The sequence below is a fragment of the Achromobacter sp. MYb9 genome (genome assembly GCF_002975275.1).
In the GTDB taxonomy this organism is placed as follows: Bacteria; Pseudomonadota; Gammaproteobacteria; order Burkholderiales; family Burkholderiaceae_B; genus Achromobacter.
In genome coordinates, this window is record NZ_PCOQ01000004.1 from 1 (window position 1) to 57,671 (window position 57,671).

The 57,671-nt window shown below is 65.3% G+C and carries 46 protein-coding genes (1 of these 46 running past the window's edge); 18 read left to right on the forward strand and 28 right to left on the reverse strand.

The features are described 5' to 3' along the window. The 13 genes from CQ050_RS08145 to clpS all read right to left on the reverse strand — a co-directional run. Window positions 1–720, reverse strand: a 720-nt coding sequence (locus CQ050_RS08145; protein WP_105556322.1) for an ABC transporter ATP-binding protein, incomplete at its 3' end; no start/stop codon positions are given. Further along, window positions 717–1,520, reverse strand: coding sequence for an ABC transporter ATP-binding protein (locus CQ050_RS08150; RefSeq protein WP_105556323.1), 804 nt, complete (start codon window positions 1,518–1,520; stop codon window positions 717–719). The genes CQ050_RS08150 and CQ050_RS08145, both read right to left, overlap by 4 nt. Next, window positions 1,517–2,605 (reverse strand): ABC transporter ATP-binding protein, encoded by a 1,089-nt coding sequence (locus CQ050_RS08155; protein ID WP_105556324.1) that lies wholly within the window; start codon window positions 2,603–2,605, stop codon window positions 1,517–1,519. The genes CQ050_RS08150 and CQ050_RS08155 overlap by 4 nt, the downstream gene beginning before the upstream one ends. Further along, entirely contained in the window at window positions 2,602–3,531 is a 930-nt protein-coding gene (locus CQ050_RS08160; RefSeq protein WP_105556325.1) for a branched-chain amino acid ABC transporter permease, read from the reverse strand. Before CQ050_RS08160 ends, CQ050_RS08155 begins: the two co-directional genes overlap by 4 nt. A gap of 156 nt (window positions 3,532–3,687) precedes the next feature. Continuing rightward, on the reverse strand, window positions 3,688–4,833 hold the full coding sequence (locus CQ050_RS08165) for a branched-chain amino acid ABC transporter substrate-binding protein (protein WP_105556326.1): 1,146 nt from the start codon (window positions 4,831–4,833) through the stop codon (window positions 3,688–3,690). A 265-nt stretch (window positions 4,834–5,098) separates the two neighbouring features. Further along, window positions 5,099–8,920: a trifunctional transcriptional regulator/proline dehydrogenase/L-glutamate gamma-semialdehyde dehydrogenase gene (gene putA, locus CQ050_RS08170; RefSeq protein WP_105556327.1), complete on the reverse strand. Its 3,822-nt coding sequence runs from the start codon at window positions 8,918–8,920 to the stop codon at window positions 5,099–5,101. A 144-nt stretch (window positions 8,921–9,064) separates the two neighbouring features. Next, window positions 9,065–9,712 carry a membrane integrity-associated transporter subunit PqiC gene (locus CQ050_RS08175; RefSeq protein WP_369868262.1) on the reverse strand — a complete coding sequence of 216 codons (648 nt, stop codon included), beginning with the start codon at window positions 9,710–9,712 and terminating at the stop codon, window positions 9,065–9,067. A 5-nt stretch (window positions 9,713–9,717) separates the two neighbouring features. Then, on the reverse strand, window positions 9,718–11,388 hold the full coding sequence (locus CQ050_RS08180; protein WP_105556329.1) for an intermembrane transport protein PqiB: 1,671 nt from the start codon (window positions 11,386–11,388) through the stop codon (window positions 9,718–9,720). Between the two features lie 42 nt (window positions 11,389–11,430). After that, window positions 11,431–12,780, reverse strand: coding sequence for a PqiA/YebS family transporter subunit (locus CQ050_RS08185; RefSeq protein ID WP_105556330.1), 1,350 nt, complete (start codon window positions 12,778–12,780; stop codon window positions 11,431–11,433). Next, window positions 12,780–15,092, reverse strand: coding sequence for an ATP-dependent Clp protease ATP-binding subunit ClpA (gene clpA / locus CQ050_RS08190; protein WP_199196763.1), 2,313 nt, complete (start codon window positions 15,090–15,092; stop codon window positions 12,780–12,782). Before clpA ends, CQ050_RS08185 begins: the two co-directional genes overlap by 1 nt. Window positions 15,093–15,147: 55 nt before the next feature. Beyond that, entirely contained in the window at window positions 15,148–17,367 is a 2,220-nt protein-coding gene (gene pbpC, locus CQ050_RS08195; RefSeq protein ID WP_105556332.1) for a penicillin-binding protein 1C, read from the reverse strand. Next, window positions 17,364–22,508, reverse strand: a complete 5,145-nt coding sequence (locus CQ050_RS08200) for an alpha-2-macroglobulin (RefSeq protein WP_233213915.1) — start codon at window positions 22,506–22,508, stop codon at window positions 17,364–17,366. Before CQ050_RS08200 ends, pbpC begins: the two co-directional genes overlap by 4 nt. A 231-nt stretch (window positions 22,509–22,739) precedes the next feature. Continuing rightward, window positions 22,740–23,054: an ATP-dependent Clp protease adapter ClpS gene (gene clpS, locus CQ050_RS08205; RefSeq protein WP_006220276.1), complete on the reverse strand. Its 315-nt coding sequence runs from the start codon at window positions 23,052–23,054 to the stop codon at window positions 22,740–22,742. Between the two features lie 227 nt (window positions 23,055–23,281). On the opposite strand from clpS, the gene CQ050_RS08210 reads away from it, so the two are divergent. Further along, window positions 23,282–23,527 (forward strand): cold-shock protein, encoded by a 246-nt coding sequence (locus tag CQ050_RS08210; protein ID WP_006220277.1) that lies wholly within the window; start codon window positions 23,282–23,284, stop codon window positions 23,525–23,527. 94 nt (window positions 23,528–23,621) lie between these two features. Continuing rightward, window positions 23,622–24,137, forward strand: a complete 516-nt coding sequence (locus CQ050_RS08215) for a DUF192 domain-containing protein (RefSeq protein ID WP_105556334.1) — start codon at window positions 23,622–23,624, stop codon at window positions 24,135–24,137. Between the two features lie 112 nt (window positions 24,138–24,249). Here CQ050_RS08215 and pcaF read toward each other — a convergent pair whose 3' ends face one another. The 6 genes from pcaF to xseA all read right to left on the reverse strand — a co-directional run bounded on the left by pcaF (window position 24,250) and on the right by xseA (window position 34,295). Next, the gene (gene pcaF / locus CQ050_RS08220) at window positions 24,250–25,455 is read right to left on the reverse strand and encodes a 3-oxoadipyl-CoA thiolase (RefSeq protein ID WP_105556335.1); all 1,206 of its coding nucleotides are present in this window, start codon (window positions 25,453–25,455) and stop codon (window positions 24,250–24,252) included. A 162-nt stretch (window positions 25,456–25,617) separates the two neighbouring features. Further along, window positions 25,618–27,045 carry a chloride channel protein gene (locus CQ050_RS08225; RefSeq protein WP_105556336.1) on the reverse strand — a complete coding sequence of 476 codons (1,428 nt, stop codon included), beginning with the start codon at window positions 27,043–27,045 and terminating at the stop codon, window positions 25,618–25,620. A 100-nt stretch (window positions 27,046–27,145) separates the two neighbouring features. After that, entirely contained in the window at window positions 27,146–28,837 is a 1,692-nt protein-coding gene (locus CQ050_RS08230) for a methyl-accepting chemotaxis protein (protein WP_105556337.1), read from the reverse strand. Between the two features lie 282 nt (window positions 28,838–29,119). Further along, window positions 29,120–29,698 (reverse strand): superoxide dismutase [Fe], encoded by a 579-nt coding sequence (sodB, locus tag CQ050_RS08235; RefSeq protein ID WP_105556338.1) that lies wholly within the window; start codon window positions 29,696–29,698, stop codon window positions 29,120–29,122. A 142-nt stretch (window positions 29,699–29,840) separates the two neighbouring features. Beyond that, window positions 29,841–32,819, reverse strand: coding sequence for an ankyrin repeat domain-containing protein (locus tag CQ050_RS08240; RefSeq protein WP_233213897.1), 2,979 nt, complete (start codon window positions 32,817–32,819; stop codon window positions 29,841–29,843). A 108-nt stretch (window positions 32,820–32,927) separates the two neighbouring features. Next, window positions 32,928–34,295: an exodeoxyribonuclease VII large subunit gene (xseA, locus tag CQ050_RS08245; RefSeq protein WP_105556339.1), complete on the reverse strand. Its 1,368-nt coding sequence runs from the start codon at window positions 34,293–34,295 to the stop codon at window positions 32,928–32,930. A gap of 352 nt (window positions 34,296–34,647) precedes the next feature. Here xseA and CQ050_RS08250 point away from each other — a divergent pair, with 352 nt between their 5' ends. The 10 genes from CQ050_RS08250 (at window position 34,648) to rpsT (ending at window position 42,856) form a co-directional block, all read left to right on the forward strand. Then, window positions 34,648–35,271, forward strand: coding sequence for a MotA/TolQ/ExbB proton channel family protein (locus CQ050_RS08250; protein ID WP_105556340.1), 624 nt, complete (start codon window positions 34,648–34,650; stop codon window positions 35,269–35,271). Then, the gene (locus CQ050_RS08255) at window positions 35,268–35,681 is read left to right on the forward strand and encodes a biopolymer transporter ExbD (protein WP_105556341.1); all 414 of its coding nucleotides are present in this window, start codon (window positions 35,268–35,270) and stop codon (window positions 35,679–35,681) included. The genes CQ050_RS08250 and CQ050_RS08255 overlap by 4 nt, the downstream gene beginning before the upstream one ends. Next, window positions 35,678–36,721, forward strand: a complete 1,044-nt coding sequence (gene lpxK, locus CQ050_RS08260) for a tetraacyldisaccharide 4'-kinase (protein WP_105556342.1) — start codon at window positions 35,678–35,680, stop codon at window positions 36,719–36,721. Before CQ050_RS08255 ends, lpxK begins: the two co-directional genes overlap by 4 nt. 66 nt (window positions 36,722–36,787) lie before the next feature. Then, window positions 36,788–36,970, forward strand: a complete 183-nt coding sequence (locus CQ050_RS08265; protein WP_105556343.1) for a Trm112 family protein — start codon at window positions 36,788–36,790, stop codon at window positions 36,968–36,970. Window positions 36,971–36,981: 11 nt separating this feature from the next. Further along, complete coding sequence (gene kdsB, locus CQ050_RS08270; RefSeq protein WP_105556344.1) at window positions 36,982–37,746, forward strand: 3-deoxy-manno-octulosonate cytidylyltransferase; 765 nt, start codon at window positions 36,982–36,984, stop codon at window positions 37,744–37,746. A 91-nt stretch (window positions 37,747–37,837) separates the two neighbouring features. Beyond that, on the forward strand, window positions 37,838–38,494 hold the full coding sequence (gene adk, locus CQ050_RS08275; RefSeq protein WP_105556345.1) for an adenylate kinase: 657 nt from the start codon (window positions 37,838–37,840) through the stop codon (window positions 38,492–38,494). Window positions 38,495–38,628: 134 nt separating this feature from the next. Next, complete coding sequence (locus CQ050_RS08280) at window positions 38,629–39,387, forward strand: 3-hydroxyacyl-CoA dehydrogenase (RefSeq protein ID WP_006220294.1); 759 nt, start codon at window positions 38,629–38,631, stop codon at window positions 39,385–39,387. 180 nt (window positions 39,388–39,567) lie between these two features. Further along, window positions 39,568–41,127 (forward strand): murein biosynthesis integral membrane protein MurJ, encoded by a 1,560-nt coding sequence (gene murJ, locus CQ050_RS08285; RefSeq protein ID WP_105556346.1) that lies wholly within the window; start codon window positions 39,568–39,570, stop codon window positions 41,125–41,127. A 193-nt stretch (window positions 41,128–41,320) separates the two neighbouring features. Further along, window positions 41,321–42,283: a FecR domain-containing protein gene (locus CQ050_RS08290; protein ID WP_105556601.1), complete on the forward strand. Its 963-nt coding sequence runs from the start codon at window positions 41,321–41,323 to the stop codon at window positions 42,281–42,283. A gap of 309 nt (window positions 42,284–42,592) precedes the next feature. Further along, entirely contained in the window at window positions 42,593–42,856 is a 264-nt protein-coding gene (gene rpsT / locus CQ050_RS08295) for a 30S ribosomal protein S20 (protein WP_006225453.1), read from the forward strand. Between the two features lie 138 nt (window positions 42,857–42,994). Here the strand turns inward: rpsT and CQ050_RS08300 are convergent, their stop codons facing one another. Continuing rightward, complete coding sequence (locus CQ050_RS08300) at window positions 42,995–43,921, reverse strand: LysR family transcriptional regulator (RefSeq protein ID WP_105556347.1); 927 nt, start codon at window positions 43,919–43,921, stop codon at window positions 42,995–42,997. A 115-nt stretch (window positions 43,922–44,036) separates the two neighbouring features. On the opposite strand from CQ050_RS08300, the gene lysA reads away from it, so the two are divergent. Continuing rightward, complete coding sequence (gene lysA / locus CQ050_RS08305) at window positions 44,037–45,269, forward strand: diaminopimelate decarboxylase (protein WP_105556348.1); 1,233 nt, start codon at window positions 44,037–44,039, stop codon at window positions 45,267–45,269. A 45-nt stretch (window positions 45,270–45,314) separates the two neighbouring features. Here lysA and garL read toward each other — a convergent pair whose 3' ends face one another. The 5 genes from garL to CQ050_RS08330 all read right to left on the reverse strand — a co-directional run bounded on the left by garL (window position 45,315) and on the right by CQ050_RS08330 (window position 50,183). Continuing rightward, the gene (garL, locus tag CQ050_RS08310; protein ID WP_035213403.1) at window positions 45,315–46,082 is read right to left on the reverse strand and encodes a 2-dehydro-3-deoxyglucarate aldolase; all 768 of its coding nucleotides are present in this window, start codon (window positions 46,080–46,082) and stop codon (window positions 45,315–45,317) included. A 68-nt stretch (window positions 46,083–46,150) separates the two neighbouring features. After that, window positions 46,151–47,152: a tripartite tricarboxylate transporter substrate binding protein gene (locus CQ050_RS08315; protein WP_105556349.1), complete on the reverse strand. Its 1,002-nt coding sequence runs from the start codon at window positions 47,150–47,152 to the stop codon at window positions 46,151–46,153. 87 nt (window positions 47,153–47,239) lie between these two features. After that, window positions 47,240–48,352 carry an Ldh family oxidoreductase gene (locus CQ050_RS08320; protein WP_105556350.1) on the reverse strand — a complete coding sequence of 371 codons (1,113 nt, stop codon included), beginning with the start codon at window positions 48,350–48,352 and terminating at the stop codon, window positions 47,240–47,242. A gap of 24 nt (window positions 48,353–48,376) precedes the next feature. Continuing rightward, on the reverse strand, window positions 48,377–49,183 hold the full coding sequence (locus CQ050_RS08325; RefSeq protein WP_369868263.1) for a FadR/GntR family transcriptional regulator: 807 nt from the start codon (window positions 49,181–49,183) through the stop codon (window positions 48,377–48,379). Window positions 49,184–49,253: 70 nt separating this feature from the next. Further along, a complete protein-coding gene (locus CQ050_RS08330) occupies window positions 49,254–50,183 on the reverse strand; it encodes a dihydrodipicolinate synthase family protein (RefSeq protein WP_105556352.1) in 930 nt (309 codons plus the stop codon). Window positions 50,184–50,403: 220 nt separating this feature from the next. Here CQ050_RS08330 and CQ050_RS08335 point away from each other — a divergent pair, with 220 nt between their 5' ends. From CQ050_RS08335 to CQ050_RS08345, 3 genes are all read left to right on the forward strand, one after another. Next, window positions 50,404–51,405 carry a tripartite tricarboxylate transporter substrate binding protein gene (locus CQ050_RS08335; protein WP_105556602.1) on the forward strand — a complete coding sequence of 334 codons (1,002 nt, stop codon included), beginning with the start codon at window positions 50,404–50,406 and terminating at the stop codon, window positions 51,403–51,405. Between the two features lie 74 nt (window positions 51,406–51,479). Next, window positions 51,480–52,448: a tripartite tricarboxylate transporter substrate binding protein gene (locus CQ050_RS08340; RefSeq protein WP_105556353.1), complete on the forward strand. Its 969-nt coding sequence runs from the start codon at window positions 51,480–51,482 to the stop codon at window positions 52,446–52,448. A 116-nt stretch (window positions 52,449–52,564) separates the two neighbouring features. Beyond that, complete coding sequence (locus CQ050_RS08345; protein WP_105556603.1) at window positions 52,565–53,521, forward strand: 2-hydroxyacid dehydrogenase; 957 nt, start codon at window positions 52,565–52,567, stop codon at window positions 53,519–53,521. Between the two features lie 130 nt (window positions 53,522–53,651). Here the strand turns inward: CQ050_RS08345 and CQ050_RS08350 are convergent, their stop codons facing one another. From CQ050_RS08350 to radA, 3 genes are all read right to left on the reverse strand, one after another. Further along, the gene (locus CQ050_RS08350; protein WP_105556354.1) at window positions 53,652–53,891 is read right to left on the reverse strand and encodes a hypothetical protein; all 240 of its coding nucleotides are present in this window, start codon (window positions 53,889–53,891) and stop codon (window positions 53,652–53,654) included. 192 nt (window positions 53,892–54,083) lie between these two features. Further along, on the reverse strand, window positions 54,084–54,863 hold the full coding sequence (locus CQ050_RS08355; protein ID WP_105556355.1) for a sulfite exporter TauE/SafE family protein: 780 nt from the start codon (window positions 54,861–54,863) through the stop codon (window positions 54,084–54,086). Window positions 54,864–54,958: 95 nt separating this feature from the next. Continuing rightward, window positions 54,959–56,320: a DNA repair protein RadA gene (gene radA, locus CQ050_RS08360; protein ID WP_105556356.1), complete on the reverse strand. Its 1,362-nt coding sequence runs from the start codon at window positions 56,318–56,320 to the stop codon at window positions 54,959–54,961. A 426-nt stretch (window positions 56,321–56,746) separates the two neighbouring features. On the opposite strand from radA, the gene CQ050_RS08365 reads away from it, so the two are divergent. Together CQ050_RS08365 and hpaR are read left to right on the forward strand one after the other, a co-directional pair. Continuing rightward, window positions 56,747–57,379, forward strand: a complete 633-nt coding sequence (locus CQ050_RS08365; RefSeq protein ID WP_105556357.1) for a hypothetical protein — start codon at window positions 56,747–56,749, stop codon at window positions 57,377–57,379. Window positions 57,380–57,491: 112 nt separating this feature from the next. Beyond that, a protein-coding gene (gene hpaR / locus CQ050_RS08370) for a homoprotocatechuate degradation operon regulator HpaR (RefSeq protein WP_105556358.1) crosses the window boundary here: on the forward strand, window positions 57,492–57,671 show its 5' end (the start). Its footprint extends 285 nt past the window's final position; 180 of the gene's 465 nt are visible here — the first part of the coding sequence; the start codon lies at window positions 57,492–57,494; the stop codon falls past the right edge of the window.

Below are 57,671 nucleotides of genomic sequence, written 5' to 3' on the forward strand. Positions count from 1 at the left end.
CTCGCCCAGATAAGCCGCGCGCACTTTGGGGTCGTGCAGCATGTCGCCGGCGGGCCCGGACAGGATGATCTCACCCGACTCCATCACATAGCCTCGATGGCTGTTTTCCAGCGCCAGGCGCGCGTTCTGCTCGATCAGCAGGATCGTCACGCCTTCGCTGGCGATGGTGCGAACCACCTCGAAGACCTTCTCGACCATCAAGGGCGCCAGGCCCATCGATGGCTCGTCCAGCAACAGCAGCTTCGGGCGCGCAATCATCGCGCGACCCATCGCCACCATCTGCTGCTCGCCCCCGGACAAGGTGCCTGCCGCTTGCTTGCGGCGTTCGGCCAAACGCGGGAACAAAGTGAAGACGCGGTCGGTGTCCTGCCGAACCTGCGCCGCATCGCGACGGATGTACGCGCCCATCGCCAGGTTTTCCTCGATGGTCAACTGGCCGAAGATACCGCGACCTTCCGGCACCATGACCAGGCCCTTGCGGACCAGGTCATGCGACTTCTGGCCGCCGATCGATTGCCCGCCGTAGACCACTTCGCCGCCGGCCAGCGGCACCAGGCCGCAAATGGCGCGCAACGTCGTGCTCTTGCCGGCGCCGTTGGCGCCGATCAGGCACACGAGTTCGCCTTCGTCCACGCGCAGGTCGATCGCGCGCACCGCGCGGATGCCACCGTAGGCCACCTGCAAGCCGCGCAGTTCCAATAAGGGTTGGGATGCCGTCATGTTGCCGGGCTCTCCTTGTGAATCAGCGGATCCTGGGCCGCGCCGGCGCCCAGGTACGCTTCGATAACCTTGGGATCGCGTTGCACCTGGGCAGGTTTTCCCATCGCCAGCACCTTGCCGTATTCCAGCACCAGCACGCGGTCGCACAGCCCCATGACGAGCTTCATGTCGTGTTCGATCAGCAGGACCGTAACGCCGTCGCCGCGGATCTTCTCGACCAGCTTGCGCAGCACCACCGTTTCCGACGCATTCATGCCGGCGGCGGGTTCGTCCAGCGCCAGCAGCTTGGGATCCGTCGCCAGGGCGCGCGCGATCTCAAGACGGCGCTGATCGCCGTAAGGCAGCGAACGCGCGACGTCGTTGGCGCGATGGCCGATGCCCACGTAATCCAGCAGCTCTTGCGCCCGCGCCTCGATGGCGGCCTCTTCGGCACGCGTGCCTCGCGTGCGCAGCACCGCGCCCAGCACGCCGGCCTTGGTGCGCATGTGGCGGCCGATCATCACGTTCTCGATGGCGGACAGGTTGGCGAACAGGCGGATGTTCTGGAAGGTGCGCGCCAGGCCCGCGAACGCGACCTCGTGCGGCTTCTTGCCCGACAGGGACACACCGTTGAAGGTGCAGCTGCCCTCTTCCGGGATGTACAGGCCGGTCAGCACATTGAACAGCGTGGTCTTGCCCGCGCCGTTCGGGCCGATCAGCCCATAGATTTCGCCTTGCTCGATATCGAAGCTGACGTCCGACAAGGCCTGCAGGCCGCCGAAGCGTTTGCCCAGGCCCTGCGCTTGCAGCAACTTGCTCATGCTCCGCCTCCTTGCGCCTTGGTCGCGAGTTCGCGCTTGCGCACCGCTGACGGCCACAGGCCCGCCGGGCGGAACAGCATGACGCAGACCATCGCCAGGCCGAACAGCAGCATGCGGATGCCTTCGGGGTCCAACACCACGGCGCCGAACACCATGTGCTGGAAGGGTTCGACCACCGCGCGCAGGAATTCCGGCAACGCCGCCAGGATCAGGGCGCCCAGGATCACGCCGGGGATATGCCCCATGCCGCCCAGCACCACCATGCACAGGATCGAGATGGATTCCATCAGCGAAAAGCTCTCGGGGCTGACAAAGCCCTGCATCGACGCAAACAGCGCACCCGCGACGCCGCCAAACGAGGCGCCCATCGCGAAGGCCAACAGCTTGATGTTGCGGGTGTTGATGCCCATCGCCTTGGCGGCGATCTCGTCCTCGCGGATGGCTTCCCATGCGCGCCCGATACGCGAATTTTGCAGGCGCACGCACACCACGATGATGATGAGCGTCAGCGCCAGCAGCAGGTAGTAGTACTTCTCGGGCCCGGTGAACCGGATGCCGAACAGGCTTTCCGTCCGTCCGAACGCAAACTCGCCCACCTTGAAGGTGTCGATGCGGTTGATGCCCTGCGGTCCGTTGGTGATATTGATGGGCGCGTTCAGGTTGTTCAGGAAGATGCGGATGATTTCCCCGAAGCCCAGGGTGACGATCGCCAGATAATCGCCTCGCAACTTCAGCGTTGGCGCCCCCAGCAGCACCCCGAACAGGCACGCCACGGCCAGGGCGATCGGCAGGATCGCCCAGAACGGCAGATGCAGCCCGAAGTGCGGCGATGCCAGCAAGGCCCAGGTATAGGCGCCCACCGCGTAAAACGCGATGTAGCCCAGATCCAGCAGGCCGGCAAAGCCCACCACGATATTCAGGCCCAACGAGAGCATCACGTACAACAACGCGAAGTTGAGGATGCGTACCCAGCTTTGGCCTGCCATGCCGATCACAAACGGCAGCACCGCCAGCACGATACCAATCAACGCAATGCCGATCAGGTTGCGGGTCGACAGCCCGCTGGTTTTCAACGTGGCGTTCATGCGCGGTCCCCCACACGTTCGCCCAGCAGGCCGGAGGGACGGAAGATCAGCACCAGCACCAACACGAAGAACGCGAACACGTCCTGGTAATGGCTGCCGAGAAAACCGCCGGTCAGGTCGCCGATATAACCGGCGCCCAGCGATTCAATGATGCCCAGCAGCAAACCGCCGGCCATCGCGCCCACCATGTTGCCAATGCCGCCCAGCACCGCGGCCGTGAAGGCCTTCAGGCCCAGCATGAAGCCCATCGTGTATTGCGACACGCCGTAATAGGTCGCGACCATCATGCCCGCCACGGCGGCCAGGGCCGACCCGATCAGGAACGCCGCCGAAATGACCGTATTGATGTTGACGCCCATCAGGCCCGCCACTTCGCGGTTCTGCGCGGTCGCGCGCATCGCCGTGCCCAGGCGGGTCTTGTGCACCACGGCCAGCAGGCCGCCCATGATCAGCGCCGCGATCACCACGATGGCGATCTGCAACGAGCTCATGCGCGCGCCGGCGAATTCGAACACGTGGGGCGACAGCACCTGCGGAAAGTTCAGGTAGTTGCGGCCCCAGCCCATCATCGCCACGTTCTGCAAAATGATGGACACGCCGATCGCCGTGATCAGCGCCGCCAGGCGCGGCGCGCGGCGCAGCGGCCGGTAGGCCACGCGTTCGGCCGTCCAGCCCACCGCCATGCACAGCGGCACGGACACCAGCAGGCCCACGCCCAGCACCACGAACGCGGACACGCCGGGATCGCCGCCCACCAGCGATATGGCGATGGTGGTGGCCGCCATGGCGCCGATCATGACGACGTCGCCATGCGCGAAGTTGATCAGCCCGATGATGCCGTACACCATGGTGTAGCCAAGGGCGACCAGGGCGTACACGCTGCCTAGCGTGACGCCGTTAATCAGTTGTTGAATGAAGATATCCATAGGGGCCGCGGAAATAAGCCTGGAAAAGTCGCGCGAGCCGCGCGGCCGGAGCCGTCACGGGCCGGGCGCGGGATGCGCGCCGCACACGCCGGGCGGCGCGTGCGGACAGAGCGGGCGGACGCCGGCATCGCCGGGGGCCGCCCTGTTCAACCCGCCTTAGTTGGCTTGGCTGACCATCGTTTCAACCATCTCCCACTTGCCGTTCTTGACTTCGTAGATGGTGACCGAGATTTCCTTCAGATCGCCGTGGGCATCGTAGGAGATGTGCTCGCTGGTGGCGCCCTTGCGGTTCAGCTTGGCCAGCACGGGCAGGTACTTCTCGGGCTTGGCCGAGCCGGCCTGCTCGATGGCGCTGATCATGTTCCAGGCGCCGTCATAGGCGTAGGGCGCATAGACGCCGGGGGCTTTCTTGAAGCGGGCCTGGTAGCGTTGCTCGAAATCCTTGCCTGCGGCCATCTTGTCCAGCGGCACGCCGGCAAGCGACGCGAAGGTGCCGTTGGCGGCGTCGCCGGCCAGCTTGATGAACGTATCGCTGCGGGTCATTTCACCCGACACCAGCGGCGCCTTCAAACCCAGGGTGGCCAATTGGCGCTTCATCGGGCCGGATTGCGCATCCAGGCCGCCGTAGAAGATCGCGTCGGGCGCCGAGCCCTTGATGTTGGTCAGGATGGCCGTGAAGTCATTGGCCTTGTCCGTCGTGTATTCGCGGCGGACCACTTCGCCGCCGGCGGCCTTGACGGCCTTTTCGACCTCATCGGCCAGGCCTTGGCCATAGGCGGTGCGGTCGTCGATGATCGCGACCTTCTTGGCCTTCAGGTTCTGCACCATGAACTTGCCAACCGCGGCGCCTTGCTGCGTGTCGCTGGTCATCATGCGGAACGTGGTTTCGTACCCCTGCTTGGTGTATTCGGGCGAAGTCGCCATGGCGATCTGGGGCAGACCGGCCTCGTGATAGACGCGCGACGCGGGAATCGTCGTGCCGGAGTTGAAGTGGCCGAGGATGCCCACGACATCCTGGTCCACCAGTTGCTGCGCCACCTGCACGCCCACCCGCGGATCAGCTTGGTCGTCGCGCGACACCAGCACGAACTTGGCCGGCTGGCCGTCAACCTTGATGCCCTTCTTGTTCGCTTCTTCCAGGGCCAGGTTCAGGCCGTTCTGCATGTCTTCGCCGTAGTGCGATTGCGGGCCGGTCAGCGGCGCGGCGAAGCCTAGCTTGATGTCGGCGGCCTGCGCGGCGGCGGTCATGCCGACGGCGGCGATGCTGGCGGCGAGAAGCTTCAAAGTGGTGCGGAACTTCATGGGGAACCCTCCGGGATGTCGGACTTAAGGCCTTGTTATACCTGAGCTTTTAGCCAGGCTTTTGGTTTCTTTTACTACCGCAGGCCCGGCGGTGGCCAGGTCCTGCGCATGCATTTTCTGCAAAGTCCGAATGCCGGGTTGCGACAAGCGGACTTGAGGTGCGACCGGATTTTGCTTCCAGTGCAACCTTGGCCGATATTGGAGATAACCCTTGGTTACTCGGCGATAACCCCCGACCCCTCGGAGGTTACCGCGCGGTCACTTTTTAGCCGATGGTCATGAGGCTGGCGTTGCCCCCTGCCGCGGCCGTATTCACGCTGATGGAGCGTTCAGTCAGCAGGCGCTCGGGCACGTAGCCCGCCCCCGCCGCCAGGGCGTCGGACGTCAGGCCGTGCACCGACAAGATGGCGCCCGGACGCTGCGCAATGCGCTGGTTCAGCGCTTGCAGCGCATCGCCATCGCCTTCGAACAGCACCGCCTGGTAATCCGCCTGATCGACCTCGTCGTCGGCCAGAATGCCGGCCTGCCCCTGCTGTTCGGCATCCAGCGTGGCCAGCAGCGCTTGCGCGGCCGGCGTATCCGCGAACCAGGCGTGGTTGCCCGTCAGGCGGGCCACCGACCATTGCGCCCGCGCGCCGGCTTCGGTGGCCGCCACACAATACACGGCGCCACGCGGTTCGACCATATAGGTGTTGGTCTCGCCGGTCGGGCCGGGCAACGCAATGCGCTGCGGCAACGGCGCCGCGGCGTCCAGCGCGGGGGGCAAGCCGGCCGGACGCGTGCCCAGCAAGCGATACATGTACAGCGGACCGCCCGCCTTGGGACCGGTGCCGGACAGGCATTCGCCGCCAAAGGGCTGCACGCCCACCACCGCGCCGACGATGTTGCGGTTGACGTAGACGTTGCCGGCGTGGACCTGCCCCGTCACGTGCGCGATCGTTTCGTCGATGCGCGTATGCACGCCGAACGTCAGGCCATAGCCCGTGCCGTTGATGGCATCCAGCAAGGCGTCCAGTTCCTCGCGCTTGTAGCGCACCACGTGCAGCACCGGGCCGAACACTTCACGCGTCAGTTCGCTGATGTGGTCGATTTCGATGATCGTGGGCGGCACGAAGGTGCCATGGCGGCACTCGCCGTTCAGCTCCACCTGGTCCACGCGATGGCCCGCCGTGCGCATCGTTTCGATGTGCCGCTGGATGCCATTGCGGGCTTCGGTATCGATGACGGGCCCCACGTCCACCGACAGGCGGTCCGGGTTGCCGACGCTAAGCTCGCGCATCGCGCCGCGCAGCATCGTCAGTACGTAATCGGCGTTGTCTTCCTGCACGCACAACACACGCAGCGCCGAGCAGCGTTGGCCCGCCGAGTCGAAAGCCGAGCTCAGCACGTCGAACACCACTTGCTCGGACAGTGCGGACGAATCGACCACCATCGCGTTCTGGCCGCCCGTTTCGGCGATCAGCGGAATGGTGTGCCCATCGTCGTCCAGCCGATCGGCCAGCGTGCGCGCGATGATGCGCGCCACGTCGGTCGACCCGGTGAACATCACGCCGCGCACGGCGGGGCTGGCAACCAGTTGCGCGCCCACGGTTTCACCGCGGCCCGGCAGCAGCTGCACGGCTCCCGCAGGCACGCCGGCCGCGCGCAGGATGGCGACCGCTTGCGCGGCGATCAGCGGCGTCTGTTCGGCGGGCTTGGCCACGACGGTATTGCCGGCAGCCAGCGCGGCCGCGACCTGGCCCGTGAAGATGGCCAGCGGGAAATTCCACGGGCTGATGCACAGCACCGTGCCCAACGGGCGGTGCGTGTCGTTGCTGAATTCCTGTTCGGCCTGGTCGGCGTAGTAGCGCAGGAAGTCCACCGCTTCGCGTACTTCGGCGATGGCGTTCGGCAGCGACTTGCCGGCTTCCCGCACGATCAGGCCCAGCAGGGTCTGCATCTGCTCTTCAAGCAATTGCGCCGCGCGGCGCAGGCACTGCGCCCGCTCTGCGACCGGTGTCGACTGCCAGATGGGCGCGGTGTTGGCGGCGGCGCGCAACGCGGCGTCGGCCTCGTCGGCTTGCGCCTCGATCACATGGCCCACGACGTCGCGCAGATTCGCGGGGTTGCGCACTTCAATGGCGCGCGCCGCGTCCCACGCCTGGTCGCCCTCGCCCAACATCGGACCCGCGCGCCACGGCGTGCCGGCGCTGGCCAGCAACGCGGCGGACAGCGATCCCAGCCGGTGTTCGTTGGTCAAGTCCAGGCCGGCGGAATTGGCACGGGCGCCCTGCTGCGGATTGCCATAGAGTTCGCGCGGCAGCGCGATCTTCTCGTGCGGCGCGCCCAGCGGCACAATGCGCGAGGCCGCCTCCACCGGATCGGCCACCAGCGTTTCGACCGGAATGCTGTCGTCGCCGATCAGGTTCACGAACGAGGTGTTGGCGCCGTTTTCCAGCAGACGGCGTACCAGGTAGGCCAGCAGCGTTTCATGCGTGCCGACCGGCGCATAGATGCGGCACGGGCGGTTCAGCTTGCCTTGGGCCAATGGGCCGACCACTTCGTCGTACAGCGGTTCACCCATGCCGTGCAGGCACTGGAACTCGTATTGGCCGGGATAGTAGTTCTGGCCCGCCAGTTGATAGATCGCCGCCAGCGTGTAGGCGTTGTGCGTGGCGAACTGCGGGTACACGGCTTCAGGCGCGCCCAGCAGCTTGCGCGCGCAAGCCAGGTAGGCCACGTCGGTGTAGAGCTTGCGGGTGTAGACCGGATAGCCTTCCAGGCCGTCCACTTGGGCACGCTTGATTTCGCTGTCCCAGTAAGCGCCCTTCACCAGCCGCACCATCACGCGGTGGCGGCTGCGGCGGGCCAGGTCGATGACGTAATCGATGACGAACGGCGCGCGCTTCTGGTAGGCCTGGATGACGAAGCCGATGCCGTTCCAGCCGTCCAGCTCGGGCGCGAAACACAGCGCCTCCAGCAGGTCCAGCGAAATCTCCAGGCGGTCGGCCTCTTCGGCGTCGATGTTCAAGCCGATATCGTAGCTGCGGGCCAGCGCCGTCAGCGCTTTCACGCGCGGCAGCAGTTCCGCGATGACGCGTTCGCGCTGGCTGCGGGAATAGCGCGGATGCAGCGCCGAGAGCTTGATCGAAATGCCGGGGCCTTCGTAGATGCCGCGGCCGGCCGCGGCCTTGCCGATCGCGTGGATGGCCTGCTCGTACGATGCGTAATAGCGGTCGGCGTCTTCGGCCGTGGTCGCGGCCTCGCCCAACATGTCATAGGAATAGCGGAAGCCGCGTGCTTCCATCTTACGGTTGTTGGCCAGCGCTTCGGAAATCGTCTGGCCCGACACGAACTGTTCGCCCATCATGCGCATGGCCATGTTCACGCCCTTGCGCACCAGCGGCTCGCCGCCCTTGCCGATCAGCCGGGTCAGCGCCTTGGACAGCGACTGCTCGCTGCTCACGGCCACCAGTTTGCCGGTGATCATCAGGCCCCAGGTGGCGGCGTTGACGAACAGCGATTGCGAACCGCCCATGTGCGACTTCCAATCGCCGCGGGCGACCTTGTCGCGGATCAGCGCGTCGCGCGTGGCGCGGTCGGGGATGCGCAGCAGCGCTTCGGCCAGGCACATCAGCGCCACGCCCTCCTGGCTGGACAACGAAAATTCCTGGATCAGCCCTTCCACGCCGCCGCCGCTGCGCTTGCCGCGCAGCTTCTTGACGAGGTCGGTCGCCATCGCGTGAACCTTCTCCAGGTTCGGCATGCGGGCCTGGCCCAGCAGCAGCGGCACGCATTCCGGCTCGGGGCGGCGGTAGGCCGCGGTGATCGCGGCGCGCAGCACCGACTGCGGCTGCACGTCCTGGCCAAACTCGTAGAACGGCGGCGTGGGTGCCGACTGGTTGTCGCCCGCCTCGTCTTCCGTGCCGGTATCCAGGCCCAGATGCGACATTTCGGCAGGCAGATGGCCGCGTTCGATCTTGTCCAGGTAGGCAAGGATCGCCTGCTTGTGCAGCCAATGCGGCGTGCAGTTGAGCTTGTGCGCGGCCGCCTTCAGGCGGTCGCGTAGTGCGTCATCGACTTTGACGCCAAGGGTCGTGCTGGCCATAAGAGATTGCTTCCTGTCGCATGGCAAAGGTAATACCGGATCCGAAAAGAACCCAGCATGGGTAGGACCGTATGCTAGACAGGTTGCAACCGCGTTTGTATTAAGGTTAACCCTAGGTTAACCATTTGAGATCACGCAAATTTCTCAGTCTTTCAGTGCCGAACAACCCAGCATCTGCACGGATCCGGAGCCTGCGGGAGCCTGGCCGCGCATCGCCGAAGCCATTACCCCGGCCAGACTGGCCACGGCGCGCTGCTGCGCGGCAATCAGCGCTGGCACCCCGGCTTCCGAAACGGGTTCCGTGACCAGGCTGCGGCACAGCAGGCCCGTCCCCTTCATATTCACGGGCCTGACACGCCAGGTGGCGTCCAACTGCGCCATGCTGCCGGAGACGAGGTCAAAGCGCTGCACGTCCGTCTGTACGCGCCACACGGCCGCGCCCGGACCGGGCTTAACCGCTTGCACGTCCAGCGCACCCAATTCCCGCTTCAGCGCATCCGACAGCGCGCCGCGCAACTCGTCGCCCAGCGGTGAACTCCAACGTTCCGAATACAACGCCGACACGCTGCCATCGCCCGTGCGCACCATCAGTTGCGGCTGATCCGCCTGAGTCGACAGGCTGACGGGTTGAACTTCGATCAGGAAGCCCGCTGGCGCCGAGGCGGACGCGCGCGCCGGCGCAGCCGGCCCTTGCAGGGTGTAGTAGTGCACCGGTGGCGACGAGCCGCAACCCGCCAGGGCAGCGCCGGCAACCAGCAAGGACAGGACGGTACGCATCGGGGAAATAGTCATGTTCTTCAGTTCCTGACAGGGCCTGCGCCGGGAATCGGGTCATTGCCGCGGCCGCGCAGCAAGGCTTCGGGGTTCGATTGCAGGAAGTCCGCCAACGCCCGCAACGAACGCGCCGCGCGGCTCAGTTCCTGCATCGCCTTTTCGGTATTGACCGGCAAGGACGCGTCAGAGGCCAGCATCGCATTGATGTTCGCCATCGACTCCTTGGCCTGTTTCAGCATGCCTTGCGCTTCCGGCGCCACCTGCTTGTCCAGGCGGTTCATCAGCTTGGACGTGCTGGACAGCGTCGTGCGCAGGTCTTCGCCAATCTTGTCGAACGGAATCTTCTCGATCTTGGCGACGATATTGCTGACCTGCTGCTGCAGTTGGTCAAGATTGCCCGGAATCGTCGGGATGATGGCGGGATCGGACGGCGTGAACTCCACCGGCTTGGCATTCGGGAAATCATCCAGCACGACATACAACTGGCCGGTCAGCAGATTCGACGTGCGCAGTTGTGCGCGCAGGCCGTGTTTGATCATCACGCCCAGCAAGCGGTTACCCGCCACGTCGCCGTCCTTCATCGCACGGTTGCGCACTTCTTCGTACACGCGGCCCAGGCGTTCCGGATACAGCGTGGCATCCACCAGCGAGTAGAAGCGCTTGGAAACCGGGTCGAAGTCCAGGTTGATCTGCGTGACGTTGCCCAATGTGATGCCGCTGAAGTCGATCGGCGCGCCGACCGTCAGCCCGCGGATCGACTGATCGAAGCGCATGCGGATCGGGAAGGCCTCGCCATCCGGGTTGGCACGGGCGGCCGACTCGGTGGGATACAGGTCGAACTTCGCGTCCGCGGGCGCCGGCGAGGCGCCGTCGCGGGCGCTCTGGACGGGTTCGAACGCCACCCCGCCGACCGCCATCGACACGAGCGACTGCGTGCGCACCTTCAACCCATCGGCGTTAACGCTGAAGTCCACGCCGCTGGCATTCCAGAAGCGCGTGCCGTTGGTCACGAACTTGTCGTTCGGCGCGTCCACGAACACTTCGACGTTCACCGCGCCGCCGGTCTTGTCCAACGCGTAGCCGATCACACGGCCCACATTGATGCGGCGGAAATAGACCGGTGAACCGATGTCCAGCGACCCGAGGTCGGATGCCTTCAGCACGAAACGTTTGCCCGCGCGGTCATGCGTGACCGCGGGCGGAATTTCCAGCCCTTCGAAACTCAGCTTGGTGGCCTTGCTGGTGGACCCGTTCTTGCCTTCGACCGCGTCCACGCCGATATACGCGCCCGACAACAACGTACCCAGGCCCGACACGCCGCTCACGTCCAGACGCGGCCGGACCACCCAGAAATTGGTGCCTTCGCGCGCCAGGTCGGCCACTTCCTTGGCCAGTTCGGCCTGCACGACCACCTTGCTGCGGTCGCTATTGAAACCGATCGACTTGACCGTGCCGATGTTCACATCTTTGTAGCGCAGCTGGGTCTTGCCCACTTCCAGCCCTTCGGCCGTGTTGAACGAAATGGAGATGTCGGGACCTGCCTGCATCCAGGTGCGCACGACCAGGGATATGCCCATCAGCGCCGCCACGATCGGCACTAGCCAGATCCATGAGATCCGGCTCTTCTGCTTGCGCGAAATGGTCGGCGATTGGTACTGCTTTTCCTCACCGGATCCAGGAGCTTGGTCGGACATCAATTTTCCTTTTTCTTCTTAAGCGGGGACCCACGATTGTTGCTAGCCCACTTCTTTACTGGTGACGGGCGCCACTGGCCCCCGTGCGTGCTGCTGCGCCTGGGTCGGGGAAGCCCTACCCTCGACCTCAGGCGCCTCGATCTCGCTCTCGCCTTCCAGATCCCAACTGCGCCGCAAGTCGAAGCTCATGGCCGCCAACATGGTCAGGATCACCACCACGCCAAAGGCCGCGGCGCCGGCGCCCGCACTGATTTCCATCAGTCCCTGGAAATCGGCCAGCGCCGCCAGCAATATAACGACAAAAACGTCCAGCATCGACCATTGGCCGATGAACTCGACCATTTGATACAAGCGGGTACGCGGACGCAAATTGGTCGTGCTGCGCCATTGCTCGGTCAACAGCAGCAGAATCAACGCCAGCAATTTGGTCAAGGGCACGGCGACGCTGGCGATGAAGACGATCAGCGCGATGTCCCAGGACCCCATTTCCCAGAGCTCGACGACGCCGCCCAGGATGGTGTGGGCGCTGTCGCCCAGCACGGAACTGACCTGCATGACCGGCAGCACGTTGGCGGGAATGTAGAACACGACCGCCGCCAACAACAGCGCCCACGTGCGGGCCAGATGGTCCGGTTTGCGATAGTGCACGATCGCATGGCAGCGCACGCAATGGTGCTCTTCTTCGGGGTCCGCGTCGCGGGGCAACGCCTGCACCTGGCCGCAGACATGGCAGCCGGCCAGCACCGTATCCGGCGCGCTTTCAGGGATGTGCACGGGCACCACGCCCGAAGATTCCGCGAAACGCCACAGCACATGCGGCGACAGTCGTCCCAGCATGGTCAGAAGAATGGTCAGCACGCCAAAGGCGCCCAGCCCGATACCCGGCGACACCGCGGCCATCCCGGCCAGCTTCACCACCGCCACCAGCACGCCCAGCAGGAACACGGGCACCATGCACCACGGCCGCAGCACGCCCAACAGGCGCATCGCGCCCCGGAAGGCGGCGGGCTCGCGGCCTTGCGACAAAGGGCCCAACACCCAGAGCAACACGGTCAGTTGCAACAGCGGCAACACAAAACCGGCCAGCCCCGTCATGACGGCGACCACCCAATGGCCTTGGCGCCAGGTGATGGAAATAGCATCCAGCAGCGATGCTTGCTGCACCATGCCCTGAACGGACATGGAAGCGACCGGATAGGCGTTGGCCACCCCGAAGATAATCAGGGCGGTGATGGCGAGGGCCAGCCAATTGGACAAAGTAAGCCCGCTGTATCGCCAGAGTGTGGCTCCGCAGCGGGCGCAATTGGCAGTCTCTCCAGGTTCAAGCTGATGTCGGCGATAAACGCTTGCGCAGTGTTCGCACTCGATCAGCGGCTGGCGGTCCGCGGTCATCAGTCGATCAGTTCAACTTCCTGCTTATCCGGCGCATCCGACGAAGGCGGCTTGCCGCCGTCGTCGAAGTCCAGCGTCACCTTGCCCGCATCGTCCAGGTCGACCGTGACCGAACCACCATCGACCAGCTTGCCGAACAGCAGCTCGTCGGCCAACGCGCGGCGAATGGTGTCCTGGATGAGACGTTGCATGGGACGCGCGCCCATGAGCGGGTCGAACCCCTCCTTGGCAAGGTGTTCGCGCAGTTTCGTGGTGAACACGGCTTCCACGCGGCGCTCATGCAATTGGTCTTCCAGCTGCATGAGGAACTTGTCCACCACGCGCAGGATGACCTCGCGGTCCAACGCGGCGAACGGGATGATTGCATCAAGGCGGTTGCGGAATTCGGGCGTGAACATGCGGCGGATTTCCGCCATTTCGTCACCCAGCATCCGCGAATTGGCAAACCCGATCGACGGACGGTTCAAGGTTTCGGCGCCCGCGTTCGTCGTCATGATGAGGATGACGTTACGGAAGTCCGCCTTGCGGCCGTTGTTGTCGGTCAGCGTGCCGTGGTCCATGACCTGCAGCAGGATGTTGAACACATCCGGGTGGGCCTTTTCGATTTCGTCCAGCAGCAGCACGCAATGCGGCTGCTTGGTGATGGCTTCGGTCAAGAGGCCGCCCTGGTCGAATCCGACATATCCCGGCGGCGCGCCGATCAGGCGCGACACGGCATGGCGTTCCATGTATTCCGACATGTCGAAACGCAGCAGCTCGACCCCAAGCGTGAACGCCAGCTGGCGCGCCACTTCGGTCTTGCCCACACCGGTGGGACCCGACAGCAGGAAGGCGCCGATCGGCTTTTCCGGCTTGCCCAGGCCCGAGCGCGCCATCTTGATGGCGGCGGCCAGCGCGTCGATGGCGCCATCCTGGCCGAACACGACCGTTTTCAGGTCGCGGTCCAGCGTGGCCAGCTTGCTGCGGTCGTCGTTGGAGACGGACTGCGGCGGAATGCGGGCAATCTTGGACACGATGTTTTCGATGTCCACCTTGCCGATCACCTTCTTCTGGCGCGAACGCGGCAGCAGGCGCTGTGCGGCACCGGCCTCGTCGATCACGTCGATGGCCTTGTCGGGCAGATGACGGTCATTGATGAAGCGCGCGGACAATTCGGCGGCCGCCGACAAGGCCGCAGCCGAGTAGCGCACGCTGTGGTGTTCTTCGAAGCGGCTCTTCAGCCCGCGCAGGATCTGCACGGTCTGCTCGACGCTGGGCTCCGGCACGTCGATCTTCTGGAAGCGACGCGACAGCGCGTGGTCCTTTTCGAACACGCCGCGATATTCGGTATACGTGGTTGCGCCGATGCACTTGAGCTGCCCGGAAGACAGGGCCGGCTTCAACAGGTTGGACGCGTCCAGCGTGCCGCCCGACGCCGAACCGGCGCCGATCAGCGTGTGGATCTCATCGATGAACAGGATCGCATCGGGGTTGCCGCGGATCTGCTTGAGCACGCCCTTCAGGCGCTGTTCGAAATCGCCGCGGTACTTGGTGCCGGCCAGCAGCGCGCCCATGTCCAGCGAAAAGACCTGGGCCGCCTGCAGGATTTCGGGCACTTCGCCACGCGTGATACGCCAGGCCAGGCCTTCGGCGATGGCGGTCTTGCCCACGCCGGCCTCGCCGACCAGCAGCGGGTTGTTCTTGCGGCGGCGGCACAGCACCTGGATCACGCGCTCGACTTCGTGCTCGCGCCCGATCAGGGGATCGATGCGGCCCGCCAACGCGGCGGCGTTCAGGTCGGTGGCGTACTGGTCCAGAGGCGACTGACGCGATTCGCCCTGCTCTTCACCATTGGTCTGCTGCTCTTTCTGCACGGCGGCGGACTCCACCTGGGGCTGTTTGGTAATGCCATGCGACAGGAAATTGACCACATCCAGCCGTGTCACGCCCTGCTGTTGCAGGTAGTACACAGCGTGGGAGTCCTTTTCGCCGAATATGGCCACCAGCACATTCGCGCCGGTGACCGGCTTCTTGCCGGTGCCGCCTGCGGAAACATGCATGATCGCGCGTTGAATCACGCGCTGGAAGCCCAGCGTCGGCTGCGTGTCGACCTCGGCGCCGCTGGGGATCACGGGCGTGTTCTCCGAGACGAACTGGCGCAGGTTGCGGCGCAAGTCATCCAGGTTCGCCGCGCAAGCGCGCAGAACCTCGACAGCCGAAGCGTTATCGAGCAATGCCAACAGCAGGTGCTCAACGGTAATAAATTCATGTCGGGCCGAACGGGCCTCGACGAAAGCCATATGCAGGCTGACTTCAAGCTCTTGAGAAATCACGCTTCCTCCGTATTGCATCGAAGCGGTCAAATACACGATTCATATTCTATGCCGATCATGGCGTAACGCCAGCGATTTCAAAAACCACTCTATCGTGGCGGCCTTGTGTGTCCATGACGGTGAGCGTATACCGGCCGTCTTGCGCCAGCACCAATTTAAACGGATGACTCGACGCGCCGTGATTCACCACGCGCCCGTCAAGCATCCACCATACTTCGCCTTCGGCGCCCTGCACATCCACATCCAGCGCCACCTGCCGGCTGCCCGGCACGGGCCGCAGGACCGAGCCGTTCGCGACGCCGCCCAGGCGCAACGGCCCCTGCGTGGCGTCGGCGTAGCCGGCAAATGACGGCGGCGCCGTATCATTCAGCAGCCAGGCCGCGCGCTGTTCAGGACATTCCCCCGAGGGCACGCTGCCCAGCCTGTAACCCAATGGCCAACATGTGACTGCCGCCTGCACCGTTTCGGGCCGGCTGCGCACCTGCTGCGCCCCTTCCGGTAACGCCGCCACAATATCCTGCAGTAGCGGCGCCGCCACATTCGCCCCGAAAAATCCGGGGTTCGGCGTGCCATCCGGGCGACCGACCCAGACGCCAAGCGTCCATCTGTCGGTCACTCCGATGGCCCAGGCGTCCCGGAATCCGAAGCTGGTCCCGGTTTTCCAGGCCAGCCGCCGCGCCGGGCTGCCCGACTGGTAGAAAGGCCGGTCGGGATGCCCGCCGCCTTCCAGGATATCGCGGACAATCCAGGCGGCTCCAGCACTCATCATACGGGACTCGACCCTAGGCTGCTCCGCCCGCAGACGCGGCCGGCCAGAGATCCCCTCCCGGGCCAGCGCCCGATAAGCACCGACCAGTTCTTCCAATGTGGTGCCACCCCCGCCCAAAATCAAGCTCAAATTCGGTGCTGCACCGGCAGGCAAACGTAACCGGACACCGCCCGCCGCCATTGCCGAGGCGAAACTGACAGGTCCGACGCGGTCCAGCAGGTCCACGGCGGGCACGTTCAACGACCGCTGCAGCGCTTGCGACACACTGATCGGGCCCGAAAAAGCCGCCTGGAAGTTACCCGGCGCGTAGCCGCCAAACGACATGGGGGCGTCGATCAGCAGGCTTTCGGAATGGATCAGGCCTTCATCCAGCGCCTGCGCATACAAAAACGGCTTCAGAGTAGAACCCGGCGAACGCACGCCGCGCACCATATCCACATGGGAATAACGGGTATCGTCGGAAAAATCGGCCGATCCTGCGTAAACCTTGACCTCCAGCGTGTCGTTGTCCATGACCAGGACGGCCATCGACACCTTGGGCGGGAGGCTGTCGACGCGGTCCAGCAACATACGTTCCACCGATGCCTGCATATCCGCGTCCAGCGTGGAGGCCACCAGCGGCGGGCGATCTCCCGGACGGCGCTTGGTCGATCGGCCGCCCGCCTCCTGCAACAGTCGCTGCGCGGCAAGCGGCGCCAGCCAACGCGACCGCAACGGCGGCGCGATCACGGTTTCGATCTTGGCGTCGGCGACCTCGGCAGGCGTCCAACGGCCCAGCTCGGCCATCCGGTCCAGCACTTTGTCGCGGGCGGCCTGGGCGGCTTCGGGATGACGATCGGGCCGCAAGCGCGACGGCGCCTGCGGCAAGGCAGTCAGCATGGCGGCCTCGGCCGGACTCAGGTCGCGGGCCGGCTTGCCCAGCCACAGCCGCGACCCCATTTCCACGCCTTCCACGATCCCGCCCATCGGCGCATGCGTCAGATACAGCGACAGGATTTCATCCTTGCTGTAGTGCATTTCCAACTGCACGGCGCGCCAGGCTTGGCGTAGTTTGGCGGACATCGACCGCGACGGCTTGCCCGCCAGTTGCGGATCGATCAGCCGCGCAACCTGCATCGTCAACGTGGATCCGCCCGACACAATGCGGCGGTTGGTGGCCCATTGCCAGCCTGCGCGTGCGAGCGCCACCGGGTTCACACCCGGGTGCCAGTAGAACCAGCGGTCCTCATAAGTCAGCAAGGTGTCCAGATAGCTGGGCGACACCTGCGCCGGCTTGACCGGGTAGCGCCAGATGCCATCCCGGCTGGGATAGTTGCGCAGCGGCGTGCCGTCGGCGGCGACGACGACGGCCGCTCCGCCCGAGTCGATGGCGGGAAGCGGATACAGGCGGTCCAGCACGAATAACAACGCGGCCAGCGCAAACAACACGCTGGCCGCGATGATGCCGCGCCGCCGCCAGCGACGCGCGCGCTGGGCGCCCGTCGCGGGGGTGGCGGCGGCGGTCAAGGACGCTTGGCGCCGCGGTCGCGGATTTCGACCGTGCTCCATTGCTCGCCCACGCCCCGGATTTCGGGACGGTACATGTCTTCGGCTACCGTCGACGGCACCGCATAGCGGCCCGGGGTCACGACGCGCACCAGATAGAACACGTCAACCTTGCTGCGGCCCAGGGACACGGCGGCCACGTAGCGATCGTCGCGGAACTCGCGATGCTTGATGTTGGAATCGGCCATGGCTTCCGCCACGCGACGTCCGCCGATCGTCCATTCCTGCATCTCGGGGCTTTGCGACAGGTTCAGGTTCTCGACTTCGAAGCCCGCGGGAACGCGGTCCTCGATCAGGGCATCAGGGATGCTCTGGTTGGCCGAGGCCTGCACCCACACCACCAGCATGTCGCCGGTCTGCAACGTGCCACCATCCCACGGCTTGCCGTCCGGACGGTACCAGCCACGCTTCAACTGGATGACGTCGTTGCGCGGCTTGGGCGCAACGGTCGGGCTGCCCTGGATGTCGTATTCCACGAACAGCGATTGCGCACCGGTATTGACCAGTTGCGTATTCGCCAGATCCGCCGCCGACAGCGCCACCATCTGGTCGCTCTTGCCGCCGTCCAGCGGCTTGCGCGCGCCATTGACGGTCAGCGAGGCTTCCCACGGCGTGCCCTTGTCGCCGCCGACCGCACGGGCGGCCAGCAACAGCGCCATCCGTTCCTGCGTCGACAGGTACGAGCGATTGCCCAGACGCGCCGTCAATTGCGTCATCAGGTTTTCAAGGCGGTCGTGCTTCAAGCCGTACTGGTTGGCCAGCGCATACGCCAACGCGTAGTCGCGCACGCTGCTGCCGTAGTCGCCCAGCCATTCGTCGTAGTAGGCGTTGTAGTTGCGACGCGGGAACCCGTATTCACGCGTCATCGCGGCGTCCAGCGCAGACTTCATGCGCCCTTCGTCGCCCATCAGCTTGAACGCGGCAGCCAGCTGGATCAGCGGCAGCGGCGAACGCGCGCGCTCCTGGTAGTTGTCGAACAGCTGGCGCACGGTCGACAGCGGCGCCTTCTTGTCGCGCGCCAGCGCCAGCACCGCGGTCGACAGGCCGGCGAAGCGGCGATGGTCTTCACGCAGGATGTTGGCGTCGCTGCCGTCGATGCGGCCGGCCTCGACGTTGCGGCGCAGGTTCACGGACCACGTACCGAAACCGTTCGACGTCTGCTGCACTTGCTCCAGCAGCCACTGGCGCGAACGGTCCAGCGTGGCTTCGGGCACTTCAAAGCCCTTGTCGCGCGCGTCCTGCAGGAAGCCCACGGCATAGGCCGTCAGCCAGACATCACGCGAGGTGGAACCACTCCACAAGTTGTAGGAGCCCACCGCGTTGCGCATGCCCGACAGGCGGGCAATGGCGCCCGAGACCTGGGTCGCGCGCTCGACCTGCGTGCGCGGCTTCAAACCGAACTGCTTGGCAACATCTTCGTCGATCAGCACCCACGGCAAAGCGCGGCTGATGGTCTGCTCGGTGCACCCGTACGGATAGGCGAGCAGGCCTTCGACCAGGCGGTTGACGTTGAACGGCGGGCGGTTCGACACCGTCATGCTGATCAAGGCCGAGTCCGGATAGTACGAAGACACCCACGACGCCTGCGGCGAATTGGATTCGCCCGGGTTCAGCCTCACACGGCGCACTTGCCGTTCGCCGGCATAGGCCGGCTGCACCTGCAGCACGGACTCGCGCACGATGTGCACGGGCTTGCCAGCGCCCTGCCCGTCGACGGTCAGGCGCATCAGGCCCAGGCCATACGAACCGGTAGTGGTCGCATTGAAGCGCAAGGTCGTGCGCTGCTTGTCCTTCAGCGTCAGCGTGCGAACGCCATCAGGAATCGCCAACGGGTCCAGCGCTTCCAGCTTGACCGTGATCTTCTGTTCAGCCCCGCTCAGGTTGGTCACGTCCAGCGCAATCGCGGCCTGGTCGCCCGGCGTGATGAAACGCGGGGTGTTCAGTTCGGCCACGATCGGCGCCGCCACGACCATTTCGGTGTCGGTGCTGCCGTAGTTGTCGGCCGTGAACGCCACGGCCATCAGGCGCAGCGTGCCGTTGAAATCGGGCAGGTCCAGCGGGATATCCGCTTCGCCCTGCGCATTCAGCGTCACCGGACCCGAGAACAGGTCGACCAGCTTGACCTTCTTCGGCAGGCTCTTGCTATCGCCGCGCATGGCGGCGTCGCCGCCCCACTTCAGCTTGCCCTTCGTGCCGTCCATCTTCTCGATCAGCTTGCCGTACATGTCCAGCAATTCGGGCGCGTAACGGTGCTTGCCGAAGAAGAAGTCCAGCGGATCCGGCGTGGCGTACTGGTTGATGTTCAGGATACCGACGTCCACGGCGGACAGGGTCACCGTGGCCTGCTTGCCCTGGGCGCCGTCCACCTTGACGCGCACGGTCGTCTTGTTCTCGGGCACGACCTTGGGCGGCGCGGTCAGCTTGACGTCCAGTTTGCGGTCAGTGCTGGCGATCGGCAGGAACGCCAGGCCCAGCGCACGCGCCGGGGTCACGCGGTCGCCTTCGCTGCCGGGGCGGAACACGGCGGCGGCCACGTACAGGTCGTGACGCTTCCAGTCCTTGTTGATCGGGATCTCGATCTGCGTGCCGGTCGCCTTCACGGCCACCCACGTGGACCACAACATGCGGTCGCCTTCGACAGTGACCAGCGCCTGGCCATCATGCGGCGGCGTCAGCGTGACCTTGACGGTGTCGCCCGGCTTGGCCGGCACGCCTTCAAGCTTCATCTGCACGCGGTCCGGGCGGTTGCCCATCGCATCGGCGTCCTGCGCGTTCCAGCCCGCATAAAAGCGGTAACGCATCGTCTGGCCCGTTTCCGGATCGCTCAGTTCCAGACGGTAGCGCCCCCACTTGACCGGAACGGTCAATTGAGCGCGGTCGTTCAGCGCGATCTCACGCGAATCGACCAGCTCATCGGTTTCGGTGTAGCCGCTGTTCCAGCCGCGCTGGTCGTCAAACCGCCAGTAGTACTGGCGCTCTTCGCGGAACAGGCGCATCTGGGCCTGGGCCAGCGGTTCAATCTTGCCCTGGGCGTTCGCGCGGATCACTTCAAAACCGGCGGGCGCGCCTTCGCGGGCCACATCGCGGTCGAATTGCGGACGCACGCCGATCAGTTTGTCGGCGGGCCAGACGCTACGCTCGATGGAACGCACCACCGGGCGGCCGCCAGATTCCAGCAGGCTGGCCGACACGCGAACCTTCATGGGCGAATGCGTGCCGGACGTGTTCGGATTGACCTCGACCTGGGCATAGCCCTTGTCGTCCAACGCTGCCTCGGGCAATTCGCCAAAGGTGCGACGCGAATCGTCGGCCACATCGCCGAAGATGAAGCCCGGCAATTGCTGCGCCAGGGCGAAGCGGTCGCGCTTGACCTGGAAGGTCGACAGCAGGCGGTTGCCCGCAGCGGGCGCGCCATACAGATAGTCGCCCTGCACATCCACCGTCAGTTCTTCATCGGGCGACAGCACTTCCTGGTCGGACGTCAGCGCCATTTTCATGCGCTCGGGCAGGAATTCCTCGACCTGGAATTTCCACGATGCGTCCGGCGCGCGCGACGCGGGGTCCACGCGCAGCTCAAGCAGCCACGAACCGGTCTGCGCATCCAGCGGCAGATCGATGGCGCGCTCGACATAGCCGACCAAGTCCTTCTTGGGCTGCCACAACGTGGTTTGCACCACGCGGCCGTCGGGGCGTTTGATCGTCGCGGTCAGCGGCGCGGGGGTCAGCATGCGACCGTCCAGATCGCGCGGCAGCACCGACACGTTGAACGTTTCGCCCGGACGGTACAGGTTGCGGCCTGCGTAGACGAACAGGTTGTTCGGGCGCGACACATGGCCGCCCGTGTCGAACTCCGACAGGTCCAGCGCCGGCTCGGCCAGCGCCAGCACGGTCATTTCCTTGTCGCGCGATGCGCGGATGACGCGCGCATTGGTGAAGCTGCCTTCGAAACGGACGTGGCCTTGCGCATCGGCAGCGGCTTTGGCCAACGATTTGCCGGCGCCATCCACCAATTCGAACGTAGCGCCCGAAATGGCCTGGCCGGTTTTCAACGATACGGAATAGGCTTCGATGCGGTCGGTGTAGCGGCGCGCATGCAAGCCGATATCGCTGACGTAGAAGTACGTGACCTGGTATTCGTAACGGAAGCGGCCAGGCTGGCTCATCACCGCAATATAGATACCGGGCTCTTGCAGTTCCTTCACGCCTTCAACGGGCAGGAACGTCACGTGGCGGCGGTTCGGCTTGTCATCCGTCAGGAAACGGCCTTGGTAGACGCTGGTCGTCAACGAATTCAGACGGTCCAGGTCCCAATTGCTGACCGAACCCTTCAGGCTGCGGTTGTCGGAATAGCGCCAGCCGTCTTCCTCGTCATAATAGCCGCCGTCATCGTCGTCGGCCTCTGCAACCGTGTTGCGGCCGATACCCAGCACGGTTTCAAACAGTTCCGGCACGCGGTCAGGCGCCACGCGCAGGAATTGCACGTCGACTTCGGACACGTTGACCGTCGCCACGGGCAAACCGCCGTTCTGCCCGGCGGGCAGGACGACACCACGGCTGGCGAAATAGAACGACGGCGGCATGGCTTGCGTGTTGACTTCGCAATTCGACGATTCGGCCAGCACGACCTTGTCGCCCACGCCCGGCAGGCCCGAGCGCACCGTGATCGCGTATTTGCGCTGCGGCTGAACGTAGGGGAAGTACACCATGCGCGGGTTGTCGCCCACGATCCAGTTGCCCTTCACGATCTTGCCCTTCGGCGCGGAATCGCCCGGCTTGACCGAGGCGGGCTGATCATTCGGGGACGCCGACGATTCGCTATCCTGGTCTTCCTTTCCAGAGATGGCGCCGATATCGGTCACCTGAAGGAAGCTATCCAGATTGGCCTTGCCGTCCACCGGTTGCGTGAACGTGACGGAGAGCGACAGCGCGTCGTTATATTGGCGAGGCTGACACGTGAGCGCCGCAAACGGGTCGGCCGAACCGACCGTCGCGCTGGCCGGCATCGCCGGTTTATCGCCCGAAGCAGGCGCGGCCGTGTTGGCCGCCTGGGAGGATGCGGCGGGCACGGGGGTCGGCGCGACCGCCTGGCGGTCCTTGCCCATCCACCAGCCCGCGCCGATGGCCCCGGCCAGCACCACAACGCCAGCTACCGCCAGCCAGGTCTTGCTTATCTTTCCACTCACGGCAAACCCCTCCGCCTACTCGAATCCAATGCTCCTTTGCGGCGGAGCTGCCGACCAACATGTCCGCGCGCTTCCCGGTACGCGGATACTACTTTTCTGCAAATTGCGGACAGCACAACGCCGCCATCGCTGGCGGCGCTTCTTTATGTATTAGACCGGTTCCATCACGCATTGAAGCGGGTGCTGACGCGCCCGCGCATACTGCCCGACCTGGGCAATGCGCGTCGCGGCGAGATCGCGGGGATACACCCCGCATACTCCGCGCCCTTCGTGATGCACTTGCAGCATGATCCGCGTTGCCTCTTCGTGATTCTTATTGAAGAACTTCTGCAGCACTTTCACGACGAACTCCATCGGCGTGTAGTCGTCATTGAGCAACAGGACCTGATACATCGGAGGCGGCGCGGCGCGTGCCGGTGCCTTCTCGACGGCCAAATCATGCTGGGTATCCAAGGTAGAACTCATAGGGCGGCTATTCTATTTAAACTGGGGACGCCTAACGTGTAACTTACGCAAAATTACACGCAGAAATACGTAGTTTCCATACTTGACGCGACGAAGAAAAGCAGCGCATTATCAGCGCATTCTGGGGTTTTCAACTCATCGAAAATCTGCCAGGAAGCCGGAGGGGGGGACAAGGGTCTTGACCGCGATGCCCTTCTGTCAACATACGATTCAATGAGGCAGTCCGCATGTCTGATACGACCGCAACCGCCGTCCAAGGGGACAATCCCAAATCGACGGGCACCGTCAAATGGTTCAACGATGCAAAGGGGTTCGGCTTCATTACGCCCGACGACGGCGGTGAAGATCTGTTCGCCCACTTTTCGTCCATCCAGATGAATGGTTTTAAAACCCTGAAAGAAGGTCAGAAAGTGGCCTTCGAGATCATTCAGGGGCCCAAAGGAAAACAGGCGCTTAATATTACGGCTGCCTGAGTTACCCTTAAAGTGCAACGGTAAGGTTGCGCCATTAATTCAGGCGGGGCTTTCGAGCCCCGCCTTGTTATTTTTCCTAATACCAAGCCAGGCCATGCTGAAGAATGCTGTGTTGTTCCCTGTCAGTCGCACGTTGTTCAAGACAGCGTTCTTTAAGTCAGCAATACGGAAAGCGTTATCCGCTGCGGCAGTCGCCGCCACCGCGTTCGCCTTGAGCGCCGGCGCGCAAGCGCAGACCGGTCCGCAGGCGCCGTTGCCGACCACCCAGCTTTCGGCGGGTATCCATATTATCCGCGCAGAAGTCGCCAATACGGATGCCACGCGTCGCGACGGCCTCATGTTCCGCAAGGAACTCCCCGGCAACGAAGGCATGCTGTTCGTGTTCGAACAGCCCGACGTGCAGTGTTTCTGGATGCGCAACACGCTTCTGCCGCTTTCGATAGCCTTTATCGCCGACGACGGCACGATCGTCAATATCGACGACATGGCGCCCCAGACCGAAGACCCGCACTGCGCGAAGAAACCCGTGCGCTACGCCCTGGAAATGGCCCAAGGCTGGTTCGCCGAGCACGGCATCAAGGCGGGACGGAAAATCGACGGGCTGCCCTGAGCGGCGCGATCCCGGGGCGGCAAAGCCCGCCCGGATGCGACAAGGGAGCCCCGCGGGGCTCCCTTTTCATTCCCGCCTTGGAAAAACGGCGGGAAAAAACAACACTTTGGCGTTAGACGCGCTCGATGATCAGCGCGATGCCCTGGCCGACGCCAATGCACATCGTGCACAGCGCGTAGCGGCCACCGGTGCGGTGCAGCTGGTTGATCGCCGTGGTGGCCAGACGCGCGCCACTGGCGCCCAGCGGATGACCCAGGGCAATCGCGCCGCCATTGGGATTCACGCGAGGATCGTTGTCGGCCAGACCCAACTGGCGCATCACGGCCAGGCCCTGGGCGGCGAAGGCTTCGTTCAATTCGATCACGTCCATCTGGTCGAGCGTCAGGCCGGTCTGGGCCAGCACCTTCAGCGTGGCGGGTGCCGGGCCAATGCCCATGATCCGCGGCGCCACGCCGGCAGTGGCCATGCCGACCACGCGGGCGCGCGGGGTCAAGCCGTGGCGGGCAGCGGCCTTTTCGTCGGCCAGGAGCAGCGCGGCGGCGCCGTCGTTCACGCCCGACGCATTGCCGGCGGTGACGGTGCCGCCTTCACGAACCACGCCCTTCAGCTTGGCCAGCGATTCCAGGCTGGTCTCGCGCGGGTGCTCGTCCTTGGCGACGATGATGGCATCGCCCTTTTTCTGGGCGATCGACACCGGCACGATCTCGGCGTCGAACACGCCTTCCTTTTGCGCGCGGGCCGTCTTCTGCTGGCTGGCCAGCGCGAACAAGTCCTGGTCTTCGCGGCTGATCTTGAAATCGTCGGCGACGTTCTCGGCGGTCTCGGGCATCGAGTCCACGCCGTATTGCGCCTTCATCAGCTTGTTGATGAAGCGCCAGCCGATGGTCGTGTCGAAGATGGCGGCATTGCGCGAGAACGCGCTGTCGGCCTTGCCCATGACGAACGGCGCGCGGCTCATGCTTTCAACGCCGCCCGCCAGCATCAGGCCCGCTTCGCCGGCGCGGATGGCGCGTGCCGCGGTACCAATGGCGTCCAGACCCGAACCGCACAGACGGTTGACGGTGGCGCCGGGAACTTCGATCGGCAGACCGGCAAGCAGGGTCGCCATGCGGGCGACGTTGCGGTTGTCTTCACCGGCCTGATTCGCGCAACCCATGATCGCGTCGTCCAGCTCTTCCCAGCGCACGCCGGGGTTGCGCGCCACCAGCGCCTTGATGGCGACGGCAGCCAGATCGTCGGGGCGCACGCTTGCCAGCGCACCGCCGTAGCGGCCGAAGGGGGTGCGGATCGCATCACAAATAAAGGCATTCACGGTCATGAGAAGCTCGGAGTGAAGTGAGAAAAACGGGATCGCCCGATCTTAACGCAGCGGTTTTCGCGCCAAATTGGTGCAAGGCGATCATGTCCGCCACATGGACAATGTCCAGTAGGTGTTCACCCTGATCGTGCACCGCGCGCGCACGATCAAGGTGCATGGCGGTCACGGCGTGGAGGACTTTGCCCCCGCCGGGCCCGCGTCCATCTCCGTTCTTACCGCACGTCCGGCGTCCACGATCGCCTGCCGGCGAAAACGCCCCGCCGCCAGATGATAGAAAGGCTGCGGGCAGAACTGGCGCGACACGCCCGAGGCCAGCAGCGAACCCACCAGCAGCCAGAACAGCATGGGCTGGCTGCCGGTCATTTCCATGACCACCACGCTGGCCGTCAACGGCGCCTGCGTGGCCGCGGCCAGAAAGGCCGCCATCGAGACCAGCACCAGCACGCGCTGGTCGACGCCCTCGCCCGCCAATTCCCAGATGTGCTGGCCGATGCCGGCGCCGGTGGTCAGGGCCGGTGTGAAGATGCCGCCCGGAATGCCCGCCCAGTACGAGGCCACGGTGGCCGCCATTTTGGCAAGGCCGAAGCCGACCGGCGCCGTGTCGTGGCCCGACAGCAGGTCCGCCGCCACGCCGTAGCCCGTGCCGTAGACGCTGCCGGCGGTGCACAGGCCGATCACGGCCAGGATCAGCCCCATCACGAAGGCGGTCCAGATGGGATGCGCGCGAATCCAGGCGCGCCACGCCGCCGGCGCGGAGCCGGCCACGCCCTTGCCCAGCAGGCGGGCGAAGATTCCGCCCAACGCGCCGTTGATGGTGCCGCAGACGATGATCCACATGACCATGCCATGCGCCAGCGGCGCACCGCCGAACACGCCGAAATACGGGTTATTGCCCTGCACTGCCACCACCAGGAAACCTGCGGCCAGCACGCCGATCAACACCAGCCGCTGCCAGCGCAGCACCGTGCCCCGGCCCAATTCTTCGATGGCGAAAATGACGCCGGCCAGCGGCGCGTTGAACGCCGCGGCAAGCCCGCCGGCAGCGCCTGCCGCGATCAGCTCGTTGGCGTGAAAGCCGCGCAGCTGCACGCCGCGCCGCTTCCAGAAGTCGCCCCAGGCCAGCATCAGCGCGGCGCCGACTTGCACAGACGGGCCTTCGCGGCCAATCGACGCGCCGGCAAGCATGCCGAAGAACGCCAACGGAATCTTCCATAGCGCCTGCGCCAGCGATACCAGGCTGCTTTGGCTGGCGCCAGGCGGCAATGACAGCGCACCGATGACTTGGGGAATGCCGCTACCCGACGCATTGGGCGCGAAACGCAAGGTCAGCCAGCGCAAACCGGCCAGGCTGAACGGCAGCACCAGCAATGCGAGCCAACCGTTGTGGCCGACCCACTCTCTATTCCAGTCCAGCGCCTTGTCGGCAAGGTAGGCGAAGCCCAGCGACATCAGCGCCACCAGACCGGCGCCCCCTAGCAACAAGAGCATTTGCAGGCTCTTGCGCGACAGGCGATTGGCCTGGCGCACTTTGCGGCGCATCAGGCGGCGAGCGCCGGCGGATATCCGGCGAAATGAATCAGTCAGGCTCATAGGCTGCGGCAGGCGGCGGGAGGTCGCTAACCTTACCATTCCAACCTGACCCGCAGCCCACAACCCGGCATGGCGCCGGGCAGAAACATCGCTGCCGCGCTTAGAACGTCGACCAATCGTCGTCGGACGGTTGCGCCAGCGCCGGCCGCGCCGCCGACTGCACGGGCTTTCTGGCCGTGGCCGGCGCGGCTTGCACCAGCCGGGCCTGCGCCTGGCGCGCCGGCGTGCCACCCGCGTCCACCTTGAATCTGCGCACTTCCTGCGCCAGGCGCGACGCCTGCTCCTGCATGCTGGCGGCCGCTGCGGCGGCCTCTTCCACCAGCGCCGCGTTCTGCTGCGTGACCGTGTCCATCTGCGCCACGGCCTGATTGACCTGGCCGATGCCTGAAGACTGCTCTTCCGACGCGCTGGCGATCTCGCGCACCAGAACGGCCACTTGACGCACGCTGTCGACCACTTCGCGCATGGTGCGGCCGGCTTCATCGACCTGGCGCGTGCCGCCTTCAACACGCGTGACGGACTCGTCGATCAGCGCCTTGATTTCTTTGGCCGCCACGGCCGAACGTTGCGCCAACGTACGCACTTCACCGGCCACCACCGCGAAACCACGGCCCTGTTCGCCAGCGCGCGCCGCTTCCACGGCAGCGTTGAGCGCCAGGATGTTGGTCTGGAACGCAATGCCGTCGATCACGCCCGTGATATCGGCGATGCGGCGTGAACTGTCGGAAATGGCGCTCATGGTCTGCACCACGCCTTCGACCACTTCGCCGCCGCGCACCGCGACCGTCGATGCCTGGCTGACCAGGCGGTCGGCTTCACTGGCGTTGTTGGCGTTTTGCTGCACGGTGCTGGTCAGTTCTTCCATCGACGCCGCGGTCTCTTCCAGCGACGAGGCCTGCTCTTCCGTGCGCTGCGACAGGTCGGAGTTGCCCTGCGCGATTTGCGAGGAGGCCGAGGCGATGCTCTCACAGCCGTCGCGTACGTCCGCGACGATGCGCGCCAGGCTGTCGTTCATGGCCTTCAGCGCGCTCATCAGGTCGCCGGTCTCGTCCCGGGTCGCCACCTGGATGGTGGCCGTCAGGTCGCCGGCGGCAACCTGGCGCGCCGCGTGGACGGCTTGCTCCAGCGGACGCACGATGCCCCGCGTCACCAGCCAGCCCAGCAGCATGCCGATGGCCACGCCGGCCACCGCCAGCCCGATCATCACCGCGCGCACCGCGCCGTACAGGTCCGTGCCTTCCTGCACGGATTGCGCGGCGGTCTTTTCCTTGCCCACCGCCAGGTCCGTCATCAAGTCGTCCAGCTTCTGTGACGTAGCGATCACCCGCTTCTCGATTTCGGCAACGCGCGGATCCGCCTGCGTCAGCGATTGCGATTGCGCGGCGGCAAAGAACGCCTCCGACTCGCGCTTCCAAACCTGCTCGGTTTCGGTGAATTGGGCCAACAAGCGCTTGCCCTCTTCCGCATGGAAATTGGCAGCCGCCTTGTCGCGCAACACGTCCATGGTCTTGACCGCATTGTCGAATTGCTTCTTCAACGCCTGGCGGTCCTGCTCGCTTGTCGCGGCCAGATAGCCGCTGCGCGCGCGGCCGGCGTAGATCAGGTTGAGATTGGCTTCCTTCAAGTCCGAGATGCCGCGCAGCTCGGTGTCGTAAAGCCGGTCGTTCATTTCATTGATGCGTGACAGTCCCCACACGCCAAAGGCCCCGATGGCGCCGCCGATCAACGCGACGAGCAAGAACGCGCCCGATAGGCGCGCCCCGATGCGCAAGCCCGAAAATAACCGCAACATGCTTCCCTTCCCTATAGATACCCCGGTTTATGGGCGGCAGGCCGCGGTCGTCGGCGCCGGGGTTCAGCCGCAGACTGGTGGCAACAATAGCGGCACGGGATTCTAGGGAAAACCCTAAAGAAAAGGATGTTTTCTCGTCATTTCCCCACAATGAATTCGACAATCGACAGAATTTTGAAAGCTGAATTTTTTCTGAACAAAAAGAAAAACCCCTCGGGCGGGCGAGGGGTTTCTCTTCAAGCGCCGCGGAGCTCACTCCGCGGAATCCGGCAACTTTACCGATCAGGCAAAGTTCTTGGCGGCGAACTCCCAGTTCACCAGCGCCCAGAAGTTTTCCAGATACTTGGGACGCGCGTTGCGGTAGTCGATGTAGTACGCGTGTTCCCAGACATCACAGGTGATCAGCGGCTTGTCGGCCGTGGTCAGCGGGGTGGCGGCGTTGCTGGTGTTGACGATGTCGACCGAACCGTCGGCCTTCTTGACCAGCCACGTCCAGCCCGAACCGAAGTTGCCGGCTGCCGACTTGTTGAACGCTTCCTTGAAAGCATCAAAGCTGCCCCACTTGGCATTGATGGCGTCAGCCAGCTTGCCCGAGGGTGCGCCGCCAGCCTTGGGGGCCAGGCTGTTCCAGTAGAACGTGTGGTTCCAGATCTGAGCGGCGTTGTTGAAAATGCCACCCGAGGATTTCTTCACGATGTCTTCCAGCGACAGCGTTTCGAATTCCGTACCCGGGATCAGGTTGTTCAGGTTCGTGACGTACGTCTGGTGGTGCTTACCGTAGTGGAACTCCAGCGTTTCCTTGGAGATGTGCGGAGCCAGCGCGTCCAGTTCGTAAGGCAGGGGGGGAAGAGTATGTGCCATGTGTTGGTTCCTTCTGTTGAGTGCACGATCAAGCCGTTCAATTGTATCGGCAACTAATGAGGATACCTTGTTAAACCCGTGCCTGTGCGGGGTTAACGGACACATGTGCTTATGACTTTGGCGCGCCTTGTTTTTGTAAACGCTACTCTTTCTCGTATCGCAATTCCCGGCTACCGCTCGACTCTACCAATGCACCGTCTTTATGCAGCGTGAAGGTCTTATGCAGCGGCGTGCCCGTTGCGGATTCAGGCACCGCGACATCCACGCGAATGGCCCGCGCGCCAGGGTCGATCTTGCTGACGTCCACCTCGTGCCACCGCGCACCCGAAGGCAGCGGCACGAACACGGCCAGGGCCTTCAACGCCCCTGGCGCGATCGGCGCGCTGACGCCGTCCGAGCCTTCGGACTGCCGCGGGCCGCCATAGTCCGCGTCCGCCGAGGACATCGCCACGTCGACCTTCACCGGACGGTCGCGGTAGTACACGCGCACCGTCAACGGGTTGGACTCTGCTGGCCGCGTATCGGCGCGCACGCCAGCGATCGCGGAGAACGGCACGATGGGCGGCGTATCCAGGAAGACCTGCCGGCCATCGCTGCGCCATGTTCCGCGGGCCACGATATCGACCGCGCCGTACGTCATCATGTAGTCGAAACGGCCGTCTTCCGACAGCAGGATTTCACTGCCCACTTCCCGCATGCCGCGCAGCCAGTAGTGCCCGGGCAGGCCGGCGGCGGATTTGCTGGATGCCTTGGCGCCGCCGCGCTTGTTGGCGATGGCCGGCGCGGCGATGTCATCGACGCGCGCGCCATGGCGCTCCAGCAGCATCCGCATGGCGGGCTGGCCGGTCTCCCGTGCGACGCCGGCCGGCGTTCGGCCCGCGCCATCCACCGAATCCGGACTGGCGCCCGCCGATAGCAGCGCATCGGCCAGATCCTGCCGGCCCAGCTGTATCGCCACGTTCAACGGCGTAGCGCCATCCGCTTGCGGCGCGTCCAGGTCCGCGCCCGACGCTTTCAATTGCCGCAGCAGCTGCACCACGGTCGCGTGGCGCGCCACGATCAATTGCCGGCTGTGCAGCAGCTGCGACACGATGCGTTGCGGCAAGGGCGCGGCGTCGCGCGCGCATGCGTTTGGCTTGCCGGTGAAGCCCGCTGCTTGCAGTTGGGCGAAATACCCGGGCTTGTCCAACAGGTTGAATTCGCCGCCCTCGGGCAAGCAGGCATCCGCCACGGCCTGGCCCGTGGCCTGGCTGACGCGCTTGACCAGCGCCATATCGCCCGAGGCCACGGCGGCGTTCAACAAGGCATATGGCGCGGGCGCGCGCGGCAATCGCAGATCGTCCAGCTTGGCGCCGGCGCGCAGCAAACGGTCGAGCATTGCGGTGTCCTGCCTGCCGATCAGCCAATACAAGGCGCTTTCACCGTCGGATGCCAGACCAGCGGGGTCTGCTCCCCTGGACAGCAACGCATCGACGACCGCCGCCTGGCCCGACGTCACGGCCAGCAACAGCGGCGGCTCGGCGCGGCCGCCGGCGTCACCCGCGTCGTCTGTCTTGCCGGGCCCGCCCGTGTGGGAATCAACCGGCACGCCGGCCTCGATCAACATCAAGGCCAATGCTCCCTCGCGGTTTTCCAACGCCTGCCGGATCGCGCCAGCCCCCAGCGTCTTCAAGTCGAACCCGGCATCGGCGAACTGGCGTAGCGTTGCCACATCACCCGCCTGAACCGCGACGTCGACCGCCGACTTCGCGTCATAGCCTTGGCGCTTGGCCGTGGGGTCGGCGCCCGCCGCCAGTAGCATCGTCACGGCGGCGGGCTGGCGAGCCTGAACCGCATCCGCCAGCGGCGTATTGCCGTATTGCTCTTGCGGATCGCCGCCAACCGGCGCGCCCAGCGCCAACAAGCGTTGCAGCGTCTGCGTATCTCCCCGCAGGGCGGCAAGGTTCATGATGGGCCGCGCCGCCATTTCCAGCCTGCCAAAAATCAGGTCCCTGGACCCAGTCTGCGGGCCGCTTTGCGCGAACGGCATGCCGGCGCGCAGCAGTTGCGTCGCGATCTCGGGGTGGCCGCCTTCCACGGCGGCCTGCGCCGCGTCCAGCCACACGTCGCGCTCGCCGGTCTGGCCGTAACCCGTCGCGGGAATATGGCGCGGGCCCAGCGCCATCAGCACTGGCACGGCGCCGCTATTGCCCAGGTAGCCCGCCAGCGCCAATGCGGTCAGGCCGTCCTCGTACGCCGGTTTGGTGCCCGTGGCGGCCAGTGCGCGCAACGGCTCCGCGCCCTCGGTCATTTCCACCATGTGGCCCCAGGCCAGGTAATCCGCGACGTCGGGCTCGGCACCCGCATAGGGCTTGGCCGCGCCGGCCTTGAACAAGGCCAGCACCATTTGCGTCATGGACGCGCGATCCACCAGGCGGGGCAGATACGTCATCCGCACCGCGAACTCGAAATCCCGGTTCAACAGGAATTCGAGCGGGGTGCGGTTTTCATCCCCGCGCTGATCCGGCTTGGCGCCCGCTGCCAGCAACAGATCCATGATGGCCGGCGTGCCGTAAAGCAGGGCAAGGTGCAGCGGCGGACGGCGCGACGAGTAGGTCACGTCATCCAGCGCGGGCTTCGTTGCCTGCAGCGCAGCCAGCATGCGGGTACGGGCCGGCAGGATCGCCTGATGGGCCGTGCGGATGCGCGCCGTGTCCTCCGCCGTCATGCTCCAGTAGACCTCCGGGGCACGCAATGCGCGCGGCGGCATCAACAACGCATGCAGCAACGGCACGCCGTCCAGGGCGTAATCGCCCGGGCGATCCACCTGAGCCAAGGCCGCCAAAAATGCCGTCTCGTCACTCGTGTCGAGCGCCGCGAACAGCGCGGCCGCCGGCGGCGTATTGGCTTCCTTGTATTCGCGATAGGGCGAATCGCAATCGCAAGGTTTGGGCGCCTGGCGCGCCCCCGTTTCCGCCCGGCTTGGTTCGACCCACGTCGGGTCGGTCTTCACGCCTTCCGATGCGGCGGCTGCGGCAGCCGCGGCAGGTGGCGCGGCCTGCGCGATCGCCCCATGCCCCAACCCGATCGCCGTACCGGCCAGCAAGCCCGCCATCCAATCCACGCTTTTGTTGTGCCGCATTGCCTCGCCTTGGGTTGCATCACCTGGGATTGCATCGAAGGGGTTCGTGCCGCCCCCGCCCTCGCCCGTGCCCTTGTCCGACGGCCGGATCACCGGCCGGCAGCCAAGTCAGCTGGCGTCGCGTGTCTTGCGGGTTTGCAGGACCTGGACCTGGGCGCCGCCTTGCGCGAAGCTCAGTTCCAGCGGCTGGCCGGCCGCCAATGCGGCCGCGTCGCGCACGATACGGCCGTCGGCGTCGCGGGCAATGGCATAGCCGCGCGACAGCGTGTTGCCCGGGTCCAGCGCCCGCAATTGCGCCGTGGCCGCGGCCACCCGGTTACGGTTCTGGACCAACAGACGCGCATGCGCCTGGCCCAATTGACGTATGGCGCCCGCCAGGCGGTCAGCGGCGCGGCCGGTATCCGGCACGCGGTGCGTCAAGCGCTGGGCAAGCAGGTTGACGCGAGCCGCGCGTCTGCCTTGCGGCCCCGACCAGGCCGAGGCCAGGCGGAAGCGCAAGCTATTCAAGCGTTCTCGCTGATGTTCCAGGCGCTGAGCCGGAGACACCAACTGGCCCGCCGCGCGGTCCAGGCGTTGGGCGGCGCGTTCCAGGCGGCGCTGCTGGCCGCGCGCCATGGCCTGCGCGGTCTGCATGACGCGGCCCAGCAGTTCGGAACGCGGAACGCAGGCCAGTTCGGCGGCAGCGGTGGGGGTGGGTGCACGCACGTCGGCCACAAAGTCCACGATGGTGAAGTCGGTCTCGTGCCCGACGCCGCTGATCACGGGGATCTCGCTGGCCGCGACCTGGCGCGCCAGGTCTTCGTCGTTGAAACCCCAAAGGTCTTCGATGCTGCCCCCGCCGCGCACCAGCAGCAGGGTGTCGACTTCGGCGCGCTGGTTGGCCATCCGGACCTGGGCGGCCAGCCGGCTGGCGGCATCCGCGCCCTGAACCGGGGCGGGATAAATGATGACCGGCACCTGGGGCGCGCGCCGGGCAAGCGCCGACAGGACGTCCCGCAGCGCCGCTGCGTGCAGCGAGGTGACCACGCCGATGGCACGCGGCAAGCGAACCGGATCGCGCTTGCGGGCAGGATCGAACAGGCCTTCGGAGGCCAGTTGCTCTTTCAGGCGCAGAAACGCTTCATATAGGTTGCCCAGGCCGGCCCGGCGCATCGCGTCGGCCTGCAACTGGTAGTCGCCGCGGGGCTCGTACAAGGAAACCCTGGCCCGGATCTCGACCTGATCGCCCGCCCGGGGCACGAAGCCCACTGCGCTGGCGCGGCTGCGGAACATGACAGCGCGCACGGAGGCCCGGCTGTCCTTGAGCGTGAAGTACCAATGCCCGGAAGCCGCGGCCGTGAAATTGGAAATCTCTCCGCGCACCCATATTGCCGGAATGCTGCGCTCCAACAACTGCCCTACTGCTTGGTTCAGCTGGGCAACTGTCAGGATATCCCGCGTAAATGCGTTGTTTGTGACTGCAAGTTCAATTGTCATGGGGCTTTCCGATGCGTACCTGTCCACAGGGCATACGTAGCGGGCCGCAATGATACCGCGTTCACCGTTTTTTGCAGCACCGGCCCAGACAGCCAGCAATCTCCGTGCAATCCATTGATTTATATGAGATTTTTACACAAACACCGCTGCGCTCATTTGAAGCAAACAAGCGCAAGCCCTGTGCCCACAAGCCTTCCGGCAGAGTTTTGCACAGAATTATCCACAATTTCTGTGGATAAATCGGGGGTCAATCCGCCTTGCCACAACCCCGCCGCGCCGTTACAGTTTCGGCTTGATCAGATGCCGACGCGCACCATCCCGCGCGCCTTGGCTTCCCCGGGAGTTGAACGCTTTGCTTTCCATTTTGCGCGAGGCCGGCTGGCCTATCTGGCCCCTGCTGGCGACATCCGTGCTGGGTCTGGCGCTGATATTCGAGCGCTTCCTCTCCCTGCGCCGCAGCCTGATCCTGCCCCGCGGCCTGAACGAGCAGGTGGCGGACATGCTGCGCAATCACCAGGACACCCCCGAAGCGATCAACCGGCTGGAACGCAACTCGCCGCTGGGCCGCGTCCTGGCGGAAGTGATGCGTCACCGGCACCTGCCCCGCGAAGAACTGCGCAACGTGGTCGAAGACGCCGGCCGCGCGGTCGCCCATGATCTCAGCCGCTACATTCCGGCCATCGGCACCATCGCCGTCGTCGCGCCGCTGATGGGCCTGTTCGGCACCGTGGTCGGCATGATCGAGATTTTCGGTTCGTACACGCCTGGCGGCGGCGATCCGGCGCAGTTGGCGCGCGGCATCTCGATCGCGCTCTACAACACCGGTTTCGGCATCCTGATCGCCATTCCCGCCATGATCGCGCATCGCTATCTGCGCAGCCGCGTCGACGGCTACCTGAGCGCCATGGAGCAGTCCGCGTCGCGCCTGGTGCGCGCCGTATCCTCGGCCCCCGCCCCGCGCGAGGGACGTTCATGAATTTCCGAGGCTCCCGGGGCGACCGCGATGAACTGGACATCAACCTGATCCCGCTCATCGACGTCCTGCTGGTCATCCTGATTTTCCTGGCGGCCACCACGTCGTTCGCGCGTTTCACGCAGTTGAAGGTGACGTTGCCCCAGGCCTCGTCCGAACAGGACACGCCGCCCGCGCTGGAAGTCGCCGTCAGCCAGGACGGGCGCTACGCCCTGAACGGCACGCTGATCGACGTTTCCACGCCGCCCGAAATCGCGGAAGCCCTGCGCCAGGCCGCGGCCGGCAAACCCGAACCTCTCGTCGTCATCAACGCCGACGCCCAAGCCACCCATCAATCCGTGATCAACATCATGGAAGCCGCCCGGTTGGCCGGCATCGGCCGCGTCAACTTCGCCGCCCAGACCTCCCGGTGACCACAACGCGTTCTTCTGCCTCGCTGCTGGCTCGCCAGTGGCAGCATGGCGGTTGGCTTTCGAGCCTGCTGCTGCCCCTGTCCGCGCTGACCGCGTGGGCGGTGGCGCGCAAGCGCAGGCAATACCTGGATGGCTCCCGGCCCGCGTACCGCGCGCCCGTACCCGTGGTGGTGATCGGCAACGTCTACGTCGGCGGCACGGGCAAGACGCCGATGGTGATCGCCACGGTCGACGGCCTGCGCGCCCGCGGTTACACGCCGGGCGTGGTCAGCCGCGGTTACGGCGTGAAAATCGGCCCCGACGCCCGCGTCGGAAGCGGCGCGCTGGAGGCTGCCCGCTACGGCGACGAACCCGCCCTGATCGCCCGCGCCACCGGCGCCCCCGTCTCGGTGCACCCGAAACGCGCCTTGGCGGCCCGGGCCTTGCTGCAAGCGCACCCCGACGTGGACGTGATCGTGTCCGACGACGGCCTGCAGCACCTGGCGCTGGCGCGCGACATCGAAATCGTGGTCCAGGACGAGCGCGGCGTGGGCAATGGCCGCCTGCTGCCCGCCGGCCCCTTGCGCGAACCTGCCAGCCGCCTGCAGGACGTGGACGCGGTGGTCACCAATATCGGCACGCCGAACGGCCCTTCGCCCACCATCGGCACCGCGCGGCCGCGCCACGTGCAGATGTGGCTGGAACCCGGCGCCGCGCGTCAAATCGAGGGCGGCGCCACGCGTGCCCTGTCCGCCTATGCCGGGCAGCCCCGCATCGCCGCCGCAGCCGGCATCGGCAACCCCGAACGGTTCTTCAGCACATTGCGCGCCGCCGGCATCACGCTGGCCTCGACGCTTCCCCTGCCCGACCACCATGACTATGCTGATTCGCCCTTCCAGGCGATGACGGCCGACGCGATCCTCGTCACGTCCAAAGACGCGATCAAGTGCGCCGCCCTGCACGACAGCCGCTTGTGGGAGGTCCCGGTGCAGGCCGCGTTCTCGGATCCGCAGCTCTTCGATTGGCTGGCGCAGGCCCTGCGCCAGCGTGCACCCGGCTAGAAGACGGTGGGCGTCCGGGCCGAACACCCCCGTGCCCGTGCCCAAAACTGTTTTAGAATCGTGGTCATGGAATCCCGACTTCTCGACATCCTCGTCTGCCCCTTGTGCAAGGGCCGCCTAGAACACGACCGGCAGCAAGCCGAACTGGTCTGCCGCGCCGACCGCCTGGCCTTCCCGCTGCGCGACGGCATCCCCGTCATGCTCGAGTCGGAAGCCCGCGCGCTGGACGACGCCTCCACCGCCACCTGACGCGCCCCACCGTGAGTTTCATCGCCTTGATTCCGGCGCGAGCCGCCTCGACCCGCCTGCCCGACAAACCGCTTGCCGACATCGTCGGCAAGCCAATGGTCGTGCGCACGGCCGAACGCGCCGCCCTGTCGGGCGCGTCGCAGCTCTACATCGCGACGGACGACGTCCGTGTCCAGGCCGCCGCCCGCGAACATGGACTGACCGCCCTGCTAACGCGAGGCGACCACCCCACCGGCACCGACCGCCTGGCCGAAGCCGTCGATCAACTGGGCCTGCCCGACGACGCCATTGTGGTGAACGTCCAGGGCGACGAACCGCTGATCGAGCCCGAACTCATCGATGCCGTCGCGGCCAAGCTCCAAGCCTTCCCCGACGCCGATATCGCCACCTGCGCCTGCCCGCTGGCCGACGCCGAAGCGCTGTTCAATCCGAATGTCGTCAAGCTGGTTTGCGCCGCCAACGACCGCGCGCTGTATTTTTCGCGCGCCCCCATCCCCTGGGCCCGCGACGCCCTGGCCACGGGCGAACGCGTGCTGGCCGACGGGCTGCCCGCCTGGCACCACATCGGGCTGTACGCCTACCGCGTGTCCTTCCTGCGCCGCTTCCCGACCCTGCCGCAAGGCCAGCTGGAACGGTTCGAGTCGCTGGAACAGCTGCGCGCCATGGAACATGGGCACAACATCGTCGTCCACCGAACGTCCAACCCGCCCGCCGCAGGCGTAGATACCCCGGCGGATCTGGAACGCGTACGGTTGATCTACAGCAAACAGATATAAGGGTTATTTCCCATGGCGCAGCCCCGCATTGGCTGCTGCGTTGCGGCATAATCCCCCGGATCACAAAAAATAAACCCCATCAGGAGCACTCATGCGTCTTATCTTGCTCGGACCTCCCGGCGCCGGCAAAGGCACCCAGGCCGCGTTTCTCACCCAGCACTTCGGCATCCCCCAGATCTCCACCGGCGACATGCTGCGAGCCGCGGTGAAGGCAGGCACGCCGTTGGGTATTGAAGCCAAAAAGGTCATGGATGCCGGCGGTCTGGTTTCCGACGAGATCATCATCGGCCTGGTCCAGGACCGCCTGAAGCAGCCCGACTGCGCCAGCGGCTACCTGTTCGACGGTTTCCCCCGCACCATCCCGCAAGCCGACGCGCTGAAAAGCGCCGGCGTCAAGCTGGACTACGTGGTGGAAATCGAAGTTCCCGAAGAAGACATCATCGAACGCATGAGCGGCCGCCGCGTGCACCAGCCCAGCGGCCGCAGCTACCACGTGCGCTTCAACCCGCCCAAAGTGGAAGGCCGCGACGACGTCACCGGCGAAGAACTGATCCAGCGCGACGATGATCGCGAAGAGACCGTTCGCCACCGCCTGTCCGTGTACCGCGAACAAACGCGCCCCCTCGTCGACTACTACTCGACCTGGGCGCAGCAAAACTCCGCCGAAGCCCCGAAGTACCGCAAGATCTCGGGCGTGGGCGCCGTCGACGAAATCAAGTCGCGCCTCTTCGAGGCCGTCAAAAGCTGATTGGCGCATTGATGGCTTGCAGGCCTTCGGCGCCGGCTGGACGCGACGCGTTCCGGCATCGGCCCGAAGGCCTTGTCACATTCGGCGCCCGCCGCGCCGCATTCATCCCCTTGAACTGATCTGGTGGTAGAGACATGGAAATCGCGAACAAGGTATTCATCGTTACGGGCGGCGCGTCCGGCCTGGGTGCAGGCACCGTGCGCATGCTGGTGGAGAACGGCGCCAAGGTCGTCATCGCCGACGTCCAGGACGAGCCGGGCCAGGCCCTGGCCAAGGAACTCGGCCAGCGCTACGTCCATTGCGACGTGACGCAAGAAGCGGACGGCAAGAGCGCCGTCGCCGCGGCCCTTGAACTGGGCGCCCTGTTTGGCCTGGTGAACTGCGCTGGCGTCGCGCCCGCCGCCAAGATCGTCGGCAAGAACGGCGCGCATCCGCTGGACCTGTTCCAGAAGGTCGTGTCGATCAACCTGATCGGCAGCTTCAACATGATGCGTCTGGCCGCCGAGGCCATGAGCGCCAACACGCCCGAGCCCACTGGCGAACGCGGAGTGATGATCAACACGGCGTCGGTTGCCGCGTTCGACGGCCAGATCGGCCAGGCGGCCTATGCCGCCTCGAAGGCCGGGGTTGCCGGCATGACCCTGCCGATCGCCCGCGACCTGGCCAAGACCGGTATCCGCTGCATGACCATCGCTCCGGGCATCTTCGGCACGCCGATGATCTTCGGCATGCCCCAGGAAGTGCAGGATTCGCTGGCCGCCAGCATCCCCTTCCCCGCCCGCCTGGGCCGTCCGGAAGACTATGCCAAACTGGTCTACAGCATCGTCACGAACGATATGCTGAACGGCGAGACCATTCGCCTCGACGGCGCCATCAGGATGCCGCCGAAGTAATGCCCCCACGCCGCGCATGCTTCGCACGCTTGCTGCCCCCCGAGGGGGCGCTTTTCCCCTTGGGGCGGCCCGGCGGGGAAAAGACATTCTTGCCTGGAGCGGTGTGCAGCGCGGCATGGTCCCTTTCAACGGGCATTGTGTTTGCGGGGCCAGTTGGCCCCTTTTTTACGTAGTCCATCCATGAGCCTGTTCCGTTCGGCGGCCACTGTCAGCAGCTTCACGCTGCTGTCCCGCATTTCCGGCCTGATCCGCGACATCCTGGTTGCTCGCGCCTTTGGCGCCGGCCCCATCACCGACGCCTTCTGGGTCGCCTTCCGTATTCCCAATCTGTTGCGGCGGTTGTTCGCCGAAGGCGCTTTCGCGCAGGCCTTCGTGCCCATTCTGGGCAGTGCGCGCAACAATCGGTCCGAAGAAGAAGTCCGCACGCTGCTGGACCGCGTGGCCTTGCTGTTGACGGCCACGCTGATGCTGATCACGCTGATCGGCATCGTTGCCGCCCCCTGGGTCGTGTCCGCCATGGCCAGCGGCCTGCGCGGGGCCGCCAGGGACACCGAATTCGGCGCCGCCGTCTGGATGACGCGGATGATGTTCCCCTACATCTTCTGCATGTCGCTGATCGCCTTCGCCTCGGGCGTGCTGAACACCTGGCGCCGTTTCGCCGTGCCGGCATTCACGCCGGTGCTGCTGAACCTGGCCATGATCGGCGCCTGCATCTGGCTGGCGCCCCGCATGGACGTCCCCGTTTACGCGTTGGCCATCGGCGTCATGATCGGCGGCGTGGCGCAACTGGCAGTGCAATGGATCGCCCTGTCGCGGCTGGGCCTGACGCCACGCTTTTCCCTGCGCTTCCGCGAAGCGTGGGCCGATCCGACCGTCCAGCGCATTCTCAAGCAGATGGCCCCTGCCACGCTGGGGGTCTCGGTGGCGCAGATTTCCTTGCTGATCAACACCAACATCGCCACCTGGCTGACGCCGGGCAGCGTGACCTGGCTATCGTTCGCCGACCGCCTGATGGAATTCCCCACCGCGCTGCTGGGCGTCGCCTTGGGCACGGTGCTGCTGCCCAGCCTGTCGGCCGCCCACGCGCGGGACGACCACGGCGGCTATAGCGCCCTGCTGGACTGGGGCCTGCGCCTGGTATTGCTGCTGGGCCTGCCCGCCGCGGTAGGCATGGCGCTGCTATCGGACGGCCTGGTCGCCACGCTGTTCCACTACGGCGCCTTCGCCGCCCAGGACGTGCTGCAGACCCGCCTGGCCGTCATTTCCTATTCCGTTGGCCTGATCGGCCTGCTGTCGGTGAAGATCCTGGCACCCGGCTTTTACGCCAAGCAAGACATCCGGACGCCGGTCAAGATCGCCATCGGCGTGCTGGTGTTGACGCAGTTGATGAACCTGGCGCTGGTGCCGCTCATGGCCCACGCCGGCCTGGCCCTGGCCATCGGGCTGGGCGCCTGCCTGAATGCGCTGGCGCTGCTGATCGGCCTGCGGCGTCGTGGCGTGTATCAGCCGGGCCCCGGCTGGACCGTATTCGTGCTGCGCCTGATCCCGGCGCTGGCCGCGCTGTCGGCCCTGCTTTGGTACGCGGACGGGCGCATCGACTGGATTGCCATGCAAGCCCATGCGGGCCTGCGGGCCGCCTGGCTGGGCGGTGTCCTGGCCGCCAGCGGACTGGTCTACTTCGGAACGTTGTTACTCTTTGGCTTCCGCCCTAAGGACTTTGGACGACGCCCCGCCCGGTAAATTCACGCCTTGGTGTAACTTCCCCGTCAAAAAGCCGGCTTCCACCGGCTTTTTTGCCGTAGATTCGTCAAGAATTGACAATCAGGCCGTAATCTTTGGTAAAAAACCTTTATTATTTACAAATTGCCATCGAGAGGATCCCCGCCGGCACTGCATGCGGGATGATGAAGTGAAGTACGCCCAAGGACAACCCATGGCGGACCAGGTGATCAATTGGTTGCTGCTGCTGCGGTCCGGCAAAGCGACTGCGCAGGACTACAACGACTTCCTGGCGTGGCGGGCGGCTGACCCGGTCCATGAGAATGCCTGGCAGCAGCTGACAGGCACGCTTTCAGGATCGTCGTTCGGCCGGCTTGGCGATGCCTACCCTGCTGGGTACGCCGCCGGATCGCCCGCGCAGGCCCTGATCCCTCCGCCCCCGGCCATCATGCCGGCACGCCGCCGCTTTTTGACCGGCGCGCTGGCGCTCGCCAGCACCGGTGCTTGCGCCGCCTATGTCGGCAACGCCTTCTATCCCCTGAACAATGTCGCGGCGGACGCCGCGACGGCCACGGGCGAGCGGCGCCGGTATGTATTGTCGGACGGCAGCCAGTTGCTGCTGGATGCGCGCAGCCGCGTCAATCTGGACTTCACGCCCGCCTACCGGCAGGTCCGCCTGCTGGATGGCGCCGTGACGGTCTCCGTCGCGCCCGATGCGCGCCGCCCGTTCCTGGTGCAGACCGCCGAAGGCACCGTGCGCGCCCTGGGCACCCGTTACATGGTGCGCCAGCAGGCGCAGCGCACGGTCGTCGTGGTGCACGAACATGAAGTCGAAGTGGAAACCATGTCGGGCGCCCACGGTTCCGTGCGCGCCGGCACCGGAGCCCGTTTCGACGCATCCCGAATGGACACCCCTCGTGCCGAGCTCATGGCGGAAGCCGCCTGGGAATCCGGCTGGGTCGACGCCCGCGGCCGACCGTTGGCCGAGGTGATCGCGGCGCTGCGGCCTTATCGCACCGGCACACTGCGCCTGTCGATGGCTGCCGGCGGCTTGCCCGTGTCGGGCCATTTCCCGCTGGACGATACCAATGCCGCGTTGGACACGCTTGAAGACATGATGCCGATCAGCGTGCGGCGCTTCACGCCCTGGTTCGTGTCGATCAACGTCGCCGCCTGACAACGCCGTGCCCCGGGCCTGTGCCTGCGGCCCGCTTCGTTGTATACTCAGTACCGTGTTTTTATCCAGTAGGCGCCGCGGGTTTTTCCTCAAGGCTTTTTGAGGACCATCCGCCAGGGTTGTCCAGCTAAGAGTGCTCAAGCTTGGAATCTTTTCCAGCGACGGGTTCTCCGGCCCAGGAACCTTAACCCTTAGCGCCCCCCGCCCGGTTGACGGGCGCTTCATCGGTAGATCAAACATTAAAAGCTTGCAATCCCGCAGGGACTTGCTACAATGTTCGACTTTGCCGAATTCAACTTATATAGCAACATGGCCAATACCGCCCAAGCCCGCAAGCGCGCTCGCCAATCCGTTGAGCGCAACAAGCACAATTCCAGCCTGCGCTCGATGCTGCGCACCGCCATCAAGCGCGTTCGCCAATCCATCGCCGCTGGCGACAAGGCTTCGGCTGGCGAAGTGTTCCAGAAGGCCTCGAGCGTGATCGATCGCGTGGCTGACAAGAACATCATCCACAAGAACAAGGCCGCTCGCCACAAGAGCCGCCTGGCTGCCGCTATCAAGGCGCTGGCCTAAGATTCTGCCGCCCCTGCTTTTTGGGGCGTCATGAATACGGCAAATGAAGAAGGATGCCCCAGGGCATCCTTTTTTGTTGCCTGCTCGAAGCACGACCAGGACAGTAGACAGTAGACAGACTGCGCCGAAGCATCCCGCCTACGCGGCGCCTTGCGCCATGCACGATGCCAACTGGCGCTTGATGGCGTCGGCCGCCGCGGTAAGCGACGCCATGAACGCGTCCACCAGCGGATTCGCCGGCCGATGTTCAGGAAAGACCACGTTCACGCGGAACGGGAACGACCGCCGCAGCGGGCGGATATGCAGGCCTTGGCCCACGAAATCCAGCGCCGTCAGCGGATTCACGATCGCCAGGCCCAGACCTTGGCGCACGAACGTGCATACGGACACCGCCGTGGGTGTTTCCACGATGGACCGCCGCAGCACCCCTGCCTCGGCGAAGGCTTCGTCGATCTGTATCCGGTAGGGATCGCTGGACGACAGGCTGACGAAGGCCTGGCCCTCGAAATCGGACAGATCGATCTCCGGCTTGGCCACTAGCGCATGCCCGTCAGGCAGCACGCATACCTCATCCACCTGCAACAGCAGCTGCACGCGCGTGCCGGCGGGCGCGGCGTCGTGTTCCGTCAAGCCCAGGTCGTATCGCTGCGCAGTCAGCCATTCCTCCAGGAACGGCGATTCCTGTGCCTCGAGCGACAGGCTGACACCAGGATGCCGATCATGAAAACGCCGAAACGCGTCCGGCAAAATCGAATGCGAAAACGCCGGCAAGGCGATCACCGACAACTGCCCGCCCCGGAACGCGCGCAGCCGGGCGGCGGTGGACGCCACGCGCTCCAGGCCGGCATAGGACTGCCGGATCTCGTCGTAGAGCGCCAGTGCAGGCATGGTGGGCCGCAGCCGCCCATGCACGCGTTCGAACAAGGCAAAGCCAATTCCCTGCTCCATGCGCGCCAGCTCGCGGCTGACGGTGGGCTGCGAGGTACTCAAGAGTTCGGCCGCCCGCGTCACGCTGCCGGCGATCATCACCGCGCGGAACACTTCGATATGCCGATGCGTCAACATCCGCCACCTCATATCAAGAATGAATGGATCTTCCAAATATAAGCATTTTACTGGATGCCCGCGACCGGGCATCATGCCGCCTGGTTTCAATCTTCAATCAAGGTTCCCGTCCGTCATGGCATTCGATCCGCGCCAACTCACCCAACTCGCCACCCAGCACGGCACGCCGCTGTGGGTCTACGACGCCGCCGTCATCCGCGAACGCATCTCGCAACTGCGACGCTTCGACACCATCCGCTACGCGCAGAAGGCCTGCTCCAACCTGCACATCCTGCGTCTGATGCGTGAGGAAGGCGCGGTGGTCGACGCCGTATCGCTGGGCGAGATCGAACGCAGCCTGGCCGCGGGATTCGATCCCAAGGGCGAACCCGAAGGCATGGTTTTCACGGCCGACCTGATCGACCACGCCACGCTGGCCACCGTGCTTGGCCACGGCATCACCGTCAATGCCGGATCGCTGGACATGCTGGAGCGCGTGGGCCAGGCCTCGCGCGGGCACCGAGTCTGGCTGCGCATCAATCCCGGCTTCGGCCACGGCCACAGCAACAAGACCAACACCGGCGGCCCGCAAAGCAAGCACGGCATCTGGATCGACGACGTGGCCGAAGCCGTCTCCATCGTGCGCCGCCATGGCCTGAAGCTGGTTGGCATCCACATGCACATCGGCTCGGGCGTCGACTACGGCCACCTGTCCAGCGTTTGCGACGCCATGGTCGACGTGGTGCGCTCGCTGGACCATGATCTTGAAGCGATCTCGGCCGGTGGTGGCTTGTCCATCCCCTACCGCGACGGCGAACCGCGCATCGATTGCGACCACTATTTCGAGCAATGGGACGCGGCCCGCAAGCGCATTGAACAATTTTTGGGACACCCGGTCCGGCTGGAAATCGAGCCCGGCCGTTTCCTGGTGGCCGAAGCCGGCGTGCTGGTGTCCGAAGTGCATTCGATCAACCGCCGCCCCGAGCGCGACTTCGCGCTGGTGGACGCCGGTTTCAACGACCTGATGCGCCCGGCCATGTACGGCAGCTATCACCGCATCTCGGTGCATGCGCCCGACGGCTCGGCGCCGCAGGGCGTGGCCGAAACCCGCATCGCGGTCGCCGGCCCGCTGTGTGAATCGGGCGACGTGTTCACGCAGGATGAAGGCGGCGTGATGTCGGACCAGTTGTTGCCGCAGCCGCGCATTGGCGACTTCATGGTGTTCCACAACGCGGGCGCTTACGGCTCGTCGATGTCATCCAACTACAACAGCCGGCCGCTGGCACCGGAAGTGCTGCTTGACCAGGGCAACGCCCGCTTGATCCGGCGCCGCCAGACCGTCAGTGAATTGCTGGCGCTGGAGGAATAAGCAAAAAGCCCCGCATATCGTTGCGGGGCTTTTTGCAAAATCGCGTCAGGTCGGAAACGCGTCGCGCAGCGCGAAGGTCGCCTGCTTGAACACACCCAGGTCCGTGCCGACCGCCACGAAATGCATGCCCATGTCGAGGTAACGGCGCGCGTCCGCGTGCACCGGCGCCAGGATACCCACGGCCTTGCCCTGGGCGGTCACGCGCTGGTGCAGGTGGCGGATGGCCTCCTGCACTTCGGGGTGGCCCGGGTTGCCAATATGGCCCAGCGCCGCAGCCAGGTCCGACGGCCCGATGAAGACGCCGTCCACGCCTTCGACGGACGCGATCTCGTCGACCGCGTCGATGCCCGGCCGGCTTTCGATCTGCAGCAGCACGCAGATGTTGTCGTTGATGGTCTGCAGGTAATCAGGCACCGTGCCATAGCGGTTGCTACGCTGCGCGCCGGCCACGCCGCGGATGCCTTGCGGCGGATAGCGGGTTGCGGCCACGGCCAGCCGCGCATCGGCCTCCGACTCGATGAACGGGATCAGCAAGTTGTAGAAACCGATATCCAGCAGGCGCTTGATCTGCACGGGATCGTTCCACGACGGCCGGCCCACGGCGGCGCTGGCACTGCCCTGCAGGGCTTGCAGTTGCTGCAGGAACATTGGCACTTCATTGGGCGAATGCTCGCCGTCCAGAAGCAGCCAGTCAAAATCCGCCAGCCCGACAAGCTCTGCCGTGATGTGGCTGGACATGCACATCCAGAAACCGATAAGCCGTTCGCGGGCCAGGATGCGTTGCCGGAAACGGTTGGGTAAGGGTGAGTTCATTGCCGCCTTCGTTTTGCAGAAAAGAAAAACACGGATAACTGCCGGGCCGGGGCCCGGCGACACGCTGTTCAGTCCATGCGGGCGCCGGATGCCTTGGCCGCCTTGCCCCACTTCGTGATTTCGTTGTCGACGAATGCCGAGAACGATTTGGGGTCGTCTCCCACCACCACAAAGCCCACGCTTTCGAGCTTCTGCCGGATTTCCGGCGACGCCAGCGCCTTCACCGTCGCCTGGTTCAGGCGTTGGATCACGGCGGGCGGCGTCTTGGCGGGCGCGGACAAGCCAAACCAGGACTCGGCCGAAAAGCCCGGATAGCCCGATTCGGCCACCGTGGGGGTGTCGGGATACGCGGGATTGCGCTTGGCGCTGGCGACGGCCAGCGCGCGCAGCTTGCCGGACGTCACTTGCGGCAACAGCGTGTCCTGGTTCAGGAACATCACCGAAACGCGTCCGCCAATCATGTCGGTGATGGCCGCCGCGCCCCCTTTGTATGGCACGTGCACCAGATCGATCTTGGCGTCCTGCTTGAGCATCTCCATGGCCAGGTGGCCCGACGAGCCGCTGCCCGAACTGGCGTGCGTGTACTTGCCCGGATTCTCCCGCGCCAGGCGAATGAAGTCCGCAAAGGTTTTGCCGGGAAATTCCATGTTGGCGACCAGTACATTGGGGCCCGTTGCCAGCAGCGAGATGTGCGCGAAGTCGCTGTTGCGGTAGGGCATGTTCTGGTAGACGGCATAGCTGATGGCGTTGGACCCGACGCCGGACAGCAGCAAGGTGTAGCCGTCAGGTTCGGACTTGGCCACGACGTCAGAGCCGATATTGCCGTTGGCGCCGCCCTTGTTTTCCACGATGACGCTTTGGCCCAATTCCTTGGATAGCTCCGCCGCCAGCAATCGGCCCACGGAATCCGTGCTGCCGCCGGCCGGAAACGGCACGACCAGCTTGACGGGCTTCGCGGGCCAGGCGCCGGCCTGGGCTGCCGCGGTCCCGGGAAGCAGGGTCAGCGCCCCGGCCGCCGCAACGGCCAGGATGGCAAGGCGCCTGCGCGCCACGGGTGGGTTCTGTCGCATGGTTGTCTCCTCATGGTTTTTATCGCGTTATCGCCCGGTGTCCGGGTCTGTGCTTATCGCTTGCCGCGGCACGCCGCTTCAGCCGATTCAACTATCTTCCAGCAGATACGGCGTGCCGGCACGTTCGCAGATGCCGCGCAGGCGCTCGGCCAACGCGCTGGAAATCGGGATGCCCTGGCGCAGTCGGCGCGCGCGCTCGGCCGCCTCGGGCTCGCCGGCCACCAGCACGGGTTCATCAGGGTTGGCGGGCGGCGTGTCGTGCAGCGCGTCGATCATGTCATCCATATCGGATTCGAACGAACCGGCGGCGCGAAACGCGTCGGGGTTCAGCGCCAGGAAGAAATGCCCGACGTCGTCCGGCTCTCCGGGGCGGCGGGTCGGCGCGCGACGGGCGGCGAAGGCACTGCCGCTGAGCGTGCCGCCCAGGATCTGCGCCATCATCGCCAGGCCGTAGCCCTTGTGGCTGCTCATCGCTGACGTGCCGCCCAATGGCGTCAGGCCGCCTTCCGGGCGCTTGAAGATGAACTGCATCGCGGCGTCGGCATCGGTGACCGCCCCGCCCTGCCCGTCGACCGCCCATCCTGGCGGCAGCGGCTTGTCCAGAAAGTCGTAGACCTTCACTTTATTGGCCGCGACCGTGGTCGTCGCCATGTCCAGCACGAAGGGCTCGTTATGGGCCGCCGGTGCGCCGAACGCGATGGGATTGGTGCCCAGCATAGGCATGGCGCCGCGCGTGGGCACCATGATGATGCCATTGGCGCTACTGGTCACCAGGCCGACCACGCCGCGCTGCACCGCGATGCGCGCATACACGCCGGCTGCGCCGAAATGATGCGAATTGCAGACCGACACCGCGCCCACGCCATGCTCAAGGGCCTTGTCGACCGCCAGGTGCATGGCCTGCGACGCCACCGGATAGCCCAGGCCGCCCATGCCGTCGATCAATGCGCTGGCCCCGCCGTCGCGCACGATCCGTGCGCGCGCATCCAGCCGCAAAGAACCGGCGCGCAGTTTTTCCTCATAGGACGGCAGCATCGAAATGCCATGCGAATCGATGCCCAGCAGGTCGGTTTGCGCCATGAGACCGGCCGTGGTGTGCGCCAGGTCTTCGTCCATGCCCCAGGCTTGCAGCACCTGCAGGATCTGTTCGCGGACCTGCTCGACCGGCACGGTCTTCGCTATTGTTCCGTTCGCTTGCACTCGTTGTCTCCGATATTGTTGATGTCAGTCGCGCTCGCGATCCACCAGCCGGTGACGCGCCTGCCCCAGATGGAATTGCATGGCAACGCGCGCGCGCTCGCTGTCCTGTTCGCGGATGGCATCCAGGATGGTCGCGTGCTCGTCCACGACGCGTTGAGCGCGCTGCCGTGAGCCGGTGCGCGTCAGGCTCAACGTCAGCCGCATGAAACCGTTGATGGATTCGTGGATGCTTTCCAGCACCCCCAGATAGAAGTCGTTGCCGCTGGCCTCGGCAATGCTGGCGTGGAACGCCAGGTCGGCCTCGGGCGAGACCTGGCCGTGCGTCAGGCTGTCGGCGAATGCCGCATGCGCATCGGTGATCTTCTTCAATTGCTCGTCCGTGCGGCGCAACGCGGCCAGCCGGGCCGCATCGCCTTCCAGCGCCACCCGCACCTCCTGCGCGCGGAGATAGGCGCTGACGTTCTGCACGTCGTTGAAGGTCTTCAGACGCGGCGCGGGCTGATGGCTGACGAACGTGCCCAGCCCCTGATGCGCGGTGATCAGGCCGTCGGCGCGCAGACGCAACAACGCTTCGCGCACGACGGGCCGGGATACGCCAAAGCGTTCCGAGATTTCATTTTCAGAGGGCAGCTTATCGCCGACATTCAAGCCGCCGGACACGATCTGTTCGAAAACCTGCCCGTAGACCTGATCCGCCAGCCGCACCCGGTGCCCGCGTTCAAGCGGGGGCGAACCCGGCGCCTCGGACTCGACGGGCGCCTGCGGCTCGGATGACGTTGATGCTTTGGATCGGGCCACGAAACCTCCTGAGTGCTTAGGCCTGCTCACCATTGCGTGAACAGCGCCCATCGTACCGCCAACAGGCGGTCCGACGGGAGGCGCGCGGCCGCGGCGTTCAAGCTCAGGCCGCCACGGCTTCCTTGTCCCATGCCGCCAGCGCGCGGGCCACCGGCGCCACGCGTTCGCGCTCCGCGCTGGAAATGCCGGTCAACAGCGGCAGCATGGGGCCCATGTCCGCCACGCCGGACAAGGTCACGGCGTCATGCAGCACGCGGATCGGGCTGATGCCATCACGGCAATCCTCCAGGCCCAGGTAATGCTCGCGCACGGCCTCGGCGTCGTCGTAGCGGCCTTCGCGCAGCAGATGAAGCAAGCGCATCGATCCGCGCGGCGCCACGCATACGGAACCCGACGTGAAGCTCTTCAGCCCGAAGTCGCGGTAATGGACGATGGCCGGGCGTTCGCCGATACCGCTGACGACCCAGCGCGCATCCACCGCTTGCAACAAGGCCGACAGGTACGGATCTTTCAACGGGTCGTCACGCACGACCGCGTACTTGAAAGCGACGATGCGGCCTTCCTCGATCAGGCGCGCCGCCGTGGCCGGCGCCAGATAATCCGCCGATTTGATGTAGACCACGGCGGGCTTGCCCAACGCGTCGGTAAATCGCCGCACGCCATCCGCCAGCCCGGCGTCGGTGTACGGGAACGACATGGGCAGCAGCATCGCCGTGGGGAAGGCGCGCGAACGCAGGATCGCCGCCTGGTCCATCATCTTGCCGTAGTCGGGGCCGACCGACGGCAGTATCCACGTATCCGACCCTGCCAGGCCCGCCAGCATGTCAACGATGCGCGCGTATTCACTGACTGCCACGTTGTAGAAATTGGCGTTGCCGCCATACATCACATTGCGCACGCCGCCGGCTTCCAGGTGGCCCAGCAACGCCTTGTTGGCGGCTTCGTTCAGGGAAAGGTCGTCGTGGCGGGCCAACGGCGGCACGGCGATAACCGAACGCTGCAAGTCCTGGGCGGATACCGGGGAAGTTTTCATGGACGGGGCTCCTGGCTGATCCAGTTGTTAGATGAGTAAGGTGAAAAAAGTATACTTGGTTGACAACCATAACCTCAATACCTATATTTGTTTTACAAGTAAGACGGCAGCAAAACGCAGGGTGCCGCGGGCGCCTTGCGGCTTCAAGCCCGGGCCCCGCCAGGGTTGGAATTCCCCACAAACGATGCGCGGCCACGCGCACACCAAGGAGACACGTTCCATGCAAGCAGCTCCCCTGCGCAACCGGCTGTTTACCGCCGCCATGCTGACGGCCACCGCCTTTTTGTTTCCGGCGGCCCCTGCGCTGGCCGACTACCCCGAACGCGACGTGAAGATCATCGTGCCCTTCCCCGCCGGCGGCACGGCGGACATCGCCGCGCGTGTCGTGGCGGCCGAATTGGGCAAGAGCTGGAACAAGTCTGTTGTGGTGGACAACAAGGCGGGCGCGGGCGGCAACGTCGGTTCGGCCGAGGCGGCGCGCGCGCCGGCCGACGGCTATACGTTGCTGATGGGCACCGTCAGCACGCATGCGATCAATCAGTCCGTCTACGCCAAGCTGCCCTATGACCCGGTCAAGGATTTCGTTCCCGTGACGCTCGTCATCCCGGTGCCGAACATCCTTGAGCTCAATCCCAAGTTCGCCGACAAACACGGCATCCGCACCGTGGCGGACCTGATCAAGTACCTGAAGGCCAATCCGGACACCGTCAACATGGCGTCCACCGGCAACGGCACGTCCACGCACCTGTCGGGCGAACTGTTCCAGAGCATGACGGGCACGCGCATGACGCACGTTCCGTACAAGGGCAGCAGCCCCGCCCTGACGGACGTGATGGGCGGCTCCGCCGACCTGATCTTCGACAACTTGCCTTCATCCATGGGCTACATCAAGGGCGGCAAGCTGCGGCCGTTGGCGGTCACCACGACCGCGCGTTCGCCCGCGCTGCCGGATGTGCCGACGTTGGCCGAGGCCGGCGTGAAAGGGTATGAGGCCTCCAGCTGGTTCGGGTTGCTGGCCCCTGCGGGCACGCCACCCGCCATCGTCGACAAGATCCAGCGCGACGTGGCGGCCGCATTGCAGCAAGAGCCGGTGCGCGCGCAACTGCAGGCCCAGGGCGCCACGCCCTCGGGCAACACCCCGACGCAATTCAAACAGTTCATGGCGCAAGAAACCGTGAAGTGGGCCGAAGTCGTGAAAACATCCGGCGCCAAGGTCGACTGACCTGACGCAGATCCAGGCCCGCGCGCAACGCGTGAGCGGCGGGCTTCCCAGCATCACGCGAACCAGGAGACACCATGAATAAACTGATCTGCGCCATTGCGGCGGGCGCCGCCCTGCTTGGCGGGCCGGCGGTCCAGGCCGCCGGCTACCCCGAAAAGCCCATCACCATGATCGTGCCCTTCGTGCCGGGCGGCTCATCCGACATCACCGCGCGGTCGGTCACGCCCGCGCTGTCGAAACTGCTGGGCCAGACCTTCGTCGTCGAAAACAAGCCGGGCGCCAACAGCGCCATCGGCGCGCAGGCCCTGGCTCGCAGCACGCCCGACGGCTACACCATGATGGTGGGTTCGATCGGCACTTTCGCCATCAACGAAGCGCTTTACAAGAACCTGTCCTACAACCCCAGCAAGGATTTTGAATACCTGACGCAGGCCGTGCGCAACCCCAATGTGCTGGTCGCCGCCAACTCCTTTCCCGCCAGCACCGTTGCCGAACTGGTCGACTATGCGAAGAAGCATCCCGGCAGCGTCTCCTACGCGTCGTCGGGCACGGGCTCGTCCGACCACCTGTCCGCCGTGCTGTTCCGCCAGCGCACGGGCAGCACGGGCGTGGATGTGCCCTACAAGGGCGGCGGCGCCGCCATCGCGGACCTGATCGGCGGACAGGTCAATGTGTCGTTCCAGAACCTGGGCGCGGTGCAGAATCACATCAAGGCCGGCAAGCTGAAGGCCCTGGCCATCACGGGTGATGCGCGCGCGCGCGACCTGCCCGACGTGCCCACGCTGAGCGAAGCCGGCATCAAGGACATGGTGGTGTATTCCTGGCAGGGCTTCGCCGTGCCCAAGGGCACCCCGCCGGCGGTCGTGCAGCAACTGTCGAAGGCGCTGCAGACCGCGTTGCGCGACCCGAAGACCGAGCAGACGCTGCAAGGCCTGGGCTTCGAAGTCGTCGCGAATACGCCGCAACAGTTCACGGCATTCCAGCAAGGCGAGGTCAAGCGCTGGAAGGACGTCATCCAGAAGGCCAACATCCAGCTGGAATAGCCGCCGGCAAGCAAGACAGGAAACACGCAAAGGGGGTGCCTGCGGGCATCCCCTTTGCGGATTTCAAGGCCGAATCAAGTAGCATGACCATTTTCGCCACCCACCCGTACGACAACATGACCACTAAGCATCGCATCATCCAGGTCGGCTCGCTGGCCGGCTCCCCCTCCGCCAACAAGAACCTCGCCGACCGGTACGACGTTGTCGAGCTGTGGAAATTCCCCGACCGCCAAGCCGCGCTGGCCGAACACGGCAAGGGCATCACGGCGGTCGTCACGTCGGCCAACTTCGGCGCCAACGCCGAACTCATCAACGCGCTGCCCGACCTGAAAGCCATCTGCAGCTGGGGCGTGGGCTACGAAACCATCGACGTGGACGCGGCCCGCAAGCGCGGCGTGCAGGTCAGCAATACACCGGACGTGCTGACGGACTGCGTGGCGGACCTGGCCTGGGGCCTCTTGATCGCCGGCGCTCGTCGCATGGGCCAGGGCGAACGATTCGTGCGCGCCGGCCAGTGGGGCCAGGTGCACGGCAGCATCCCGCTGGGCCAGCGCGTCAGCGGCAAGAAACTGGGCATCGTGGGCCTGGGCCGGATCGGTGAAGCAATCGCCAAGCGCGGCACCGGGTTCGACATGGACGTGCGTTACCACAACCGCCGCAAGCGCGACGACATCGCCTACGGCTACGAGGCCTCGCTGGTCGATCTGGCCACGTGGGCGGACTTCCTGATCGTGGCCACGGTGGGCGGCCCCAGCACGCGCCATCTGGTGAACCAGCCGGTCCTGGAAGCGCTGGGTCCCAAGGGCATCATCGTCAACATCGCGCGCGGACCCGTCATCGACGAGACCGCCCTGGTGGCCGCATTGGAATCGGGCAAACTGGGCTGCGCCGCGCTGGACGTGTTCGAACACGAACCCAAGGTGCCGGACGCGCTGACCACGAGCGACAACGCCGTCGTATTGCCCCACATCGGCAGCGCCACGCTGGAGACGCGCCTTGCGATGGAAAACCTGATGCTCGACAATCTTCAGGCCTACTTCGACACCGGTCGCGTGATCACACCGGTGGAATGACGCGCCTGGCGTCACGGTAGAAACGAAAAAGCCTCTCGGTGCCCATACCGAGAGGCTTTCGACTTTCCGGGTCCCGCGGGGCCGGCAGTCTTCCTGCAAAGGAACGATATCGGGCTTTACAGCCCCTTGCCTACTTCGCCGGCGTCGTGGCGCCGGAATGGTCCATCTTCGATGCCGTGCCCGATTTGGCGGCTGCCGGTTTGGCGGACGTCTTGTCAGACTTGTGATGCTTGTGCTGCGCCTGGGTCTTGGTATCGCCCGCCTTGGCCGACGCATCGGCGCCCGCCGCGAACGCCGAAGGCGCAGCAGCAAGACCGAGGCACAAGGCCGAGGTGGACAAGAACGCAGCAATACGGGAGTGAGTCGTCATTTCATGAACTCCTGAATGTAAAAGGCCGAAGCCTCTTCCGACACGGGGCGGCAACATCGCCGCTTACCCCGTACTCCGTTTGAAGTCGGCCCATCCAGAAGGTTCAACCTGGAACCATAAAATTTCGGACGCTAACGCTTGGAAATAGAAAAGCGCCGATGCGCACCGGGTCACAAATGAAGGCTGACTCGTCTACGCCTCGAAGGCCAGCAGCGCGACGGTGGCGAACAGCATCACTGCAAAGCTGATTCTCAGCTTGCGTTCAGGAAGGCGATACGCCAGCTTCACGCCGACCGGCACGAACAAGAGGCTGCCGATGGCCAGCGGCAGGCCGACCATCCAATCCGCTTGCCCGGCCCACGCGTAGGTGATCAGCGCGATGGTCGACCCGGGGATCACCATGCTTAACGCCAAGGCTTGCGCGGTGGTCTGCGGCAAGCGGAATACCGACGTGATGATGGGCACGGCCAGTACCGCGCCGCCGACGCCAAAGAAGCCGCCCAGCGTGCCGCACAGCATGCCCAGCACGCTGGCGCGCCGCGGGGTGAAGACCGGAGCCGGCGCCTTGTTGGCCTGCGGACGCTTCGCTGCGGGACGCGCGGCGCGCCAGGTCTGCCAGACGTAGAACAAGGCAATGAAGAACAGAAATACGGCGAAGCTCTGACGCAGCACGCTGGAATGGATGCCCAGCGCCAGTCGCGCCCCCACCCAGGTGAATACCACGGCGCCTGCCGCGCCCGCCGCGGCAACGCGCTTGTCGATCCGCGTTTGCTGGTTGTACTTGCGCACGGCCATCGTGATCGCAGGCAGCACCATGATCAGCGCCGTGCCTTGAGCCAGTTGTTGAGACATCCCCATCAACAGCACCAGCGCGGGGATGGCGATAAGTCCGCCTCCGATGCCGAGCACGCCGCCCATGAAGCCAATCAGGCCACCCGCGGTCAGGCACGCGGCAATAACAAACAGACTCACGTCTTGCTCCAGCAGACCCGGCCTTGTCCAGGATGGGCGATTCGAAAAAAGGGAGATTCAAGCGGACCTGGCCCGGGTTGCACCGGACCAGGACGTCAACGCAATTTGTCCAACGCGGCGTCCAAGCGGTCCACCGCCCAGATTTCCAGGCCTTCGATGGGCTGGCGCGGCGCGTTGGCCTTGGGGATCAACGCAATGGAAAAGCCCAGCTTGGCCGCTTCGCGCAAGCGTTCCTGCCCGCGCGGCGCGGGCCGGATCTCGCCCGCCAGGCCGACCTCGCCGAAAGCGATCAAACCACGCGGCAGTGGCTTGTCGCGCAGCGATGACATGATGGCCAGCAGCACCGGCAAATCCGCCGCCGGTTCCGTGATGCGCACCCCGCCCACCGCATTGACGAAAACGTCCTGGTCGAAAGTGGTGACACCGGCATGCCGATGCAGCACCGCCAGCAACATGGCCAGGCGATTGCCTTCCAGGCCAACGGTCAGGCGGCGCGGGTTGGGCGCATGGGAACTGTCGACCAGCGCCTGGATCTCGACCAGCAGTGGCCGCGTGCCCTCCTGCGTGGCCATCACGCAGGAACCGGCCACCTGCTGTTCATGCTGCGACAGGAACAGCGCGGATGGATTGGCCACGCCGCGCAGGCCACGGTCGGTCATCGCGAAGACACCCAATTCGTTCACCGCGCCGAAGCGGTTCTTGAATGCACGCACCAGCCGGAACGACGAATGCGTGTCACCTTCGAAATACAGCACGGTGTCCACGATGTGCTCCAGCACGCGCGGGCCCGCCAGCGCACCGTCTTTCGTGACGTGACCGATCATGACGATGGCAATGCCGGTCTGCTTGGCCAGCCGCGTCAATTGCGCAGCGCACTCCCTCACCTGCGACACCGAGCCGGGCGCGGCGCTGAGTTCACCGCTGTACAGGGTCTGGATCGAATCGATCACCGCGACGGTCGGCTTCTGCTCGGACACCGCGGCCTGGATGGCCTCCAGACGGATCTCGGCCAGCAGGTTGACATTGCCGGTCTGCAAGTCCAGACGGCGGGCGCGCAGCGCGACCTGCTCGGCGGATTCCTCGCCCGTGACATACAGGACGTTGGTGCTCTGGGACATCGATGCCAGTGCCTGCAGCAGCAGCGTGGACTTGCCAATGCCCGGATCGCCGCCGATCAGCACCACCGCGCCGGCCACCAGGCCGCCGCCCAGCACCCGGTCGAACTCGTCCAGCCCGGTAGGCTGGCGCGGCGTTTCGCGGGCTTCGATTTCGGACAGGCTGCGCACCGGGCTGGCCGAGGCCAGCGGCGCGTAGCGGTGCGCCGACGCAGCGGGCGTCGACGATTCCACCGTTTCTTCCAGGGTGTTCCAGGCGTTGCAATGCGGGCATTTGCCCTGCCACTTCGGGGTAGTGCCGCCGCAGTCGGCGCACACATATACGGTTCGGGATTTGGCCATGCGCGAAAGTGTACCGGCAACCTGTCTTTTCAGCCTGCAAGGCAGGCATCAACAGGCGCACCCGCGCCCTGATTGCGCCGCCCCGGTGCGCGAATCTGTCATTTCGCTTTCACTAACGGGGACAGTCCAAAGTTACATCATGCAAATAGAAGAAATTCTCTGCCGGATTTCTGCAAATCGCGCATAATCAACGGGTGCAGCGCATTGTCGAACCGTCCGGTCAGGACGGCATACCCGACGCCAAACGCCCTTTACGGGCGCAGCAACGGGAATCGCGGCGCAATCGACCTGCGGTCTTTGCCGAGGCCGCATAAACCGGAACAAGACCCTAGCCACGACGAGACCGCCGGACCACCGGCGCGGCGCCCAGCAAAGGTCAAACGCGGATATGTCCTGCCACCGGACGTATGCGCGAGGAGTACGCGCATGAGCATTACCTATCGCCCCCCTTTCGACGAAGACGATGAACGGGATCTGCGCGCCCTGTACCGTAAGCCCAGACCCGGGACCAGTCCCGAACTTGACGCGGCGGTGCGCCGTACCTGGCATCCCGGTCACAGTTGGCATCCCGGCTGGGCCGCGGCCGCTTGCGCCGCGATGGTGGCAGGCCTGTTCGCCTGGACCGACATGCGCGAAAACGCCGACATGCAGGAAATGAACGCCCAACTGGCGGCTCCCCACGAAGTCAGCGCCAGCGCTGAACGCTCCCCCGCCTCGGCCGTATCGGCCGAAACGCTGGTGGGCATGCAGGCTGCGCCGGTTGCCGCCCAACGTGTCTCCGCCGCCCCGAACGACACCCCCGCGCCCCAGCCTCAGGCCGCGCCCGTCGCCCCGGAAACCGCTGCCGCCGAATCGGCGCAGCAAGGCGAAGCCACGGCGACCGAAATCGTGGCCTTCAGCGAACAGGACGTTGAGGCCCGCGTGGCCCACATCCGCGCCCTGGTCCAGGACGACAGGCAGGACGAAGCCGTCCAGGCGTTGCGCGAATTGCAGCAGGGTGCGCCTGACCTGACCTTGCCGGACGACCTGCAGGAACTGGCGCAGCAAAACCCGGCCTGATCCCCGCCCCCCAGCACCTCCCATCGACCCCCGGCCGATGGGAGGTGTGGTGCGCAAGACGCACGCAAATATTTGGTCAAAAAATGGGCGGCTTCTTGCTAACATAGCCGCCATGAGTCCGAGCTTCCACCACCGCAATCTTCCCCACCTGCTGCTTTACGCGCGCGAAACCCTGATGGCGCATTTCCGCCCTGTGCTGCATGCGGCGGGCGTCACCGAACAACAATGGCGTGTGTTGCGCACCTTGAGCGAAGTCGGCTCCATGGAACCCAATCAGATCGCCCGTAGTTGC

Coding starts and splice junctions, on each gene's coding strand:
- CQ050_RS08325 (WP_369868263.1), bottom strand. CDS start 49,183: ATGGTGAGCAGGCCTAAGCACTCAGGAGGTTTCGTGGCCCGATCCAAA.
- CQ050_RS08200 (WP_233213915.1), bottom strand. CDS start 22,508: ATGGGCAAGGACCGCCAGGCGGTCGCGCCGACCCCCGTGCCCGCCGCA.
- CQ050_RS08365 (WP_105556357.1), top strand. CDS start 56,747: ATGAGCATTACCTATCGCCCCCCTTTCGACGAAGACGATGAACGGGAT.
- CQ050_RS08180 (WP_105556329.1), bottom strand. CDS start 11,388: ATGTCCGACCAAGCTCCTGGATCCGGTGAGGAAAAGCAGTACCAATCG.
- CQ050_RS08165 (WP_105556326.1), bottom strand. CDS start 4,833: ATGAAGTTCCGCACCACTTTGAAGCTTCTCGCCGCCAGCATCGCCGCC.
- CQ050_RS08185 (WP_105556330.1), bottom strand. CDS start 12,780: ATGACCGCGGACCGCCAGCCGCTGATCGAGTGCGAACACTGCGCAAGC.
- adk (WP_105556345.1), top strand. CDS start 37,838: ATGCGTCTTATCTTGCTCGGACCTCCCGGCGCCGGCAAAGGCACCCAG.
- CQ050_RS08175 (WP_369868262.1), bottom strand. CDS start 9,712: ATGACTATTTCCCCGATGCGTACCGTCCTGTCCTTGCTGGTTGCCGGC.
- CQ050_RS08300 (WP_105556347.1), bottom strand. CDS start 43,921: ATGTTGACGCATCGGCATATCGAAGTGTTCCGCGCGGTGATGATCGCC.
- putA (WP_105556327.1), bottom strand. CDS start 8,920: ATGGCCAGCACGACCCTTGGCGTCAAAGTCGATGACGCACTACGCGAC.
- CQ050_RS08290 (WP_105556601.1), top strand. CDS start 41,321: ATGGCGGACCAGGTGATCAATTGGTTGCTGCTGCTGCGGTCCGGCAAA.
- CQ050_RS08215 (WP_105556334.1), top strand. CDS start 23,622: ATGCTGAAGAATGCTGTGTTGTTCCCTGTCAGTCGCACGTTGTTCAAG.
- CQ050_RS08265 (WP_105556343.1), top strand. CDS start 36,788: ATGGAATCCCGACTTCTCGACATCCTCGTCTGCCCCTTGTGCAAGGGC.
- garL (WP_035213403.1), bottom strand. CDS start 46,082: ATGAACTCACCCTTACCCAACCGTTTCCGGCAACGCATCCTGGCCCGC.
- sodB (WP_105556338.1), bottom strand. CDS start 29,698: ATGGCACATACTCTTCCCCCCCTGCCTTACGAACTGGACGCGCTGGCT.
- CQ050_RS08210 (WP_006220277.1), top strand. CDS start 23,282: ATGTCTGATACGACCGCAACCGCCGTCCAAGGGGACAATCCCAAATCG.
- CQ050_RS08280 (WP_006220294.1), top strand. CDS start 38,629: ATGGAAATCGCGAACAAGGTATTCATCGTTACGGGCGGCGCGTCCGGC.
- rpsT (WP_006225453.1), top strand. CDS start 42,593: ATGGCCAATACCGCCCAAGCCCGCAAGCGCGCTCGCCAATCCGTTGAG.
- CQ050_RS08330 (WP_105556352.1), bottom strand. CDS start 50,183: ATGAAAACTTCCCCGGTATCCGCCCAGGACTTGCAGCGTTCGGTTATC.
- CQ050_RS08340 (WP_105556353.1), top strand. CDS start 51,480: ATGAATAAACTGATCTGCGCCATTGCGGCGGGCGCCGCCCTGCTTGGC.
- CQ050_RS08335 (WP_105556602.1), top strand. CDS start 50,404: ATGCAAGCAGCTCCCCTGCGCAACCGGCTGTTTACCGCCGCCATGCTG.
- CQ050_RS08350 (WP_105556354.1), bottom strand. CDS start 53,891: ATGACGACTCACTCCCGTATTGCTGCGTTCTTGTCCACCTCGGCCTTG.
- lysA (WP_105556348.1), top strand. CDS start 44,037: ATGGCATTCGATCCGCGCCAACTCACCCAACTCGCCACCCAGCACGGC.
- CQ050_RS08150 (WP_105556323.1), bottom strand. CDS start 1,520: ATGAGCAAGTTGCTGCAAGCGCAGGGCCTGGGCAAACGCTTCGGCGGC.
- CQ050_RS08315 (WP_105556349.1), bottom strand. CDS start 47,152: ATGCGACAGAACCCACCCGTGGCGCGCAGGCGCCTTGCCATCCTGGCC.
- CQ050_RS08230 (WP_105556337.1), bottom strand. CDS start 28,837: ATGTTGCGGTTATTTTCGGGCTTGCGCATCGGGGCGCGCCTATCGGGC.
- CQ050_RS08240 (WP_233213897.1), bottom strand. CDS start 32,819: ATGCGGCACAACAAAAGCGTGGATTGGATGGCGGGCTTGCTGGCCGGT.
- clpS (WP_006220276.1), bottom strand. CDS start 23,054: ATGAGTTCTACCTTGGATACCCAGCATGATTTGGCCGTCGAGAAGGCA.
- xseA (WP_105556339.1), bottom strand. CDS start 34,295: ATGACAATTGAACTTGCAGTCACAAACAACGCATTTACGCGGGATATC.
- CQ050_RS08155 (WP_105556324.1), bottom strand. CDS start 2,605: ATGAACGCCACGTTGAAAACCAGCGGGCTGTCGACCCGCAACCTGATC.
- CQ050_RS08255 (WP_105556341.1), top strand. CDS start 35,268: ATGAATTTCCGAGGCTCCCGGGGCGACCGCGATGAACTGGACATCAAC.
- radA (WP_105556356.1), bottom strand. CDS start 56,320: ATGGCCAAATCCCGAACCGTATATGTGTGCGCCGACTGCGGCGGCACT.
- murJ (WP_105556346.1), top strand. CDS start 39,568: ATGAGCCTGTTCCGTTCGGCGGCCACTGTCAGCAGCTTCACGCTGCTG.
- CQ050_RS08345 (WP_105556603.1), top strand. CDS start 52,565: ATGACCACTAAGCATCGCATCATCCAGGTCGGCTCGCTGGCCGGCTCC.
- pcaF (WP_105556335.1), bottom strand. CDS start 25,455: ATGACCGTGAATGCCTTTATTTGTGATGCGATCCGCACCCCCTTCGGC.
- CQ050_RS08160 (WP_105556325.1), bottom strand. CDS start 3,531: ATGGATATCTTCATTCAACAACTGATTAACGGCGTCACGCTAGGCAGC.
- CQ050_RS08225 (WP_105556336.1), bottom strand. CDS start 27,045: ATGAGCCTGACTGATTCATTTCGCCGGATATCCGCCGGCGCTCGCCGC.